54 protein-coding genes (2 of these 54 only partly in view) are annotated in these 56423 nt (G+C 60.0%); 21 read left to right on the forward strand and 33 right to left on the reverse strand.

All coding sequences use genetic code 11. The features are described from left to right. Window positions 1–487 carry the 5' portion of a hypothetical protein gene (locus MUY37_RS00905; RefSeq protein ID WP_499193603.1) on the reverse strand. It extends 5 nt beyond the left edge of the window, so the window shows 487 of its 492 coding nt (coding positions 1–487); the start codon lies at window positions 485–487; the stop codon falls past the left edge of the window. 116 nt (window positions 488–603) lie between these two features. Between MUY37_RS00905 and MUY37_RS00910 the strand changes: the two genes are divergently transcribed. The 3 genes from MUY37_RS00910 (at window position 604) to MUY37_RS00920 (ending at window position 3688) form a co-directional block, all read left to right on the forward strand. Continuing rightward, the gene (locus MUY37_RS00910; protein WP_499193604.1) at window positions 604–1194 is read left to right on the forward strand and encodes a hypothetical protein; all 591 of its coding nucleotides are present in this window, start codon (window positions 604–606) and stop codon (window positions 1192–1194) included. A 64-nt stretch (window positions 1195–1258) separates the two neighbouring features. Continuing rightward, window positions 1259–2833 carry an AAA family ATPase gene (locus MUY37_RS00915; RefSeq protein ID WP_499193605.1) on the forward strand — a complete coding sequence of 525 codons (1575 nt, stop codon included), beginning with the start codon at window positions 1259–1261 and terminating at the stop codon, window positions 2831–2833. A 3-nt stretch (window positions 2834–2836) separates the two neighbouring features. After that, window positions 2837–3688 (forward strand): HNH endonuclease signature motif containing protein, encoded by an 852-nt coding sequence (locus MUY37_RS00920; RefSeq protein WP_499193606.1) that lies wholly within the window; start codon window positions 2837–2839, stop codon window positions 3686–3688. A gap of 4 nt (window positions 3689–3692) precedes the next feature. Here the strand turns inward: MUY37_RS00920 and MUY37_RS00925 are convergent, their stop codons facing one another. The 5 genes from MUY37_RS00925 to MUY37_RS00945 all read right to left on the reverse strand — a co-directional run bounded on the left by MUY37_RS00925 (window position 3693) and on the right by MUY37_RS00945 (window position 11317). Next, on the reverse strand, window positions 3693–6563 hold the full coding sequence (locus tag MUY37_RS00925; protein ID WP_499193607.1) for a hypothetical protein: 2871 nt from the start codon (window positions 6561–6563) through the stop codon (window positions 3693–3695). Between the two features lie 89 nt (window positions 6564–6652). Next, window positions 6653–7729, reverse strand: coding sequence for a hypothetical protein (locus MUY37_RS00930; protein WP_499193608.1), 1077 nt, complete (start codon window positions 7727–7729; stop codon window positions 6653–6655). Between the two features lie 582 nt (window positions 7730–8311). Then, on the reverse strand, window positions 8312–9658 hold the full coding sequence (locus MUY37_RS00935; RefSeq protein WP_499193609.1) for a hypothetical protein: 1347 nt from the start codon (window positions 9656–9658) through the stop codon (window positions 8312–8314). Further along, window positions 9655–10716, reverse strand: coding sequence for a nucleotidyl transferase AbiEii/AbiGii toxin family protein (locus MUY37_RS00940; RefSeq protein ID WP_499193610.1), 1062 nt, complete (start codon window positions 10714–10716; stop codon window positions 9655–9657). The genes MUY37_RS00935 and MUY37_RS00940 overlap by 4 nt, the downstream gene beginning before the upstream one ends. Next, window positions 10709–11317, reverse strand: a complete 609-nt coding sequence (locus MUY37_RS00945) for a DUF6088 family protein (protein WP_499193611.1) — start codon at window positions 11315–11317, stop codon at window positions 10709–10711. Before MUY37_RS00945 ends, MUY37_RS00940 begins: the two co-directional genes overlap by 8 nt. Window positions 11318–11545: 228 nt before the next feature. Here MUY37_RS00945 and MUY37_RS00950 point away from each other — a divergent pair, with 228 nt between their 5' ends. Both MUY37_RS00950 and MUY37_RS00955 read left to right on the forward strand, forming a co-directional pair. Then, on the forward strand, window positions 11546–11908 hold the full coding sequence (locus MUY37_RS00950; protein WP_499193612.1) for a hypothetical protein: 363 nt from the start codon (window positions 11546–11548) through the stop codon (window positions 11906–11908). Window positions 11909–11938: 30 nt separating this feature from the next. Continuing rightward, a complete protein-coding gene (locus MUY37_RS00955; RefSeq protein ID WP_499193613.1) occupies window positions 11939–12622 on the forward strand; it encodes a hypothetical protein in 684 nt (227 codons plus the stop codon). Window positions 12623–12648: 26 nt separating this feature from the next. Here MUY37_RS00955 and MUY37_RS00960 read toward each other — a convergent pair whose 3' ends face one another. Then, on the reverse strand, window positions 12649–12813 hold the full coding sequence (locus MUY37_RS00960) for a hypothetical protein (protein WP_499193614.1): 165 nt from the start codon (window positions 12811–12813) through the stop codon (window positions 12649–12651). A gap of 472 nt (window positions 12814–13285) precedes the next feature. Here MUY37_RS00960 and MUY37_RS00965 point away from each other — a divergent pair, with 472 nt between their 5' ends. Next, window positions 13286–13594, forward strand: coding sequence for a hypothetical protein (locus MUY37_RS00965; protein WP_499193615.1), 309 nt, complete (start codon window positions 13286–13288; stop codon window positions 13592–13594). Here the strand turns inward: MUY37_RS00965 and MUY37_RS00970 are convergent. After that, on the reverse strand, window positions 13591–14145 hold the full coding sequence (locus MUY37_RS00970; RefSeq protein ID WP_499193616.1) for a recombinase family protein: 555 nt from the start codon (window positions 14143–14145) through the stop codon (window positions 13591–13593). The genes MUY37_RS00965 and MUY37_RS00970 overlap by 4 nt on opposite strands. A gap of 261 nt (window positions 14146–14406) precedes the next feature. On the opposite strand from MUY37_RS00970, the gene MUY37_RS00975 reads away from it, so the two are divergent. Continuing rightward, window positions 14407–14925 (forward strand): hypothetical protein, encoded by a 519-nt coding sequence (locus MUY37_RS00975; RefSeq protein ID WP_499193617.1) that lies wholly within the window; start codon window positions 14407–14409, stop codon window positions 14923–14925. On the opposite strand, the gene MUY37_RS00980 is transcribed toward MUY37_RS00975, so the two are convergent. From MUY37_RS00980 to MUY37_RS00995, 4 genes are all read right to left on the reverse strand, one after another. Continuing rightward, window positions 14922–15791, reverse strand: coding sequence for a hypothetical protein (locus tag MUY37_RS00980; RefSeq protein ID WP_499193618.1), 870 nt, complete (start codon window positions 15789–15791; stop codon window positions 14922–14924). The two genes, MUY37_RS00975 and MUY37_RS00980, sit on opposite strands and share 4 nt — an antisense overlap. Before the next feature lie 92 nt (window positions 15792–15883). Then, window positions 15884–16261: a hypothetical protein gene (locus tag MUY37_RS00985; RefSeq protein WP_499193619.1), complete on the reverse strand. Its 378-nt coding sequence runs from the start codon at window positions 16259–16261 to the stop codon at window positions 15884–15886. Beyond that, window positions 16262–17683, reverse strand: coding sequence for an SLC5/6 family protein (locus tag MUY37_RS00990; protein ID WP_499193620.1), 1422 nt, complete (start codon window positions 17681–17683; stop codon window positions 16262–16264). A gap of 87 nt (window positions 17684–17770) precedes the next feature. Then, window positions 17771–18280, reverse strand: coding sequence for a hypothetical protein (locus MUY37_RS00995; protein WP_499193621.1), 510 nt, complete (start codon window positions 18278–18280; stop codon window positions 17771–17773). 236 nt (window positions 18281–18516) lie between these two features. Between MUY37_RS00995 and MUY37_RS01000 the strand changes: the two genes are divergently transcribed. Further along, on the forward strand, window positions 18517–18729 hold the full coding sequence (locus MUY37_RS01000) for a hypothetical protein (RefSeq protein WP_499193622.1): 213 nt from the start codon (window positions 18517–18519) through the stop codon (window positions 18727–18729). Between the two features lie 81 nt (window positions 18730–18810). Here MUY37_RS01000 and MUY37_RS01005 read toward each other — a convergent pair whose 3' ends face one another. Then, window positions 18811–19236 (reverse strand): hypothetical protein, encoded by a 426-nt coding sequence (locus MUY37_RS01005; RefSeq protein ID WP_499193623.1) that lies wholly within the window; start codon window positions 19234–19236, stop codon window positions 18811–18813. Window positions 19237–19730: 494 nt separating this feature from the next. On the opposite strand from MUY37_RS01005, the gene MUY37_RS01010 reads away from it, so the two are divergent. Further along, a complete protein-coding gene (locus MUY37_RS01010) occupies window positions 19731–20078 on the forward strand; it encodes a hypothetical protein (protein ID WP_499193624.1) in 348 nt (115 codons plus the stop codon). Between the two features lie 3 nt (window positions 20079–20081). On the opposite strand, the gene MUY37_RS01015 is transcribed toward MUY37_RS01010, so the two are convergent. From MUY37_RS01015 to MUY37_RS01025, 3 genes are read right to left on the reverse strand one after another with little or no spacing between them, the layout of a single operon-like run. Next, window positions 20082–20948, reverse strand: a complete 867-nt coding sequence (locus tag MUY37_RS01015; RefSeq protein ID WP_499193625.1) for a DUF5677 domain-containing protein — start codon at window positions 20946–20948, stop codon at window positions 20082–20084. A 55-nt stretch (window positions 20949–21003) separates the two neighbouring features. Continuing rightward, complete coding sequence (locus MUY37_RS01020) at window positions 21004–22317, reverse strand: relaxase/mobilization nuclease domain-containing protein (RefSeq protein ID WP_499193626.1); 1314 nt, start codon at window positions 22315–22317, stop codon at window positions 21004–21006. After that, window positions 22314–22673: a plasmid mobilization protein gene (locus MUY37_RS01025; RefSeq protein WP_499193627.1), complete on the reverse strand. Its 360-nt coding sequence runs from the start codon at window positions 22671–22673 to the stop codon at window positions 22314–22316. The genes MUY37_RS01020 and MUY37_RS01025 overlap by 4 nt, the downstream gene beginning before the upstream one ends. 361 nt (window positions 22674–23034) lie before the next feature. On the opposite strand from MUY37_RS01025, the gene MUY37_RS01030 reads away from it, so the two are divergent. Beyond that, window positions 23035–23646 (forward strand): PilZ domain-containing protein, encoded by a 612-nt coding sequence (locus tag MUY37_RS01030; RefSeq protein ID WP_499193628.1) that lies wholly within the window; start codon window positions 23035–23037, stop codon window positions 23644–23646. Window positions 23647–23738: 92 nt separating this feature from the next. On the opposite strand, the gene msrB is transcribed toward MUY37_RS01030, so the two are convergent. From msrB to MUY37_RS01050, 4 genes are all read right to left on the reverse strand, one after another. After that, a complete protein-coding gene (gene msrB, locus MUY37_RS01035; protein WP_499193629.1) occupies window positions 23739–24236 on the reverse strand; it encodes a peptide-methionine (R)-S-oxide reductase MsrB in 498 nt (165 codons plus the stop codon). Between the two features lie 83 nt (window positions 24237–24319). Then, entirely contained in the window at window positions 24320–25660 is a 1341-nt protein-coding gene (locus MUY37_RS01040) for a cytochrome P450 (RefSeq protein WP_499193630.1), read from the reverse strand. Between the two features lie 150 nt (window positions 25661–25810). Next, window positions 25811–27022: an ABC transporter permease gene (locus tag MUY37_RS01045; protein ID WP_499193631.1), complete on the reverse strand. Its 1212-nt coding sequence runs from the start codon at window positions 27020–27022 to the stop codon at window positions 25811–25813. Beyond that, a complete protein-coding gene (locus MUY37_RS01050; RefSeq protein WP_499193632.1) occupies window positions 27019–27999 on the reverse strand; it encodes an ABC transporter ATP-binding protein in 981 nt (326 codons plus the stop codon). Before MUY37_RS01050 ends, MUY37_RS01045 begins: the two co-directional genes overlap by 4 nt. A 66-nt stretch (window positions 28000–28065) precedes the next feature. Here MUY37_RS01050 and queG point away from each other — a divergent pair, with 66 nt between their 5' ends. Continuing rightward, a complete protein-coding gene (gene queG, locus MUY37_RS01055; RefSeq protein WP_499193633.1) occupies window positions 28066–29115 on the forward strand; it encodes a tRNA epoxyqueuosine(34) reductase QueG in 1050 nt (349 codons plus the stop codon). Here queG and MUY37_RS01060 read toward each other — a convergent pair. The 10 genes from MUY37_RS01060 to MUY37_RS01105 form a co-directional block, all read right to left on the reverse strand. Next, entirely contained in the window at window positions 29099–30325 is a 1227-nt protein-coding gene (locus MUY37_RS01060; protein WP_499193634.1) for an NAD(P)/FAD-dependent oxidoreductase, read from the reverse strand. The two genes, queG and MUY37_RS01060, sit on opposite strands and share 17 nt — an antisense overlap. Before the next feature lie 46 nt (window positions 30326–30371). Continuing rightward, on the reverse strand, window positions 30372–35060 hold the full coding sequence (locus tag MUY37_RS01065) for an NAD-glutamate dehydrogenase (protein ID WP_499193635.1): 4689 nt from the start codon (window positions 35058–35060) through the stop codon (window positions 30372–30374). 179 nt (window positions 35061–35239) lie between these two features. Continuing rightward, entirely contained in the window at window positions 35240–36217 is a 978-nt protein-coding gene (locus tag MUY37_RS01070; protein WP_499193636.1) for an LLM class flavin-dependent oxidoreductase, read from the reverse strand. After that, window positions 36214–37053, reverse strand: coding sequence for a tetratricopeptide repeat protein (locus MUY37_RS01075; RefSeq protein WP_499193637.1), 840 nt, complete (start codon window positions 37051–37053; stop codon window positions 36214–36216). Before MUY37_RS01075 ends, MUY37_RS01070 begins: the two co-directional genes overlap by 4 nt. Next, the gene (locus tag MUY37_RS01080; protein ID WP_499193638.1) at window positions 37050–37793 is read right to left on the reverse strand and encodes an alpha/beta fold hydrolase; all 744 of its coding nucleotides are present in this window, start codon (window positions 37791–37793) and stop codon (window positions 37050–37052) included. The genes MUY37_RS01075 and MUY37_RS01080 overlap by 4 nt, the downstream gene beginning before the upstream one ends. 39 nt (window positions 37794–37832) lie before the next feature. After that, complete coding sequence (locus MUY37_RS01085; RefSeq protein WP_499193639.1) at window positions 37833–38939, reverse strand: M48 family metallopeptidase; 1107 nt, start codon at window positions 38937–38939, stop codon at window positions 37833–37835. Continuing rightward, complete coding sequence (locus MUY37_RS01090; RefSeq protein WP_499193640.1) at window positions 38914–39987, reverse strand: YjgN family protein; 1074 nt, start codon at window positions 39985–39987, stop codon at window positions 38914–38916. Before MUY37_RS01090 ends, MUY37_RS01085 begins: the two co-directional genes overlap by 26 nt. A gap of 74 nt (window positions 39988–40061) precedes the next feature. Continuing rightward, window positions 40062–40271 carry a helix-turn-helix transcriptional regulator gene (locus MUY37_RS01095; RefSeq protein ID WP_499193641.1) on the reverse strand — a complete coding sequence of 70 codons (210 nt, stop codon included), beginning with the start codon at window positions 40269–40271 and terminating at the stop codon, window positions 40062–40064. Next, a complete protein-coding gene (locus tag MUY37_RS01100; protein WP_499193642.1) occupies window positions 40268–40843 on the reverse strand; it encodes a hypothetical protein in 576 nt (191 codons plus the stop codon). Before MUY37_RS01100 ends, MUY37_RS01095 begins: the two co-directional genes overlap by 4 nt. Beyond that, the gene (locus MUY37_RS01105) at window positions 40840–41022 is read right to left on the reverse strand and encodes a hypothetical protein (protein WP_499193643.1); all 183 of its coding nucleotides are present in this window, start codon (window positions 41020–41022) and stop codon (window positions 40840–40842) included. Before MUY37_RS01105 ends, MUY37_RS01100 begins: the two co-directional genes overlap by 4 nt. Before the next feature lie 160 nt (window positions 41023–41182). Here MUY37_RS01105 and MUY37_RS01110 point away from each other — a divergent pair, with 160 nt between their 5' ends. The 3 genes from MUY37_RS01110 to MUY37_RS01120 all read left to right on the forward strand — a co-directional run bounded on the left by MUY37_RS01110 (window position 41183) and on the right by MUY37_RS01120 (window position 45870). Next, window positions 41183–42850, forward strand: a complete 1668-nt coding sequence (locus tag MUY37_RS01110) for an alkaline phosphatase D family protein (protein ID WP_499193644.1) — start codon at window positions 41183–41185, stop codon at window positions 42848–42850. Between the two features lie 233 nt (window positions 42851–43083). Further along, entirely contained in the window at window positions 43084–45114 is a 2031-nt protein-coding gene (gene thrS, locus MUY37_RS01115) for a threonine--tRNA ligase (protein ID WP_499193645.1), read from the forward strand. Between the two features lie 9 nt (window positions 45115–45123). Beyond that, on the forward strand, window positions 45124–45870 hold the full coding sequence (locus MUY37_RS01120; RefSeq protein WP_499193646.1) for a sulfite exporter TauE/SafE family protein: 747 nt from the start codon (window positions 45124–45126) through the stop codon (window positions 45868–45870). Between the two features lie 4 nt (window positions 45871–45874). Here the strand turns inward: MUY37_RS01120 and MUY37_RS01125 are convergent, their stop codons facing one another. From MUY37_RS01125 to MUY37_RS01135, 3 genes are read right to left on the reverse strand one after another with little or no spacing between them, the layout of a single operon-like run. Beyond that, on the reverse strand, window positions 45875–46003 hold the full coding sequence (locus MUY37_RS01125) for a hypothetical protein (RefSeq protein ID WP_499193647.1): 129 nt from the start codon (window positions 46001–46003) through the stop codon (window positions 45875–45877). A 34-nt stretch (window positions 46004–46037) separates the two neighbouring features. Next, window positions 46038–47030, reverse strand: coding sequence for an agmatine deiminase family protein (locus tag MUY37_RS01130; RefSeq protein WP_499193648.1), 993 nt, complete (start codon window positions 47028–47030; stop codon window positions 46038–46040). A 23-nt stretch (window positions 47031–47053) separates the two neighbouring features. After that, complete coding sequence (locus tag MUY37_RS01135; RefSeq protein WP_499193649.1) at window positions 47054–48757, reverse strand: M28 family metallopeptidase; 1704 nt, start codon at window positions 48755–48757, stop codon at window positions 47054–47056. A gap of 106 nt (window positions 48758–48863) precedes the next feature. Here MUY37_RS01135 and MUY37_RS01140 point away from each other — a divergent pair, with 106 nt between their 5' ends. The 7 genes from MUY37_RS01140 to MUY37_RS01170 form a co-directional block, all read left to right on the forward strand. Continuing rightward, window positions 48864–51545: a bifunctional [glutamine synthetase] adenylyltransferase/[glutamine synthetase]-adenylyl-L-tyrosine phosphorylase gene (locus tag MUY37_RS01140; RefSeq protein WP_499193650.1), complete on the forward strand. Its 2682-nt coding sequence runs from the start codon at window positions 48864–48866 to the stop codon at window positions 51543–51545. Beyond that, window positions 51542–52015, forward strand: a complete 474-nt coding sequence (locus MUY37_RS01145) for a peroxiredoxin (RefSeq protein WP_499193651.1) — start codon at window positions 51542–51544, stop codon at window positions 52013–52015. The genes MUY37_RS01140 and MUY37_RS01145 overlap by 4 nt, the downstream gene beginning before the upstream one ends. Further along, window positions 52012–52812, forward strand: a complete 801-nt coding sequence (locus MUY37_RS01150; RefSeq protein ID WP_499193652.1) for a ferritin-like domain-containing protein — start codon at window positions 52012–52014, stop codon at window positions 52810–52812. The genes MUY37_RS01145 and MUY37_RS01150 overlap by 4 nt, the downstream gene beginning before the upstream one ends. A gap of 141 nt (window positions 52813–52953) precedes the next feature. Next, window positions 52954–53634, forward strand: coding sequence for a M23 family metallopeptidase (locus MUY37_RS01155; protein ID WP_499193653.1), 681 nt, complete (start codon window positions 52954–52956; stop codon window positions 53632–53634). A gap of 152 nt (window positions 53635–53786) precedes the next feature. Further along, a complete protein-coding gene (locus tag MUY37_RS01160; protein ID WP_499193654.1) occupies window positions 53787–55334 on the forward strand; it encodes an acyl-CoA synthetase in 1548 nt (515 codons plus the stop codon). Between the two features lie 332 nt (window positions 55335–55666). Then, entirely contained in the window at window positions 55667–56296 is a 630-nt protein-coding gene (locus tag MUY37_RS01165; RefSeq protein ID WP_499193655.1) for a YqiJ family protein, read from the forward strand. Between the two features lie 42 nt (window positions 56297–56338). Continuing rightward, window positions 56339–56423 carry the beginning of a flotillin family protein gene (locus MUY37_RS01170; RefSeq protein ID WP_499195097.1) on the forward strand. 1646 nt of this gene lie beyond the right edge of the window, so the window shows 85 of its 1731 coding nt (coding positions 1–85); its start codon is at window positions 56339–56341; its stop codon lies off the right edge, out of view.

The following is a 56423-nucleotide window of genomic DNA, read 5'->3' on the forward strand; positions in this document are numbered from 1 at the left end:
CGGAGACCGCCTGCTTGCGATGAAACGGGCAGTCCGCGCACCGCTCGAAATACGCCCAAGCCCAATGGCCGCACTGCGGCTGATTGAGGCATTCGCGCTCGGCAAAGCCTTCCGCAACCTTTGGGTGCGCGGCCCAGAAAGCGAGTGAGAGTAAGATCAGGCGCGGGGCTAAGCGAGCCTGCGGTGCCTGCCGTGGCGGGGAGTCCGCAAAGGCGACCAGATAGGACAGCCAGCGGAACGTGCCATCATCATTGAAGGCTTCATCAATGGCCGTGTCCGAAATCTCGAAGGGCGATCCATCCTTGCAGACGAAGCGCAAATCTTCGCGGAAGAGCTGGTCCGCCATCCAGTCGGGTACATCGCGCCGTGACATGTAGAGTCCATCGCTGTGGCGCAGCTCGGCAACTGCCATCGCCAGCTTGTGATAATAGGATTTGGTGAGAACCTTGGAAGGTTCAGGCACAGTGATCGTTCGTTTCGGTTTCATGTTTACGGCCTCTCGAAAAAAGACCGCAACCGAATATGCACACGGCTTTCGGAGCGCGAACAATCAGCCTAAGAAGAGGCCAAAGAAGAGCAATTCCGAAAGTCGGCTAAGTAGCTATGAAAAAACAGAAAAACAGACGCTACCGAAACGCAAAAATTTCTGAATACAAATTCAAGAAAGTTGTCTGGTTCTTCGCTCAGAATCTGACCGTTCGTGAGGCTGCAAAGCGGATCAAACTCTCAGAGCCAACCATCGCGAACATCTACATGCGGCTTCGCATGAAGCTCAAAACCAATGGCATGTTCAACTTCCAGATCGCCGATGCAAAGGAGCGTCCAGCCCAAGCGATCTGGGGGCCGAAACATCGCGGCGCGCCGGAGGCGCACAAGGAGCTTCACGAGATCGAGACGATTTCCCGTATCGTGGCGGCGCACAATTTTCGTTATGTCGAAAAGCTGAAGGTGAGCGATCCAGAGCAATGGGATCGTGCCGTGCAAATCTATCTCTCGAACCGGAAGACTGGCCGATACAATATGTTCGAGTTGCTACCCGAAGGCACTCTGAGCGAAGACGGTGAGAAGCAGCGACAACTCGATCCGTCTGAGGCCAATCCGAACAGCATCATTCTGATAAATGAGAAGATGGTCGATCCGAACGCGGCGTTTTTCCGGTATCTGTGGCAGTTGCTCTTGAAGAGTCCGCTATGAAGCCCGTTTCGTTGAAAACATTGTCGCTTGGACGGATTTCTCCAAAATGATAGCATCTTAGGCTATGGATTTTGAAGTCGTCCCATATCGAGGTCGTTGGTCGAGAGATGCCAGGAATAAGGTGTTTCTACTTACTGACGGTTGGGATGACTGGTTCAAATACAGTACGATGTATATCGCCTTCTACATTGATGAAGACGGAGAGGAACATCGTATTGGAGAAGTGAAAATTGGCCAATTCGGCATGTTGCCGGAGCAGCGCCGTCCTGACATTCCCGATCAGTTCACTGGTTTGAGCGAGGCGTTTTTCTCACTTGGCCAAGACGACAGTTACTACGAAAAGCTGAACGAGCTCGGAGATCAGTTCAGAGATACATACCTTAAAGCCATGCGGGATGTCGCAAAGGATGAGGAACTCTTTGAACGAGCATTAGGCGAGGATGTCACAGGCGTATCGCTACTGAGGTCCGTTTCTGACACCTCAGTCAGGGGCCAATTTCGTTGGATGACTCAGGGTGGAGCAAGGCTTACCCGATACTCGTTTTCCTACACTCCACCGCCTTGGGGGCGGGACAACATACCGCCGACCTTTCAATTCAAAGTCGAGCCAGAATCATATCCGCCTACCAACGTCCATGTCCTGATTGGCCGCAATAACGTCGGAAAGACCTATACCGTCGAACAAATGACCAATGCCATCGTGCGGCCAGACGAGGGCGAGTTTGGCCAGTTCCGATGGGAAGAGAACGCCTTTGGCCGTGCTGAAACCGAGACCTTTTCGAACATTATCTCCGTAACATTCAGCGCGTTCGATCCGTTCGAACCTCTACCCAACCGGCAGGACAAACTGTCGGCAGTTCGATACCAGTATGTTGGATTGAAACATGTTGGGAAGAATGAGGATGGCAAGTCGAAGCCGCCCAAGTCGCCCGATGATCTGGCTGCCGACTTTGGAAAGTCGGTGCAGCTCATTGTGACCCAATCTGCAAAGGCAGATCGATGGCGACGGGCATTGTCTTTGCTAGAATCCGATCCGATATTCAAACAGGCCGAGATTTGGTCTTTGATCGAGCAATACCAAGATTTGCAACTCCTCTATGAGCGCCGCGAAGCGTTCAACGAGCTTCGAAAGAGCGCGCGTCAACTCTATTCGAAGCTCAGTTCGGGGCACAAGATTGTGGTCCTCACCATCACTCGGTTGGTCGAGACTCTGGAGGAGCGCTCTCTGGTTATCGTTGATGAGCCTGAAGCTCATCTGCATCCTCCGCTCTTATCGGCATTCACGCGCTCACTTTCCGATCTACTTATCAATCGCAATGGTGTGGCAATCATCGCCACTCATTCGCCTGTCATCCTCCAAGAAGTTCCGAAGACCTGTGTCTGGTGCTTGCGTCGAACCGGAAGGGAAAAGCGTATTGAGCGCCCCATCCACGAGACGTTCGGTGAGAACGTAGGAACCCTCACACAAGCGATCTTCCAGCTAGAAGTGACGACTTCAGGCTTCCACCGAATGCTGAGCGATGCGGTCGATGAAAATCTAAGCTACGATGAAGTCGTGGAGCGCTTCAATGGCCAACTCGGTGATGAAGCTCGCGCAATAGTGCGTTCCCTTATCGCGGTGCGTGGTCAGGGAGCATAGCGTATGTGGACCATACCCAAACCTGAGATCAGCGCGCGCGAGACCTTCGATATCTGTATCGAAGGGATACGCGACCCAAACCTGAAGGCCCGACTTCAAGGAATCCGTCAACAAATCGAGGATGCTGATACAGACTTCGACGCCAGAGGTGTTGCGAGCCAGCTCTACGCGATTGCTCAGGCCGCCAACGTGGTTGGCGTTGCGGGAGCTGTCACTGCTGACGAGATGGTCAAGCTCTATGAGCGCCATATGGCACGGCAAAAGAGCAGAGGCCGAGCAACCTATGACAAGATCATGGTTGGGGCTTTGCACGGGCAATGTCCCTTTTGCGGGCACTTGCCAGTGTCTACGCTCGATCATTCTCTCGGCAAGGCCGAATACCCAGTGTTGGCGGTCACCCCGATCAACCTGATACCTTGCTGCAAAGACTGCAATCACAAGAAGGGAACCGCAGCCGCGCTAACTCCTGAAACGCAATTCCTTCATGCCTACTATGATGATTTGACGGCGGATCGCTGGCTATATGCGCAAATTGTCCAAGGCTCTCCTCCTGGAGCCACCTTCTATGTCAATCCGCCTGCCCATTGGGATGGGGTAACCGCCCAACGCGTAAACCGCCATTTCCGAGAACTTGAGCTTGCAAGCCTCTATGCATCGCAGTCGGGCAGACAGCTTCAGAACATCCGTAGCTCACTAGCGAAGAATTACGATGCGGCAGGGGCACAGGCTGTCGCGGAAGATCTGATCGAGCGTAGCGACAGCTGTGCTCAAGTGACGGTCAATTCTTGGGAAGGTGCACTCTACGAGGCTGCCGCGAACGATGCGTGGTATTGTGGAGGTGGCTTCAGGGCTTAGACCCTTAAGTCAATGGTTCGAGCAAATTGTCCGGCGGGATGGAGGCGCTTGGAAACCGTGCACGCAGCCGTTGTGCTGTTTCACCAAGTGCGTCGCTCCTGCCTAAAGAGCGATGAACGAGATACGCTGCAGTCTGACGGGTTTTGGTTTTACCGCGTAAAGCGTTCGCCCAGCCCACTTCCGCAGAATCAGGATCAATCAACGATAAGATTCGTTCGAAAATTTCCCTCTCTTCCTGACGAACCATCCGTAGGAAGAGTAAAGGATCAGTGAGCCAACTCCCATTCTTCTCGGAGAGTTTGATCGCGGCATTTTCAATGTGAGGTGCCAGGAACTGAGCAAACAGGTCGGGGCGCTTATTATGTAGTTTCGCTAGCAGGATGGCCGCCCAGTCCCAGTTGAATGTGTGACCGTTTGAGATTCCGATCACACCCTTGTTTTCAATGAATTTGATCGCGAAATCGAAAGCTGTGTAAGCAAGCCTCGGTGTAAGTGTGGCAATGTTATCTCGATTACGAGATAGAATATCGCCGATCTCACACTGGCCAAATTTGACCATCCCGCAAACCGAAAGAAATACATCGGCATCGTGAAAAAGGTCATCGATCTGAGGTGCAATAGTTGTTTCGATCTCCGACCAATTCAGTCGATTCACGACTTCGGTGAATTTGTTCTGATCGACCTTTCTTAGGAACAGGAGCAATCCTGCGGCACTTTGAAAATCGCGAGTAGAGCACTGCGAAATTTTTTCGGCCAGATCGCTTGCACTCCAAATATCTGAGATATGCCTGCCGACCTGTCTCATCGCTTTGCTTGGACGATCCTTTCCTTTGTATAGGCCAAGTGGGTCGTGGAGACGCAAGACGTGCCAAAATATCTCGTCCATCTCATGAAATGAGCCGACGGGATTGTCGACGAGACGAGGGGCGACGCGAGTTGAGAACTTGGCTACTAAGTCCAAGCCGAATTCTTGATCGTGATAAGCTAAGTGTGAGCAAAGCTTTGCAAACGACGACAGGTAACCGTCGTCAGGCCATTCGTTCGCCAGACTTTGCAGTTTTTCCCTATCGAGGAGAGCCACGAAACTGCCCTTCCATTCTTCCCATTCGGATCGTGAGACGTTGGAAACGAGCTCGGACATCGAATAGACTTGGTCGGGCTTTGCATTTGAGAGCTTCTCAGCCAAGCCTCGCCTATCAACAGCACCGCCGATCTTCGCGCATAGCTCTTTATCCTTCATGGATATCTGGCCCAAGAGGTAACCAGTTCCATACGCGGATTGGCCAGTGGCTTCGTCAATCCAGCGTATCAGCATCGCACCATCGTCACTGATGATCTGACCGACCCAGTCGTCAAAGTAGCTTTGAAGCTCGCTGAGGAGGAGGCATGCGTGATTGCGGTTTTCCTCGCCCTCTTGCGTCCAACATCGCGCGATCAGTCCCTCTAGATGGGCCTTTTCTACCAGTGGATGAAAGCGCCAATTCCCGATCCCCATTCGAAGCTCTTGCAAGAGATTTCGAAGGCCGATCAGAGAACTACGAGGATTTGCGACAAGTGCATCAATGACCATTTTCAATGCGTCGGTTTCTTTGGCTTCGGCTGCACGCCTCAATAGCTGCTTCAAAACGACGGCAGAAAATCTCTGGTGTGGCGTTCTCAAATCACCTTGGTGGGCAATCAGTCGGTTTTTCGCCAACCACTGGATGCTCTGCTCTATGGCTCTGGGACCAAGGTTTAGCGGCTCGAGTATGTGTTCAATATCCGCTTTTGAAGCCACAGCATCTCTTGTAGAAATTTGACGTGCGGCGATTGCGGCCAGAACAAGATGGCTACCGGTACTGACCGCTGAGGATGCAGCCGCATCCGCACGCGTCCACCCCCCACCTAATATGAAGCAGAACTGCCATGGTACGTCCGCTTCCTCGGCAGCGTCCAACCTCCTTTCAAGCGACTCATCATATGGTCGATCACTCACAGTCTTATCTATCGCATGGACCGCCCTTAACGTGGCTTCTCGGTTAGCACGAAGCTCCTTGGCGATCGTCCTCACTGCTTGCTTTGGGTCGAGATATGTCGTTCCAGGCGTTTCGATCAGATTATCAGCCGCATTATAGGTAGCGAGAAGGTAGGAGTTTGAATTCGTTGATTGCTCTACCGACCTAATGACGTGTTCTGGAGCGAGGTGAGCATCGTCCACTATGTAGAGAGCTGGCGACTCAGTCTGATTAAGTTGCAGTATCCCTGCACTTGAATCTCTTGCCCTAAAGATTTGCCAGCCGCGCTGCTTCATGATTGAGGCGACCTGCATGATGCAGACAGACTTTCCTGCACCCGGAACTCCCGCTAGCCGAGCCGAATGAGCTGCTTCGAGTTCGCGCAGTATCATCGCTGTTTCAGGAAGAGTGGGGCACGCAGCGGCATCTGCTGGCCCTAGCGCCCTTCCCATAAGGGCTGGCCTCAAGTCACGCCCTTCAGAGAAACTCAATTCTTCCCACGCGCCATTTGCTTGTTCCGACTGGATTTGCAGCGAGCCTAGCTTCTCTGAGCGAACGGCTTCATGCTGCCCCTTCATTTCCCGCAATTTCTTCACAGGAAACCGCTCGGCATTGTCATCGATGATCGTGTGATGATCTCCGCACAGAAGCAGAAGATTCGCATATGAGCGACGCTCTTCATTGCTCATTGCCGGATTGAAGCGTTTTCCGTCAGGCATCGCCGCTTCGATGTGACAAATCCTACCGATCATCACACCGTCGCGTGTCATCAAAACTGTATCACAATCGGGAAATGCGCACTGGTTTCCAGAGCGTATATACAATTCTCTTTTCACATCGCTCTTGGGTTCAAGCCTTTTTGGTAGCTCCGTCTCGTCCATGGATTTAATCTAAAGCGAAGAGGCCCTTTTTGCGAGTAGAATGAAGAAGATGTCCGCAAGGCGATTTAGCTTCGATGCAATAGCGACAATCAACCGATACGTTGCCTTCCTACCCTTGGCGCCATAATCATCAGGCCGAGCAGGATCCCACCGAGCGGGATTAGCTCGATGAAGATGCCAATGGCGATCGCGCCCATCGTCGCTTGCGGATAGAGGCCGAGATACGCCACGTTCGAAGGGGCGGTGACAGTCGGCAGCTCGGCTTCTTTCAAGGCTGCGATATCGTCCAGTCCCTCGGTCAGCGTTTCCGCCATTCCCTCGAAATTGTTGACGATGGCCGCTGCTCCGCTTGCTGGCAAACCAGCGGCGTACCAGTCGCGGCGCATGGCATCGGCGACCGATTGCATGGCCTCGACCTGGAGCGCGTCATTGGCCGAACGTGCGAGGCGGGCAAATTCATCGCCCTGTTTGCGAACTTCAACGAGCTTCGCATGGCGCTCCATGTCGCTGTCGATGATACGGCGCGTATCAAGCAGAAGGCTGTCCATGCGCGCGAACAGGCGGGAGAGACGGGCGCGAGAGCCAAAGATGGCCTGTCGCGCATTCTCGCAAGCGTCGCCGATATTGGCGAGCGTGGTTGCCACACGCCCGACATCGCCACCTTCGCGGCTGAATGCGCCCGTTGCGGCTTCCTGCGAACTCATGCGGTTGGCTGTTGCGCTGCATTCGCTGAGAGCCGCCAGTCGATTGTTGATCGAAGCGGCGGCGCGACGGCGCTCCTCGGTCGCTTCCTTCATGGCATCGAGTGAGGCTTCCATATGGGCGCGCTCGCCCGATGGTGCAGCTAGGGTGGAGGCGGCTGCAACGGCAAGTATGCACGCGAGCGCAAGATAGGCGGCAACGAAGATTGCCGTTGCAGGGCCCCGCTTGGATGGTGGCAGGGTAGGGATGTGTCGCAGCGCGATATAGGAGCCGTAGGTCAGGCCTGCGGCAATCGCGATCATCGAAAGGATCGTCTTGATCCACGCACCAGCATCCATTTGTCCTGAAGGCGCGACCAGTTCGGAAATCCATACTCCGGCGAACACACCTGAGATCGCATGGAGCACCATATTCATCGCGAGAAGTCCGCGAACGCTTGTCGGAAGTTTTGCGGGTTGAGCCATAATGCCCTCCTTTCACGCGCAGCATTGGCAGCAGAGAGGACGTGAATTGGGGGAAAGAGCGTTCTCGGGCAGGTGGTATTTGATGGAGAGAGACAACGAGTTTCAGCGGTACGTGATTGAGTAAATCTGATACGGCACGTTTCGTTGAGTAGAGATGTGGCTGGCGGATGAGCCATCCAAGGCAGCTTTTGCACTATTGTTGACGTTAGTACTGACCGCAAGATGTGCGTTTGTATTACAAAACCGGCCTGAAGGCCGCTTTCGCCAAACGCCTATCTTGGCAAGGGGAACCCGCTGCGCGTTCCCCGTTGCATCCCCTCCGGCTGTCCGGTGCCTTCCATAACCCATGTCGCTCTTTCACGAGGAATACGAGGCGTATTCGGATCGTGAACTGAGCATCAAGGCCAGTCAGGCACCGGAGGCAACGTGTGGCCGTTGCATCGCCAGCCAGGAGAGCCTCCGTGCTCCCCCAAGCGCCCCCAAGGCCAATGGGCGCAGTCGCCGCCCCTCTGGACACCCTCGACCAACCGTCCGCCGTTTGGATGCCGCCACGCTTTCGCGCATGGAGACGACCAGAGGGGCTTACGCCGCCCCATCTGGACTCCCGCGAGATATGCAGAATGTTCGCGAATAGCCGCCTTCGATCCCTCCGATGAAATCATCCCTCGTCATGGTCACCGAGCCAAAGGGGATATCTGCTGCGAATGGACCAAGCGCCACTATGTTCATCTTGACACGTTCCACTGCATCGAGGCTTACCGCCTGTTCAAGCAGATGCATGCACGCAATGATGAACATTTGCTCCGCTTCATCAGGGCTATCGGGATCGTTGATGTTCAGCTTGAGTTTGATCGTAGTGGTGGCGTGTTCGTTACCTTCCGCATAATAGGCGATGTTATTCTTCCAGATTGGGTCACCGCCGAATTCTCGCATCGGGCTTGACGCGTGCCATTCATCATCGAAACTGTTGTGGTAGTGGCCGGTGTCGTATCCGAGATCGCTCATGAACTTCATGGCGATATAGGGCGACCAGCCTTGCGAGGCAGGTACTGCAGGTGGTGAGTCTTCTCGCTCTTTCAGGGCGAAAAGGGCAGTGAGCGAATGCTTGAGTTCCGACTTCGTCTTTGGGCGAGAAACCATAATTGCCTTTCGCCATCGTTCCAATGTCTCAACGTCCCCGCGAATGCGCGTTATCGCGAGCCAGCGAGCATAGGGTACAAGTTTCTTATCGATGCCCGCCACGCCCATCGTGGCAAAGGCGTCAGAATAAATGACGTAAAGTCGCCACGCATAGAGAAAGGGTAAGAAGCCAACCGACAGCAGGATAGGCAGCAGGAAATCAAGCGCAGTCTCCCAAGTCGCTGTTTCGGTCCATTTGTCGATCGTCTCGACAACGCTGAAGCCAAGATATCCGAGGCCGATCACGGCCATTATACAGCCGCAGAACTTTACCACTGGCGCATGTTCTGGCTTGCGCTTGGCAACTTCCCCCATGAGCGCGAAAAAAGTGACAACCGGGAGGGCGATCAATTCGACGATCAGCGAAAAACTGTGAAGTTCGGTGATAAAAAGAAAGATCGAGGTGATTGCGAAGATGTCGCGAGCGACCTTGTCCATGCCGATCTTGCGCTTCCTGATCGAGTCCATCTCGAACATCGCCACAAAAGCGAATGTGACAAGCCAGAGGATCGTCGATTTGAGATGGGCAAGCGACCACCAACCGATGCTGTCTAACAGATAGATTTCTCCCGCTGCGTAAATGCCCGCAAGCAGCAGAGGGGCGATGATAACAGGCTGGAAAAAGGTCCCGGCCAGGTTTTTGAGCGAACCTCGCACAGGCTTGTAGAAGATGACCGCGATGACAATGACGCAGAGCCAGAAGGCGTAGGCCCATTCACGATTGCTGACGGATTCGATTACTTCGTTCATTCCGCATTGTCTGCGCGGTTGAGTTGCTCCTCAAGTTCCGCGATGCCTGCCAGCAGATCATCGAATGATGGCGGCGGAGACATGAACATGACTTCCATGTCCGCGTAGTCGCGCCTCAAGCCCTCAACGATTTCGTCAGATGGTATTAGTCGAAGCGAGCCAATTTCGGCTGTTTCGTATGACGCAGAGGGATCGGCAAACATCAGGCTCTTATTGTGAACCACGCGAGCCAAGAGTTCTGGCTGTCCGAAAGCATCTTTGGCAATCCCGCTCTGAGCAAGCATCAATGTGTCGTAATAGTGTCGCGACATCCCGTCGCGCAACTTCCCGTTGTGGTGAAGCGCATGAAGGATCGTCGCCTTTTCCCAGAACGTACGCGCAGCAGCCAGAGTAGGTATATCGGTACTCGCCTCTGGCAGATCATCGGGAAACTCTTCGGCGAGATAGGGTGTAATTGCCTTCAGTTCTGAGGGTTCGGTATCCCCGCGCGCGCCGAACTCCAGCTTTATGCGTGGCTTGATGTAATCCGTATCGCCACGTCCACCGTAGTCGTTCCCGTAGTTGAGACCATAGCCAGATGTCTTTGGATAATTGAACAGGAGCGTCTGTTCGTCCCTGTCGTCCGGGTCTGGTATGATCTCCCAACCGTCGCTTGTGCCAAGCGCCGTTTCAATTTCACGCGCTAGCGCAGGGGTGATCGCGTCCGCGACGAATGCCTGCGCTGCCTTTTTCACGCGCCTGGTTCTCTTCTTGATCTGACTCGAGGATATTCCCTCTTCCATCGGTGAGGGTTCGTCGCAAATCATCGGAGCCGTCTTGGATATGACGAGGTCGATATCTTCTGAGAAGCGGTGAATGATGTCGTATGCTTTGGACAGGGATGTTCCGCCCTTGAACATCAGGTGACCTGACAATTCTGCGCAGTTCATCAAGCGCCGGAGTGTCCAGCAGACCCAGAAGTCCTTTTCGATGATGGTCGGCGTGAGATCGCGCCGACTTGCCGCTTCTTCTATGAAGGCGCGACGATCATCGACTGACATGCGGGCGAAATCATCCAAGGCGGGCCTCGTCGATCTTGAGAACAACATCGCCCATCCAGCCTGTCATCTGCGGGCGAGCCTTGATGAGGACTTTCATATCATCATCGCTTAGACGATCAGCAAACTGACGAATGGTGTCCGCATCCATATCATTCCTTCCGAAATGGGCGATGGCCTGCAAAACAGTGTTTGCGCGGTCAGACGCCTTGTCGAGCAGCGGCGCGCGCGCACGTTTGAGTGCCAAAGTGCGTCCCCCTACATTCTTGGTTCGAGAGGGCCCGTCTGTAGAATAGCTAGATTTTGCCGGAACCTGAGTGGAAAGCCCCAGACGGTTGACGGCGGCGGCACCTGCCGGACCGATCTTGTCACCCCTTTTGCGCGCAACGGCACGAACCAGACTGTCCGCATTGGGACTGAGTGCGCCTAGTTTGTCGTGAAGCTTGGGAAAGTCATAGACCCCGCGTCCGACACGTCGGATTTTGCCTGCCTTTGCCAGACGCGACAAAGCCATATCCACCGAACCCCGTGTTCCGAAGTCGATAAAATCCTTAGGCGTGAAGGCCCATCCACGGCCTTTGCCGCGCACGCGCTTCATGATCTTGTCAGCCACAGCAGACATTTTTTCGCCCTCCTTATTGTTAGATAATAACACATGTTTTTCTAACAAACAATGAAATTAGAAGTTCAAATAAAGACCTGTATGTCAGTATCTTAGATGATCGGATGCGATATATGTGCATGGGCGCTATATACAAGGGATCATACGCTCGCTTCAGCCCTCATTCGCCCACGGCGAAGTCGCCAGAAATCCACTTACAGCGCCTCACGGAAACTAGGAGAAACTGCTATGAAACATGACCCGCAAGGCAAATGGCGCAGCATCAGGATTATTCGGCGGAGGGGACGGTCTACGGGTCGCGTTGCTGTCGAGATCGAGATGCCCGCTGAGGATTGGGCATGGATCGAGGAACTGGAAGACCGCCTGATGATCCCCGATCGCGATTTGCTCTATATGGGATTCTTTCAGGGCATGGAGCGTGTGGGTTGGAAGAACCCTGACCATGTGACCACTCCCAAGGAGCCGCCGCCTCGCACCTATGCTCTACGGAACAACGTGCCGACTGCCGAACAACGCGAGACCGAAGCGACCATCATCCCATTTCCTCAGCGTAGCGATCCAAGCGAATGGGATGATGATATTCCGTTTTGAGATATGATTTTTCTGACTTAATGCGGACTGATGTTACGGGTATTCGTCACGCTTTTAGCTCTTTTCCGCATGGTGACTTTGATGGTGCTCTCAGCGGTTGGCTGTGCCGGAGCTGCCATTGCGCAAGAGTCAACCGATCTGTCGACCGTAGGCCGATGCTACGATACTCCAGATTTTGAACGCGCGTTGGAACAAGAAAACTGGCTAGAGGTTGCGTCTGCTAATACATTGCGATTGAGCCACGAAGGCGACAGAGTCTTTCAACATACAAGAATATTCGCGTCCTATGACGGGCGTGCTTGGTTCATTGCGCTCGGAGATGCCCCGCTCGATGGTATTTCGCGTGACTTTTGCGTGCCCACATCAGGTCATTCGATATTGGTTAGTGACTATAGAAGAGACCAGCCTCCTACCGTTGCGGTGCCATCATTTGATTCCACTGAGGCAACAATCACGTGCAACCGGATCGGTGGGAACTGCGGCCCTCTTGAAACTATATTGAGAAACTCCGCAATCGGCCCCGTACCGTATCGGATCGCAATGATAGGGACCTCTGTCGATGAAGGATCGGGAAATACTTTAACCACAATTATTGTCAGCGAGGGCGGCGATTTTCGTGAGCTGGCTACTGGCAACACCGGCGCCACAATCTATGTATCAAGAGGGGAAAATTTTCGCTTCAGTGAAACGATCTTGACGGCCTATGATCAGTGAATTGGCGGCTTGAGATTACTTGCCAATTACAACGAGAGCGCAATCCTTATTGAGTCAAGTTTGGCCTGAATTTCAGCGCGACTAGTCTCGTCGCAAGCATTTGCAACCTGACATTGCAGGTCAGCGAGCAGCGCAAGCAGCTCTTGGCGTGATAGCTTTGCCAGCGATGCGGTGTTGAATATCTCGTTCATGGCTTTCTCCTCCCTTTGCCCCGCATTGGCGGGTGCGTTTGTTGGTGAGAGGAACAGCTCCGATGCCCCATGCCGCCGTCATTCGGATGAAGCGCAACGCCAGTGGAGCAATCTGCCTTTAAGGCATGATTTGATGGTCGAGGTATTGAGATCGGGACACCGACTTGAACCCATCGACAAGCGCCGCCGCCAGTAGGGCAGAGGCAGAGCAAAGACCAGTTAGAGATGAGCTGCCGGATCGATGAACTCGGAAGCGTTCGCTTTTCAGAGTCTCGCTTCGCTGCGCAGACCTGTAGTGAATGAGGGACGATACTGACCGCTTGGTCGTGACAGTCAACGGCCTGCCCGCACCACTTCACCCAAAGGCGAACCGTGTTGCCCGTTGCCGCGCCCTTGGCACGTGACATATCACTCGGTCCCAACCGGCCTTCTTTCGCCCTGTTCACCAACAGGAGCGCGAAGGAGGCTCAAAATGAAAGACGACTATATCCGAGAGGAAATCACCTGGGACGGCATCACCATCGAAATCGGTTGGTCGCCGGAATATTTCTCAATCGGCGACGGCAAGACGATGGGACATCTCGAAGTGCGCTCGATCGCACCGGACCGGGAACCGCTGCCGATGACCGAGACCGGTTATCGCTCGCACTGGATCACGCCGGAGGAAATCGATGAATATGGTGGACTGCTGAATTTCGTCGAGGCGTGGATAGCGCATGAGGCACAATCGCGATCGTGGATCGATGGCAAAGCGAAAAGGGCACAACTGGAACTGTTCTAACACCCGTTCACAGCGCGGTAGAGCGTTCGTTCGCTCACTCCGCTTTGTGCGGCAATCACCGCCATTTCCTCACCCGCAGATTTGCGCCGCTTCGCGTCCGAGATCTGCTCGGGTGTGAGACTGGCTGGACGGCCAATCGCTTTGCCTCGCTTGCGGGCCGCTTCCATCCCCGCCTTCGTGCGCTCAGAAATCAGCGATCGCTCCAATTCGGAGAAAGCGTTGCGTATCTGAAAGAAGCACCGCCCCATCGGCGTGGTCGTATCAATCCCCTCGGTCAGGACGAGGAAATCGATTCCACGCGTCTCGAATTCCTCCAGAACATCGAGCGCATGGCGAAGCGAGCGAAACGCCCGATCCATTTTCCAGAGAACGAGCGTATCGCCAGACTTGAGCGAACCGAGCACTTTCTCGAAGCCAGGACGCTTCTTGGCGATAGCTGAGATTCCGTCATCACGGAAAATGCGCTCGCACTGCGCTTGTTTGAGTGCGTCTATCTGAAGGTCGAGAGATTGGTCGGTGGTAGAGACCCGCGCATATCCGATACGTGCCATTTAATGTCGCGCAGGTTGTCCGGTTGATGGAGGTGAAGAGCCGAAACCCCGTGCATTCTCTGACAAAATGGACCGTTTTTGGCACGGTCAATATCGCGGGGTTGTTCTCTTCAATTCAGGCAGGCCATTCCTGCACTGCGCGTAGCGCATATTACTGAATTTCCTGCGATTTTGCAACACAATTACGACTCATCGCGTTTCGCTTGTCGAGAGCATTGACAAAAACGGTCCCTATCGTCGGAGACGAAAGGACGGCCCGAAATGACATCACTGGCAAGCAAGGTTTTTACGGGTATCGCAGCGAGCGCAATGACCCTGACCCCATTGGCAACAGCAGACGCTCAAGATGCCCTGTCGTCGGCAAACCAGAATGTCGCGCCCGCGAGTGTTTCGACTGAACCGCTGACTGTACAATATGTTGAGGCGAGCGATCGCACGTTGAACGATGCCAGAACCATCGCGGCGGATGCTTCTCACGAGCGTTTGGCAATTGTCGTTTGGGGTGGCAATCGCGCCTTGCAGCAGGAAGCCTACAATGCCGCTCTGGATCTCGTAGATATGGGGATCGAAGTCGCATTTGTTCGCGCGCCGGATCACGATGAGTCAGCCAGTGAAGCTTTCATGCAGGTGTATGCTCGTGCGACGCCTCGCGCAGAAGGTCATTGGTCAGAAACTCGCCTGGCCGAAGTTCGCCCCGATGTTCGTAATGCAGCACTGAGGGCATACGAAGACGCTTTTCCTCAACGGCTCGCTGCCTTGCAGCCCGCTTCGCTGCGTTAAATCTCAAATCTTTGTTCTGAAACCGGACTTGGAGTCGCGTTCGCTGCGAGTTCAGTTTGTGCGACTTCACCGCGAGCCGCTGGATTGAATGCTTCTGAAGAGGACCGCGTATCAGCAAACGGATTATCGCCTACGGACAGTCCCGACCGGGCCGTGGCATTTTCCGCAACCAGTGTTGTGTCGTCCATTGTCGCCGAACGTTGCTCTGCGAAAATCTGACCATCTGCAGTGGTCGAAATTTCGAGATCAGCGCTTTCTTCGTGACGGAGATTGTTAGCTCTCACATCTTGCAGGCCTTGCTCAAACTCATTGAATGCGTCCGGATTCTGCCTCATGTCGTCAATCGCAGCCGCCTGAGCTTCTGGCGTTTCTGCATTTCTCGCATTCTCGACATCTTCCAAGGCACGAGCACGACGTTCGTTGCTCCAGCCTTCTTCGTCAGCGCGGTCGTTGATCCTTTGCTCTGCAATGTCGAGTGCTTGATCGACTTCACGCTGGGAGTAGGCAATACCGTTGATAAGGAATTGGCCGTTGGCATAGCGCACAGCTTCTTCACGCTGTTTCGCCGCCAACTCAACAATCATCCCGGCGTCGCCTGCTGGATCATCCTCCTTGCGGCGACGTTCATCCAGTTCGATGACTTTCTCGATGGCTTTGGTGGCAAGGGCTTCGCCGTAGTTCATGGCGGAGGAATCCGCATCTGCCGGGCCTGTGAACCAGAACGCATTATATTGGTTTCCAGCGAACAATGCGGCCTGGTCGCTCAGTTCTGAGATCTCAGGCGGAAGCAGGTTCAGATCATCAGCCAAATGTGCTGCAATCCCTGCATCTGTAACGTTTCGCTGTGTAAGTTCGGCTGGTGCCATCCCATCCCCTTATTGGTCTATATCTGTAGATAATACAGGGGAATAGTGAATAAATTATGTAAATATTATAGACAATTTGTCTAAAATTTTATTTATTTGGAGGGTAGTGTCTTTTCGGCGTTATTCAACCCGGTATTAAGATACACGGACATGCCAAGGACTAGTAACGTAGGGACGATAAGGTAGAACGTAGCGGCGTTCAGCAAAAGCGTTCCTGCCACCACAAAACCCATAATGATGGTAAGTCCGTAAATTAGCCATAGGAAAGAGATATCGAGATACGCAGCCTTAATAACTGCATTGTTCTTTGTGTCTGCCTTGATCTCTGAAACAGCGATGTTCACGCGTCCCTTGGGAATCTTAATGATCTTATCGTTGAACACGGAGACGTGATGCCAGGGGTGTATGGCAACAACGCCAAGGAACAGCACGACAAGGATGCTCCAACTCGCAAATTCGGGCGTCGGCATCTAGTTTTTCCCGAGCTTGAACGTAAAGGTCATGCAGAGCGCAAACCCCACCACCATGCCCCAGAGGCCTCCGATCGTGCCGGTCCCGAACAAAGGGGTCAACGTACCGATTGTGATTGAGAGCCACCCGAGGCCAAGCCCGATAAGCATGGATCGTGGCGAGCGCATCCGTTCCGGATAGAGGAGGACCGCAAGGACCGCCGGAAAGACAATCGAAAGCTGCGAAAACAGCCAGAAAATGACCGGAAGGAACGTTGCCATGAATCCATCAAAAACGAACGTCGCAAGTGCATAGCATCCGATTACCGTAGCAAAGAGAGTCAGAAGAAAGAAACGTGAGCGATTGATCTTGTCTCCGGTGGACTGCTGCGATTGATGACCGAAGACTGCTGTTGCCGCTGCGATGGCCGAGCTGTCTGCCGAGGATATGAGCGCCGCGAACAGCCCGAGAAAAATAAGCGGCTGTAGAACGTAGACACCCAAATCACCGAAGGTTGTGACCGGTGCGAAAATATCGGCAGGCGACGATATGGGCTGTCCTGCGCCCTGATAAACACCTGCAATCAGAACATAGAGAGCGAACACCACGGCAGATGCCGCGATACTATAAGCGCCAACCTTCATCTTGAAAGCGCTGTTACCTGTTGATGCGAGCCGCTGCCAAATCCCTATCTGTGGGGTAACGAGAGTTGCGTTCGCGATCAGTGCAAAAAGCAGAAATGCGATTATTTCATCCGAACCGACCGTGGGGGCTAAGGAAAGAGCGGGTCGGGCTGATTCAAGATTGGCAAACAAGAGAGACGTTGCCACACCCATCAACGCAATGAGTCCGATGATAATGAGAATGCCCTGCCAGACATCGGATTCAAGGACTGCCCTGAACCCGCCAAGCGATATGTAGGCAAAGCAAATTAAGGACAGTGCGATGAGGATGAAGAAAGCAAACGCTACAGGTGCATCGGGGAAGAGGAACGAGAACAGCGCGACTCCTAGTCCGAGTTCGATATAGACCAGTGAACCGCTCGATAGCGCATTCATGTAGTCCACTACTTTTCCAAGTGTTGCAGAGCCGGTGCGTCCTTCTATCAGTCCCCCCACCGTATCGAAGGTGTTGAAATCTACTTTCGATTTAAGCGCAATGCTGAGAGCCGCCCATTGCCCAAACGCGTATGTCCCGATGCTGCCTACCAAAACCCAGTAGCCCCAAAGTGCCGAGACCTGCATGTAGTAAAGTGCAGCGGAAGCGAACGCGATTGTGGAGGCAAACCACGTGAAGAAGAAAGCGACCGGAGACGCCGTTCTCCCCGCGAAAAAGAAATCGTCGTTCGAACCGATGCCCAGACGCGCTCGATAGCCCAAGTAAAAGAAGAATATGAGCGATAGCGCGACCGCCATTAATACGAGATCACCGCCCGCTACCATGCTGCCCCCTTCTTAACGCAAAGATCGGTCTCTCCTGCCGACCGCATCTATGATCTTCACAGACTATTGCTTCGTTATCTTCGATTCTCAAGAGCTTTCTCTTCCCTGGCCAGTCGTACTGCCCCGACATGTAGCAGCCTTTGCCGGCCTGATTTGCCCATATAAATCGAGCACATAGTCCCAGTGCGATCTCACCACGTTTGTGGTACGTCGTGCAATCCACCGCTGCACTTTTTGATGATTGAGACCAGCGGGCAGAGGTTTGGGGGCGTGCTTGAGGATGGCGACTGCGCCGAGGCCTGTGCGCTCGACCTCTGCTTGCAGATGCAAGACTTGCGCATCAGATAGTTGGATGCGCTCAGGCGGCATGTGTTTCTCCGGAGGCGACCAGGCGGCATATGCCTTGAGCACCCAATCGATATGCTCTTTCTTCGCCGACGCGATCGATCCGATCTTCCAGCCTGTCATCATTGAACTGGTCAGTCCTTGCGGCATATCCTTGCGTCTGCCGCGCATCAGCTTCGAAGCACCGATGCCCGTGCGCTCAGCCTCGCTTTCAAGTTGTTTCCTGATCTCTTTGGTTATCTCCACACGCATGGAATCAGGATATCATGGGTTGGCATTGGTCAGTGGGACCAATGTCCTTTCACTCACAAGTTTTCGGGCAGCGGGTGATTGCCATACCCACCTTGCTTAAACCTCGCAGGTGCGCGCCGCCGGTCAACACGGACGTAGTTGCGTGAATTGACCTTAGCACCACTCATTCACCTGCTTTCTCGGTCGCAAGGCACAGCAATCCCGCTGTCGCCGAGAACTTGAGAAAGGAAATCCCCATGTCCAACAAACCAACCCATCGCATATCATTTGCGCGCATCATCGGCACAGACGAGGACGGAGCAGACAAGCTCGGTTCGGCCCGCGAGATCGGAGCCATTTGGCCGCGCGAGAATGGCAAAGGCGGCATTCTTCGACTGGACCATATTCCTGTCGAGCTGACCCGCCATCAGGGCGTGCTCTTCGTGAACGAAATCACTTCGAAGAAATAGATGCGACATAGCGAGATCGAAACGCAGGGCGTGAGAACGCCCTGCGAATCACGCTTGCTCACAATCAATGATGTGCGCTGTTTAGCGAGCTCCAAACATCGCTTGGTAGGCTGATCTACTCATTGCTACGAGGCGGGGCCGAACTTCGTCGATATTGTCTCTACCAAGTTGAAGACCGAAACCTTCGTCGTACATCGGAACACCGTCAGCATAGATTTGATAGTGTGCATCGGACTCTATGGCGTTCAAGTCTGGACCCAATATAAAGGTGACGGCCATTCCGAGATCACGCAAATCTTGAGCTGCGCGATACGCCTCACGCATCATGTTTTCGTCCTGCGCATAGCTGATTATCGCAATTCCATTGACAGACGTCTCCGCGCCGCGCGCCATGACAAATCGCACGGATTCTTGCCTATCATCTTTCGTGACGAGAGTTCCTGCCTCCTGCGCAGTTGCAGAAGTTGATAATACGAGAAGGGCGATGGCAAGTACGAGAGAACGCATCGCGATTTGATAGCGAAAACTCGGCGGATTTCCAGAATGAACAATTAGGCGTTTCGGCCTTGGCCGACCGCGCTCTAACGCTTTCAGCCTCCGAGCCTGTAGTCTCGGCCCATTCGGGTGACGATCGCTAACGCAGGGATCGAGATGTTGACGGGGCTTAGATGGACCGTGCTCTTTCCCGCTATCGCTCCTTTAGGGTCCGGGCTTGTTTATTTTTGCCCCGATGCACTCTGCCGCGTCTTCGGGCAGCTTCAGCGGCCAAGCACAGGCCCGCTTGGCTGCGCTTTCGCTGCGACTCAGCCGCTTGGCAGGGTGCGGTTTCTGTTTGGGTGATGGCTAAGGGGCCTTGCCCCTGGCGCGCGCAAGGCATCCAAACGTATCCAACCCTTTGGGCCAGACCCTCGTTCGGAGCCTCCTTGCACTTGCCTCCCCATTCTCGCCGAAGGGCAGAGGTTCATGAATTTTATGAACCTCAAAAGGAATGGAGTTGAGAGATGGAAAAGAGACTGCTGTCACCAGATGACATCATTGAAGCCCTGAAGCGGGCAACCAATAGCTATGAAGGCGCAGAGGAGCGCTGGCAGGAGCGAACTAGGCGAGGACTGACCGATGAACAGCTTGAAGAGGCTTTGGCCTACGAGTTGGGGACAGCGGGCGGTTCGGGCGGGCGCGACATTCTCTCGGTCGAATACTGCCGTTCGGGCTTAAAAATCTGGGCTGGTTGGGAAGGCACGAACAGCTATCGTGACCGACCTGTCCTTGAAGGCAAGCGCACCATGATGTTGGCGCGAGAGGTCTACGGCATCGCCGATCCGACTGACGCGCAACTGGCGATGTTTTGAGGGTCATCCATCATAGTAATGATCGAACTTTGCAAAGAGTGCGTTGTTCACGCGTTCGATCCAGTCGAGAGTGCCTTTCAGATTCTCGTCATATACCTCGATACGTTCGAGCCAGAGCCGGTAGGGCTCGATTGTGAAGCGAATTGTCGGCGCGATGTAGCGCACATCCGCGGGGTGATAGAGCGAAAACGGCAGGAAGGTTCCGTCCTCATTGCGCGTCAATCCCCAATCCATCGATTCATTCCAAGATCCATGTATCGATTCCGACATCATGCCGTAGGTCGCGGGGTAGAGGTCATCATGGATGACCTCCGCGAAGATGTCGCGAAACGACTTTCCCTGAATCCTCCATCGATGTTTCTTCTGCTCTGCGAAATCGTCGGCGGTCAGCTTCTCAAACGCCATTTTCTCGCGAATTGCCGCAAGCAACCTTTTGCCAGCCTTCGTCTCGAAGAAGGGCGAACCGTTCTCCAACTCTCGAAGCAGACGAAGGCGATCCTTATAGGAGCATTTGCGATAGTCTTCGAGAACATCTAAACTCTGCGACATGAGGTAGGTTGCCGTGACCGCACCCTCTATGAGCGGACGCTCGATAATCCCGATGAGTTCGGCTTTGCTCTCGCCATAGTAATAGACAACTTCACGCAGGAGCTTGGCGACACGAACGAGCAATCCCAAGATCGGTGCATCATCGATCGAGAAACCGTCAGGGTTGCGTTCGGGATTCCGAATTCGGGCGAGGCAATCGTAGATTTCCGCGACATCGCCAGCGAAGGTGTGAGCAAAGGCATTCAGGGAATCGACCGAAGTCAGGCCGGTCTTGATGTATTCCTGATCGTATTTGTCTGTGATCGCCTGAATCTCGTCCATGCCCGATGATATCAGGAGAAGCGTGGCAAGGTCACGCCGAGATTGCAGTGTCTTATCAACGACTCAAATCGAGACCCCGCGAAGGTCGCGATTGGCCTTGCTCGTTGGTCTGACGCGCTTTCCTTGAGAACTGCTCGCGCATGGGTTTCTGCTCGCCATCGCGCATCAGGCGGTAGTTTGCGGCCTGCTTGTGCAGTTCCTGAATCTGCTTTGCATGACGCTCGCGGGTTTGACGAAATTGTCCCTGCAACTTCCGCCGCTCCTTGTGTTGCGCCTCCAACATTGACTCCCGTTGTTCGCGGTCGCGCTTGAGGCCGTGCCAAGCCTCCAATTCGTTGCGTTTGACCATCTTGGCATGTTCACCTGTCATCCTGTCCCACAAGCCGCGAATGCCAGTGCGCAGGCGATTTGCGCGCTCTTTCGTTTCGCGCGCCCACCGCTCTTTCTGGCATTTCGCCATTGTCTTGCGCTCTTGGGCATGCGTTTGGCGCATCGCTTCGCGCTCAACCTTCAACGGCGAAAGCGCCTCATTTGCAAGGCCTTGTGCTTGTTTGATGAAGCTGTTGAGACGCGGTGCAATGGATTGAGCGATATGCTGCTTGGTCTCGGCAACAGAGCGCAAATTGTCAGGCTTGCCGACCTTGGCGGTGATGTCCTTGGCTTTCGTGCCGACCAGTCGGGATAACGCGAATACTTCACCCTCATAGGTGACGGCCACATGGCCGCGCCTGTCGCCCTTCGCCAGATACAGACCGCGTTCTTCGAGTGCATGGACGAATGACTTGGCATCGTCCGAGATCGCCCAAGCATCCTGCGCTTGGGTCTTGAGCGTTTTGGCATCCAGTCCCGCGCGCTTGGCTTGCTGCCATTCATCTAGCGTGAAGCTTCGCGGATCGCGCTTGGACTTATCGGCCAAGCCTTCGGGCATCTTCCAGCCATTCTCCAGATAGAGCTGCTTCGAAACCTCTTGCAGTTTCGTCTTGAAGAATGAGAGTTGCTTGGCAGTCATAGTCTCGGCATCGATCCGCGACCAGACCACATGTGCATGGCGGCGACCTTCCTTTTCGTGGAAGATCACCATGCGCGGTTGATCGGTTAGACCGACTTTCTCTTCGATGGATTCGATAGCGCCCTCAAACACTTCGGCAGGCACGTCCTCATTCTCGGGCGGGTTAAGAGAAACGGAGAACAGGTGCTGTTTGCAGCGCGTTCCCTTCGCCAAGGCCTCAGCCTCTTTCATCGCACCCATGACATCTTCGGCCAAGAACCCGCGCACTTCGTGCACTTCGACATGCTCGTTGTCTTGCGCATTGAGCAGGTGACGACCCAATTGCGCAGCGCCACTGCGCTGTGAGGCCTTGAGGATCATGGGTTCGGCTCCATACCAAGAGCCGTGATGAGGGCTTTGCGGATTTCTGCGATGTCTTTGGAAGCCGAGAGCAAGACGTCTTCGGTTTCTGGCGTGACGGGCAGCGTTCCCAGATTGGCCTGTTTGGCAATCTGGTTCATGTTGTTGGCAAGGCGCGATTGTCCGAGTTTGCCGAGAACGCGCAAAAGCGCGTCCCGATCAATCTGGCTCACACGTTTCCTGCGTGGCGGATCATCGAGCAGTCGCTCGCGGATGTATGCGCCGAGCGGCATGCCCTCGGCTTGCTCCTCTAGCCGAGTGCGCTCCTCGAATGAGAGCCGAAGTGAAAAGGGCGGGTCATAGGGCTTTCGCGCCATACCGACCCCGCTCTCACGCTCTGCGCCGCCTCCGTGCAGTCACAGGAGCGCGACGGCGCGGAGAGCGGCCATTCTCGCTATTCTTTGGCTCACGGGCATTTTGCTGACCGAAAGAGGTATGCTGGAGTTGGATATTCCAGTCTTTCAGCATCTCCAGAAGGTTTGCGGATGCACATATAATGTGCACCAAGCATTCCCCTGTCACCAGCATGTAGTCCCAACCGGTTTTCTAGGCATTAACACCTATTGGCTTATTAGCCGAGCTCGAAGAAATCTTCGGCAGGATACGCTTGGCAGAAAATGCGACGCCAATAATTGCGGAGGAATGTGCAGGGCGATGGAGTATACTAGCGGGCTCGCCATGAACGAAGAGAATTCTGCGCCCCCTGGCGACCAGCGTGGAGCGCCGCGCTTCACCTCGCTCATCCGTGCGGCGAAGCTGGTCTGCGGCCAAGGCGAGTTCGTCTGCGTAATCCGCGACGTCTCGGCCACCGGCGTGTCCGTGCGCACGTTTCATCCGCTACCGACGGACAAGACCGTCGCGATCGAGCTGCGGAATGGCGAAAGCTACGAACTGCAGCTCGTCCGCGGCGAAGGGTGCGAAGCCAGCTATAAATTCGACCGGCCCATTGTCGTCGAGCGGTTGATCCATGAAGACTGGAACTATCCCAAGCGACAACTCCGCCTCAACATCACGCTTCCACTCAAGGTAAGCGCGCTCACCGGCAGCGCGGAGGCCATTACACTCAACATCTCGCAGCAGGGCGCGCGGATCGAATGCGACGCCGTGTTTGCCATCGATCAACGCGTGACGATCAGTTGCGAACACCTGCCCGACATTCGCTGCAAGGTCCGCTGGCGCAAGGACAGCAATTATGGCCTCGTCTTCGAGGACACCTTTTCCTTGCGCGAATTCGCCATATTTGCCGCCCGGGTGCAGTGCCCCGTCCTGTTCCAGAACGATCCGTCCTAGGCTCGGCCCCGGGATGACACCGCAGGATGAAGCCTGCCTGCAGGTTTAGCCCGGCAGGCAGCCGCCCCCGATTCTCGCTCTCGATACGTGCGTCAGGCCGGTCTGAAATCGAGCGCCCCGCCGTTGATGCAATGACGCTTGCCGGTCGGCTTGGGACCATCGCTGAAGATATGGCCGAGATGACCGCCACAATCTGCGCAGTGCACTTCGGTACGCGGATAGCCGATCTTGTAATCGGTGCTGGTGCCGACCGCGCCCTTGTCGATCGCCCGCCAGAAGCTGGGCCATCCGGTGCGCGAATCATACTTTGTTTTCGAACTGTAAAGGGCATTGCCGCAGCCGGCGCAGACGAAGGTGCCGGCGCGTTTCTCGTCATTGAGCGGTGAGGAATAGGGGCGCTCGGTCCCGGCCTGGCGCAGAATGTAGAATTCCTGCTTGCTGAGCCGCTTTCGCCACTGCGCTTTCGACAGTGTCACCGGAAAATCCTTCGCCTCCGCATGGCCCGAACCGCAGGCGGTCAGTGCCACGAAGCTGGCAGATGCGCCGACCCAGCCCAGCAGGCGGCGGCGGTCGATAGAGGTATCGGTCATAATGCGCCGGTTCATGACGTGGGACCTTGGCGCCCCACATCTGAACCTACGCTTGAACCAGCCCGTTGGTGACGGGGCCGGTATCAGAACTCTTCGATTTTCACTTCGAGCTTGCGGAAGCCATGGACGAAGTTCGCCCGCACCCGCTCGACATCGCCCACCACTTTCACGCGCATGCGGCGCTTGTGGATTTCCTCGAGCAGAACCCGGAGCTGGAGTTCGGCCAGACGCGCACCGACACAGCGATGAATGCCGTAGCCGAAGGCGATATGGCGCCGTGCGTTCTCGCGCGTGATGTCCAGCTTGTCGGGATTGTCGAAGACTTCCTCGTCGCGGTTGGCGGAAATGTACCACAGGACGACCTTGTCGCCTTTCTTGATGGTCTGCCCGAACACTTCGGTGTCTTCGGTGCAGGTCCGGCGCATATGCGCCAGCGGGGTCTGCATGCGCAGGATTTCCTGCACCGCATTGGGAATGAGATCGGGCTTCTGTTCGAACAGATCGCGCTGGTCCGCATTCTTGTCGAGCTGATAGATGATGCCGCTCATGGAATTGCGCGTGGTGTCGTTGCCGCCCACGATCAGCAGGATCAGATTGCCCATGAATTCTTCCGGGCTCATCTGGTTCATCGCTTCGGAGTGGATCATCATCGAAATGAGATCGTCGCCGGGTTCCTTGTCCTGCGTGCGCTCGATCCAGAGCGACTGGAAATAGGCCGCCATCTCGTTGAGGAAACCCCAGCGCATCTCGTCCAGATCGCGGACCGTGGCAAGCTCGGTATCGCCCGACCAATCGGACCAGAAGGTCAGCAGGCGACGGTCTTCCCAGGGGAAGCCGAACAGAATCGCGAGCATGCCGGTGGTGAGTTCGATCGATACCTTGTCGACCCAGTCGAACACCTCGCCGCGCGGCAGCGAATCGAGCAATTCGCCGGTGCGCTGGCGAATCTCGCCTTCCATTTCGGCCATGCCGCTGGGCGTGAACTTGGGGGCGACGGTGCGCCGCTGGCCGGTGTGCTGCGGCCGGTCCATGGCGATGAACATGGGCAGTTCGCGGCGTTCCTCGATGCCCGCTTCGGCCAGTTCCTCGTCGGTCAAGCGGTTGAGGATGGTAATGCCGCCATATTCCCAGCTCGAGGAGAAGACATCGGGCAGCGCTTCGATATGCTGGATCGCCTTGTGGCTGACCACCGCCCAATAAGGCCCGAACGGACTTTCGGGGATATAGTGCAGCGGCCCCGCTTCGCGCATTTCCCGGAAAATGGGCTGCCAGGTGTTATCGGCGTAGATATCGCTGCGGCTGACATCCCATTTGTGTGGATGGTCGAGCTTATGCTCGGGATGCTCCGCGAAATGTTTCTTCAGCGCTTCATACGCAGTCGGCGAAGTGCGGCATTGGGGGCGTTCGATTGCGGCAGTGGCCATATGTCTCTCTCCTCGTGGGAGCGACTCCATTCGGTCGCTCTCTCTTCGGCGTCCATCCTGCCCTAACTTACAGGCGAGTCAATAGTGCGTTGCAAATCGCTACTCACTGGCGTGCGTATCGTTTCGTCCCGATTGTCGCAGTCCAGCCGTTCAGGCGGGTGTGGTCCCGCCGACATGCCCTTTCACCGCGCGCCCTCCCTTGCCGGATTTCATCACCCGGCGGCGGAAGATCAGCGCGCCGAAGCGAACGAAAAGCAGGACGCAGAGCGCCTGCCATGCCAGCGCGAGTGCATGCGGCCACAGCGCTTCCGACTGGGCCGCGCGGGCGAGCATGGCGAAGGGCGAGGACAGCGGGAACACCGCCGAAAACAGCTCCATCGGCGATCCCGGTCGCGTGATCGACGATGCAGCGAGGAAGAACACCAGCAATTGCGCCATCGTCACCGGCATGGATAGTGTCTGTACCTCGCGCACGGTTGCCGCCATTCCGCCGATCGTGAGAAAGAGCGACCCCAGCAGGAGATAGCCCATCGCGAAATAGGCGATGCCGATCGTGACAAAGAGGGGCCAGCCCAGCGCCGGTTCGGGCAATCGGGGCAAGGCTTCGCCCGCGAGCAACGCGATCGCTCCGCCGAACATGGCCCATACGGCAATGCCGACGAAACTCACACCGAGCATGGCTACCAGCTTGCCGAGGAACACCGCATCCATGGGAATCGCCGCAGCGAGTACCTCGATGACCTTGTTGGCCTTTTCCTCGACCAGATTGGACAGCACCATGCCCGCGAGCAGCATCATCAGCAGGAATAACAGCAGTTGTCCCGCCTGGGCGGTGCGAATGCGGTCGGTCCTGACGGCAGCGGTGCTGGTCGCGACCGGACGTGCCGTTACTTCGGGATAGGAGGGGATGTCTCGAGCGCCTGCCTGGGCGGCGATCATCGATATCGGCCCGCTCCAATAGGCGATCGCTTGTGGCGGGGCGGTGATCTGAGGCGCATTCGGCGTACCGCTGACCACAGCGCTGTAATTTTTGCCGGGCTCGCGCAGAATCTCGCTCGGCGGGGCCGTGCTGGTCGTCGCCTCCAGATCGGGCAGAGCGGTGCCGACCCTTGGCGCCAGCCGGGCGCGCGCCTCGACCATTGCGGCGGCATCCGCCTCTGCCATCGCCACGGCCACCAGCCGCGTATTCGCATCCCGTTGCACCTGCCCGCCAATCCCTCCGGCAAGCACACCGATCCCGATGGGGAACAGCGGGCCGAGCAGGAAGAACAGAAAGGCACGGCTAAACAGGATGGCGCGGAAATCGCGCCGCGCGACGACGCGGGCGGCTTCGAAGCGTGACAGGCGGGTCGTGTCGTTCAACGGCTTTCTCCCGCCGCAGCGTCCAGTTTCAGCGCGCGCGCCGCGGCTTCTCCGGCGATCTCGACGAAGGCGTCGTGCAACCCGGCGCGCTCGATCGACAGCGACAGAATACCTGCTCGGCCGTCGATCAATTGCTTGAGCATGGCCTCGATCCCCGTCTCGGGTACGGGGAAATACCAGAAATGGCTTTCGTCGCCTCTGCGGTCGTGACGAGCGTCATCGGGAAGCGCTGCCCGCCAGGCCCCTTCGCTGGCGCGGGTTTCCAGCCTGACCTGCGCGGGAATGCGATCGCGCGCGGCGTCGACCGATCCGGCATAGGGCACCTTGCCCGCGGCAATGATCGCCACTTCATCGCACAGCCGTTCGGCATGATGGATGACGTGGGTGGAAAAGATCACGGTCACGCCATCTCGCGCCAATTCGCGGATCGTGACTTCCAGCTTGCCCTGGTTGATCGCGTCGAGGCCGCTGAAGGGTTCGTCGAACACCACCAGGCGGGGGCGATGGACGAGCGTGCCGAGCAATTGCACGGTCTGCGCCATTCCCTTCGAAAGCTGACGGATCTGCCGGTCGATCGCGTGGCCCAGCCCATGGCGTTCGAGCAATTCGCGCCCGCGCGCCCTGCCTTCGTCGAGCGACAGCCCCCGCAACGCGCCCATGAAGGCGATTGCCTCGTCGCATTTCATCGCCGGATACAGTCCGCGCTCCTCGGGCAGATAGCCGATCAGTTTCGCGACCTCGTGCGGACGGTCCTTGCCGAAGATGCGGCGCACCCCTTCGTCGGGATCGATAATGCCCAGCAACATGCGCAATGTGGTGGTCTTGCCCGCGCCATTGGGGCCGAGAATGCCGTAGATCGCACCTTCGGGCACGGCGATATCCACCCCGTCCACCGCCAAAATGCCGTCGAACCGCTTGACCAGGCCCTGTGCCTCGATAGCGAGCGGGCGAGACCCGGCAGGGGAGAGTCGCGTCATCGTGCCTGTTTCGGTAAGCATGGGCGCATGACTAATGGCTGGCAGTGAACGGGAGCACACGCAAGCGTGGTTAATGCCGAGTTGCAGGCCGATTTGCGCGAGGAAGCCCGAAGGCTGGGTTTCGCCGCCTGTGGCTTTGCGTCCGCCGCGCCCGATCCGCGCCGTGCCGCGCGGCTGGAGGAATTTCTCGGCCATGGCCGTCACGGCTCGATGCAATGGATGGAGGACCGCAAGCAGCAGCGGGCCTCGCCGCAGGGTCTATGGCCCGATGCGAAGAGCGTACTTGCGCTCGGCATGAGCTATGCGCCCGATGTCGATCCGCTGGCCTTGGCATGCGATAGCGAGAAAGCGCGCATTTCGGTCTATGCGCATGGGCGGGATTATCACGATGTGGTCAAGAAGGCGCTCAAGGCCCTTGCTCGATGGCTGATCGAACGAGCGCCGAACAGCGAGCTGAAGGTGTTCGTCGATACCGCGCCGGTGATGGAAAAACCGCTGGGCGAAGCGGCCGGGATCGGCTGGCAGGGCAAGCATACCAATCTGGTGAGCCGCGAACATGGGAGCTGGCTTTTCCTGGGGGCCATCTACTCGACGCTCGAATTCGTGCCCGATGCGCCGGGCACGGACCGATGCGGTTCGTGCCGCGCCTGCCAGGACGCCTGTCCCACCGATGCCTTTCCGTCGCCCTACCGGCTCGATGCGCGGCGCTGCATTTCCTACCTCACGATCGAACACAAGGGACCAATCCCGGAAGAATTCCGCGCTGCCCTGGGGAATCGGATCTATGGCTGCGACGATTGCCTGGCGGTTTGCCCGTGGAACAAATTCGCCGAAACGGCCCATCGGCACGCCAAGCTTACCCCGCGCGAGGAACTGCTGGCACCCGACCTCGCCACATTCCTGCAATTCGACGATGCGGGCTTTCGCCAGTTCTTTTCCGGTTCGCCGATCAAGCGGATCGGGCGCAACCGGTTCGTGCGCAACTGCCTCTATGCGGCCGGTAACAGCGGTTCCGCCGCGCTCGAGCCATTTGTAGCCCGCCTGTGTACCGACGATGATCCCGCAGTCGCCGAAGCGGCTGCCTGGGCGCTGGCGCGGCTCAGCGCATCTCCTTGAGCGGGATGTCGCTGTCCGCCAGCAATCCGGGATCGATCTCGGCGCGGTCCACGACGAGCTTGCGACCCTGAACGTAATCCTTGACGCTGTTCACACAGTCGAGCGCGATCACCCGGCCTTCCTTCAGATAGATCACGCTGAATTTCTTCGCTTCCGGGTCGCCCCGCAGCACGGTCGCGTCGTGACCGGTCGCGATGCCCACCGTCTGCAACTTCAGATCGTACTGGTTCGACCAGAACCACGGCACCGCATCGTAATCCTGCTTGTCGCCCATGATCGCCTTGACCGCGCAGCTTGCCATGTCGTTGGCATTCTGCACCGATTCGAGGCGGATGACCTTGTTTTCCGCATAGGGATTGGCGTGGCTCGCGCAGTCGCCGATGGCATAGATGTCGTCCAGCGTGGTGCGCCCGTATGTGTCGACGTCGACCCCGTTCGAGCCTGCTGCCCCGGCGGCGATCAGCGGGCCGACCGAGGGGACGATGCCGATACCGGCAATGATCACATCGCAGGCGATCTTTTCGCCGCTGTCGGTCAATACCCCGGTGACGCGGCCATTCTCGCCTTCGATCGTCTCGACACCGGTAGACAGACGTAGATCGACGCCCTGCTGGCGATGGTAGGCGGCATAGTAATCGGACAGTTCCGGACCGGCCACGCGCGCCAGCACGCGATCGAGCATTTCGACAACCGTGACCTCGCAGCCAAGCTTGCGCAGGACCGCAGCCGCTTCGAGCCCGATATAGCCCGCCCCGACAATGACCGCACGTTTCGCCCCCGCAGCAAGCTCTTCCTTGAGCAGGTCCACGTCGCGCCGCGTGCGGATATAGTGGATACCCGCATAATCGCTTCCCGGGCAGGACAGGCGCCGGGCATCGCCGCCTCCGGCCCAGATCAGCTTGCGATAGGCAATGCGCGTATCGTCGGACAGGGCGAGTTCGTGCGCCAAGGGATCGACTTCGTTGACATTGCGGCCGAGGCGCAGCTCGATACCCTTGTCGGCCCAGAACTGTTCGGGGCGTATCTGGATGCGTTCGAAGGGCTTTTCGCCGGCGAGATATTCCTTCGAGAGCGGCGGACGCTCATAGGGAGGATTGCGGTCCCGGCTGACCATGAGGATCGAGCCCTCATGGCCATTCTGTCTCAGCGCGATGGCTGCCTGGGCACCGCCATGCCCGGACCCCACGATAACAACGTCGAACTTTTCCATGGCCACGCTGGCTGGCGTGAAATTGTCATCCGGTCAAGCGTACCGGCTACCGCCCGAGCAGATTGCGAGCCATGCTGGCGATCTGTGCCAGCATGGCCGGCGCCACCGGAGACTGGCCCTGTGCCCGTGCAACCATGGCGCGGAAGCCATGCACGGCGGCAGACTGTTCCTCGGCCCATTTGGCAACGATTCCCGGCATGTCCTTCTTGGCATCCTTGCGCCGCGCGAGACGGCGCAACAGCTCCAGCCGCATCTGTTGAAAATCGCGTGCAAGGCCAGACACGAGCAGGCGTTCCCACACATCGGAGGGGCTCATGAGCGCTGCCGTCGACTGTGCCCAGTCGAGCCCGAGCCGGTGACCGACTTCGGTAAAGGCTTCGGTCAGCCCGATCGGCGGAATGCCGGTTTCGCTGGCCAGTTTGGCAAGGCCAACCGCCCCGTCGAGATCGTAGAGATGCGCGACCCGCGCGGCCAGCGGCTCCGGCGCACCGGCCGCTACGAGCTGTTCACGCAGGCGGTCCGACTGCTGACGCGATTCGGCGGACAAAAGCTCGCCCGTCGCGTCGGCCAGCTTCGCGACTCCCTTGCCGATTTCGGCAACAAGCGCGCTGGGATCGACCTTGCCCCCCGACGTCCGAAGCACATCCGACATCAGATTGCCCGTGGCCGCGGCGATCCGGTCGAACATCATCAGGCGCGCCTTTTCGGGCATGTCCGCGACATCGACCGTGTCCCACAAGTCGGGCAGGCCGAACAGTTCCTCGACCGCGACGAAAGCGGCTGCGACCTCGCACAGTTCCGCGCCTTCCTCTTCGGAAAGCTCGAAGGGATAGATCATACCGAGACGGTTGACGATGCGGTTGGCCAATTTGGTCGCGATGATCTCGCGGCGCAGTTGGTGCCCTGCAATCTGCGCCTTGAACTTCTTGCGCATCGGTTCGGGAAAAGCTTCGAACAGCGTATCTTCGAGCAGTGTGTCCGCAGCAAGGCCGCCCCGTTCGACGGCATCCTGCAACACCAGTTTCGACGAGGACAGCAACACGGCCAGTTCCGGGCGAGTCAGGCCCTGCCCATCGGCAGCACGCCGTTGCAGCGTCTGGTCGTCGGCCAGGCCTTCGGTTCGCCGGTCGAGATTCCCGCCCGCCTCGAGCGTTTCGATGAGATGGCGCTGCGACGCCATAGCGCTTGCTCCGCCAATCTCGGCGATCGAGAGAGCCAGTGCCTGCAGTCGGTTGTCTTCCAGGACAATCCGGCCGACTTCGTCGGTCATCGATTCGAGCAGGGCGACGCGTTTGGGTTCGGACAGTTTGCCTGCGCGTTGCGCAGCCGCCAGCGCGATCTTGATATTGACCTCGTTGTCCGAGCAGTCGACGCCGGCGGAATTGTCGATGAAGTCGGTGTTCGATCGACCGCCGACTTGGGCGAATTCAATGCGCCCAGCCTGCGTGATGCCGAGATTGGCCCCTTCGCCAATAACTTTCGCGCGCACGTCCCTGCCATCCACGCGCAACGCGTCATTGGCTGGGTCGCCGACCTGCACGTTGTTTTCGTGGCTCGCCTTGATGTAGGTGCCGATGCCGCCGAACCAGATCAGGTCGACCGGCGCCTTCAGAATGGCCGAAATCAGCGCCTCGGGCTCGATCTCCGATTGATCGATGCCGAGCTTGGCCTGCACCGCCTTGGTAAGCTTGATGCTCTTCGCATCGCGCGCGAACACGCCGCCCCCCTTGGAAATCAGCTTGCTATCGTAATCCTCCCAGCTCGACCGGGGCATATCGAACAAGCGCTTGCGTTCTTTCCAGCTTGCCGCCGGGTCGGGATCGGGATCGAGGAAGATGTGGCGGTGGTCGAAAGCCGCGACCAGTTTGATCGCCTTGGATAGCAGCATCCCGTTGCCGAAAACGTCGCCCGACATGTCGCCGCAGCCAACGACTTCGACGCTGTCGCTCTGCACGTCCACGCCCATTTCGAGGAAATGGCGCTGGACGCTGACCCAGGCACCCTTGGCGGTGATGCCCATGGCCTTGTGATCGTATCCTTTCGAGCCGCCCGAGGCGAAGGCGTCGTCGAGCCAGAAGTCCCTCGATTTCGCGATTGCATTGGCGACGTCGGAAAAGGTTGCCGTACCCTTGTCGGCGGCGACCACGAAATAAGGATCCTCGCCATCGGTGATGACGACGTTTTCCGGATGCACAACCTTATCGTCGACGATGTTGTCGGTGACCGAGAGCAGCGTGCGGATGAACGTCTCGTAACTTGCGCGTCCCTCGGCCGCCCAGCCTTCGCGATCGATGGCGGGGTTGGGGAGTTGCTTGGGATAGAACCCGCCTTTCGCCCCGGTCGGCACGATCACCGCGTTCTTGACGCGCTGGGCTTTCATAAGGCCCAGGATTTCCGTGCGGAAGTCGTCGCGTCGGTCGGACCAGCGCAAGCCGCCGCGCGCGACCGGGCCGCTGCGCAGATGGATGCCTTCGACGCGGCGCGAATAGACGAAGATTTCGCGATAGGGAATTGGCTTGGGCAGGCCCGGAACCCTGGCGGAATCGATCTTGATCGCAAGCGCTTCGCCTGCGGCGGGTGCGAAAGCGTTGGTGCGCAGGATCGCGTCGATCAGCGCGTTATACAGGCGCAGCAGGCGATCGTCATTGATCGCCTTGACCTTGGCTAGGCCCCGCTTGATCGCGTTGCGCGCGTCCCCGACCGCCTTGTCGCGCCCGCTGCCGAAATCGGGATCGTGACGCGCGGTAAACAGCGCGATCAACGCCCGGGTTACATCGGGCGCCGCCGCGAGAGCGTCGACCACCGTATAAATCGTGAAACCCATGCCGACTTGCCGGAGGTAACGGTAGAAGGCGCGCAGCCAATTGGCTTCGCGCGCGGACAGGCCGGCTTCGGGCACCAGGCGGTTGAAGGGGTCGTTTTCCGCTCCGCCGTTGAGTACGGAGGCGATCGCCTCCTCGATCGCATCCGACCGATCGATCAGCGCTTTGGGATCGGCCCCCGGCTTCAGATCGAGCAGGAAGTCGTGGATCGTACCTAACCGCCCTTCGTCGAGCACGGTCGGCATTTCGGACCGCACGTAGAAACCGAAATCCTCGAGCGCGGGTACGCCTTCAGAAAGCGGCAGGCTGCCTTCGGACTGGTATAGTTTGAGCCGCAGGCAGCCATCGATTTCGCGCTCGCAAAAATACATCCGCGCGCCCCGCACGACTTCCTCGCTTTCGAGGCTGGCGCCGAGATCGTGCAGCCGAGATATATCGAGCGCAGCCTCGCGAGGGCCGAACCGGCCGCGAAAGCCGGTCGGGAAATGCTCGGCGAAGCGCATGGCCAGGCCGGCCGCGCGCGATGGTTCTTCCCGTGTGCCGAGCTCCGCCTCGACCGCTTCGCTCCAGCCGCGCAGCAGCGTCTGCATCTGCTGTTCCAGCCGGTCCTCGTCCGGTATCGTGTCGCCATCGCGAATGTCGAAGACGAACCGGATCGTGGCGAGATTGCCGCCCTCGACCTCCAGGCTCCAGTCGAGCAGGCGCGCCGCTGCAGCCTCTTCCAGCAGTGCCTGGATCTCCATCCGGACCTGCGTTGCCACCATGTCGCGCGGCAGCCAGACAAAGGCGAAAAGGTGCCGGGCAAGCGGAGCCTCGACCAGGGCAAGCCGGGGACGAGGGCGGTCGACCAGGCTCATCATCGTGGTCGCGACGCGTTCGACATCGCTTTCGGAAAAACCGATCAGCAGATCGTGCGGCAGCGTCGTCAAAGCATGGACCAGAGCCTTGCCCGCATGGCCGGTATCGTCGAAGCCGTGGCGCTCGCGCAGAGTCTCGAGTTCGCGGCGCAAGCGCGGGACATTGCGCGGCGGCGCGGCGAGCGCGGCGCTTGTCCACACGCCCGCATGGACCGAAAGTGCGTTGGTTTCGCCGCCCTCCTGGATCGGCACGATGAGCAGATCGAGCGGCACGCGGCGGTGCACATTGCTGAGGTGGTTAGCCTTGATTATCAAGGGGCGGCGCCTGTTGTCCTTCTTCGCGAACCACGCGAAAGCACGTTCGTAGGAAGCTTCCGCGAGGAGTTCCCGCGCGCTTTTGCGGCAGATCCCGAGCTGGTCGTGCTGCGTACCGTCGCGATGGCGCGTGACGTGGCCGAGCTGGGTCAGCATGCCCGAATTGAGCCAGTCGAGCAGGTCCGCGCCTTCTTCGTCCGTGTTGCGGATGCGATCGGCATCCTGCGTCATCGCCTGCTGCAGCTTGGGCCAGTCGCTGACCGCCGCTCGCACGTCGGCGAGGGTTTCCTTGAGGCTTTCCTGCAACTGGCGGCGCGTCTTCGCATCGACGCGGGCCGCCTCGATATAGATCATCGATTCCCAATAGGCATCGTCGGGATCGTTATCGGGAATGCCGGTCAGCTTCCCCTTGTCGTCGCGTTCGACGGGAATGACCGGATGCACCAGCCGGTCGATGGACAGGCCCAGCGCGGCGATGGTCGCAGCCACCGAATCGACGATAAAGGGCATGTCGTCATTGACGATCGCAATGCGCGTGAGGCGGCGTTCGTCGCTGATGCTCTCGATCGCCATGGACGAGCGACCGAAAGTGCGATCCGCCGCCAGGGCGCCTACGAAGGACGCCGCATCGGCAAGCCTTGCCTTGTCGAAGGGCGTATCGCCTTTCAGCAGCGACTGGCGCATTCTTTCGGTGATGGCGTTCTGGAGCTTCTTGGGAAGCGCGGCAGTCTTCGAACCCATAAGGGGCCTCTCTCCTTGCGGCGCATGATCGTTTCCGCGCCGCGAAATATCCGAGTCGTGTGCGCCACGACCTGCGCGCCGCGCCTAGGCCTGTTGGAGACGGCTCGCAAGGTGGTGCCGTCGAGAATTTGCAATTGCAAGCCTATGATGCGGTGAAACGCGGTGCCGTTACGGCATGCTCATGCGCGGAGCCGGTTCATGGCCAGCGCGAGCGAGCGGCATCGCGCCTCCGGATCGAACATGCTGCCGCCGAAGATGACCTCGTCCGCTTCCGTGCGTCCAACGAAGGCCTTTACCGCCTGCGCTGCCTGTTCCGGGGTGCCTATGGCGCTGGCCTGCCCGATATGCGCCAGCATCGCCTGTGCGGGTGCGGGCAATCGGTCGCGATAGCCGCGCACTGGCGGGGGCAGCTTGCCCGGCGTGCCCGAGCGCAGGGCCACGAAAGCCTGGAGCTGGGAGGAAGCGAGATACTCGGCCTCTTCCTCGGTGTCGGCGACGAACAGGTTCATCGCGGCCATTACATGCGGTTTTTCCCAATCTTCGGACGGCTGAAAATCGCGCCGATAGAGCTCGAGCGCGGCGTCCAGGTGATCGGGCGCGAAATGGCTGGCGAAGGCATAGGGCATGCCTAGCTGCGCGGCGAGCCGGGCACCGAAGAGGCTGGACCCCAGCATCCAGAACTCGGGCTTCGCGCCAAGCCCCGGAGTGGGGTGAATGGCCGTATCGCCTGCCATAAGTGCCATGAGTTCGGTCACGTCCTGCGGGAACATTTCGGCGGCGCGATGAAGATCCTTGCGCAAGGCGCGCTGAAGTTCCGGCCCCGCTCCGGGCGCCCGCCCGAGGCCCAGGTCCACCCGACCGGGAAACAGCGCGTCGAGCGTGCCGAACTGTTCGGCGATCTGGAAAGGCGTGTGGTTGGGCAACATGATTCCGCCCGACCCGATGCGGATGGTGGATGTCGCATTGCCGATATGCGCAAGCACGACCGAGGTCGCCCCGCCGGCAATCCCCGCCATCGCATGATGCTCGGCCACCCAGAAGCGCTTGCAGCCGTTGTCTTCCGCGGTTCGGGCAAGCTCGGTGGCCGCCTCGAGCGCCTCGCCGACGCTCCCTCCCTCGCGCACCGGAACCAGATCGAGTACGGAAAAATCAGTCATGATCGGAGCTGTTCCAGATAGCCGCGCGCACGCTTGGCCTCGTCGCTTTCTGGCGCGACTAGCAGTACCGATTCGAAGCTGCGCCGGGCCTCCTGCTCGCGCCCCGACAGCGCGGCAATCACGCCTGCTTCGAGGCCCACGGCGGGATCCCGCGGCGCCAGCAGCGCTGCCTGTGCGATCTGTTCACGCGCTTCGCCCAGACGCTCCAGCCGCCGGGACAATGTGGCCGAAAGCAGCCATGCGCGGGCATTGGCAGGGTCGTTTCCACGCGCCTTTTCCAGCGTAGCAACGGCTTCGTCATTGCGCTCGAGGGCCACCAGGGCGCGGGCGCGGTCGATCAGGACGCTGGCGAGAAGAGGCGCATCGTCCGCTTGGGTGGCAAGGGTGACAGCGCGGTCGAAAGCAATGTCGGCGATCGCTGGCTGGCCCTGGGCCATCGCCGCGTTGCCGGACATGGCCGCGAGGCGCGACTGGTAGGCTGGGGCACCCAGCGGGACTTCGTCGATCGCCAGATCGAACGCTCTTTGTGCCTCGGCGAATTCGCCCTCGCGAGCGAAGGCGATGCCCAGGCAATGAGCCGATTGGGCCAGTTCGAGCTGGGTAGCCGCCGCTTCGCGCCACATCTGTGCGTAATCCCTGGCGGCTTCGGCATCGCCGCGCGCCAGATTTACGCAATCGGCAAGCTTTCCCTGGGCCGATGATGCGGGATCGGCCCGGTCCCGTGCCTGCGGCCGTTCTGGCCGATCCCGCAGTTCGTCGGGCAGGCCGGGGAAAGCATCGATGGACGGATTCGGGCCGACCTGCATCAGCAGCAGGGCAAGGGCGGAGGCGATCATGCAGAACCTTTCGAGAGCGCGTCGACGGTGCGCAGCAGCAAAGCGATGTCCTGCTCGCGCGACAGACGGTGGTCGCCATCCTTTATCAGCGTGACCTGTACGTCGTCCGAACGCAGCTTTCCGGCAAGACGCATGCTGATTTCCCAAGGCACATCCGCATCGCGCTGGCCGTGAATCAGGCGGACGGGCGCATCAATGGTGATCTCGCCGCCAAGCAGCACTTGCGCCTGCGCGTCGGTAAAGAACCGGGGGTGCATGGGGGTGGGGTCGGGACCGTAGGGGTTCTCGTCATACACGATCTCGCCGCCGGCCAGTTTCGCCTTGTCGTTCTCCGAACGCCCCCATTCGGTGAAATCGGGCGCCGCAGCGATGCCGACAAGCCCGGCCAGCCGATCGCCCAATGCCATCCCCAGAAGCAGTATCAGCCAACCGCCCATCGAGGACCCGACAAGGATGACTTGGCCATCGAGTTTCGCCTCAATCAGGGCGAGCGCCTCGTCGCGCCATTTCGACAGCGTGCCGTCCGCAAAGTCGCCCTCGCTTTCGCCGCAGCCCGAATAGTCGAGCAGCAGGCAGGGGCGCCCTTGCTTGCGCGCCCAGTCGAACAGCGCAGTCGCCTTGCCGCCTGCCATGTCGGACATATAGCCGGGCAGGAACACCAGCGCGGGGCCATTGCCACGGATATGGCGGAAAGCGAGGCGCCGCCCATCGGGCAGCTCGAAATGCTTGGTGTCGAACATGGCGCCCGATGTCGCGCCCCGGCCTCGCGAATGCAAGGCCTAGAAGAGGTCGAATGTCTCCACGTCCGGATCCTCTTCACACATGGATTTCAGGGCGGCGAACTCTTCGGGAGTCAGGACCGGCGTATAGCGCGCATCACCATCCGCCGCGTCGCGATAGGCTTCGGCGCGCTCGCCCGAGGAGGGATGGCTTGCAAGCCAGCCCGCCAGGGCCGGTGCGTCGGCGCTGTCGCCATACTCCTCCGACATTCTCTCGAAGAAACCTGCCGCGCCCAGCGGCGAGATGTTGCTGTCCGCCATGCGCGCGCGGGCGTAATCGTCGGCTTCGCGTTCGGCGTCGCGCGAATAACCCATCGAGGCGAGCCCGAATACGCCGTTGGTAACGCTCGAGTCCGCCCCAGCCAGCAGGATCGACAGGCCGAATTGCCTGAGAAGCGCGGTCATCACATGCCGTTCGCGCACATGCCCGACCTCGTGGGCGAGCACGCCTGCCAGTTCCTCGGGGCTTTCGGCTTGCTGGACCAGCCCGTCGAACAGCAGCACCTGGCCGCCCGGCAGCGCAACGGCATTGACCATTCCCATATTCGCGATGCCCGCACGCACCTTTTCTTCTGCCGGGTCCACTTTCGCGAGCAGCTTGGCGAGCGCGGCGTCGCCTTCGGGCGTGTGGCAGATGCGCCCGCCGAAATCGCCGACCATGGCCTCCCCGATATTGCGCTCCCAGCTTGCCGGGATACGCGGGCCGAGCCAGTCGGGTGCCGTCATGAAAAGCGCCACCGCAGCCGCGCTGACGACACCGAAAATCGCTACGGCCTTGCCCAGGCCCAGCCGGTCGACCCAGGCGCCGTATTCGCTCTTCGCGGGGAGCCGCACGGCCAGGCCGGGGGGAATGTCTTCGGGCAGGATCAGCCGGAAGTCGGGCACGCTGTCGCGCCGGTAGACGATCTTGCCTGGGCGCGTTTCGCCAAAGCGCAGATCGGTCGCCGCGAAGCTCTGACGATCCGTGGGGCCATCGAGCATGAAGGCGCCGCACCCGTCCCAGCTCAGCTCGCCCGAATGTCGCACCGCATTGATACCATCGTACCATTCGGCGGCAACTTCGAACGCCTCTCCCATCGGGTCAGATCGCGCCCATGTCGAAGGCATCGAGCAGGCCTTCGCCATGCTTCGCGGTCCTGGTCTCCGATTGGGTGAGTTCGTCGAGCAGGATTTCACCGCCCGCTTCGAGATGTGTCATGAAGAACTTCCAGTGGCGATAGGACAGGAAGATCAGGCCGATCCCGAAAGTGAACACCACCAGTACGGCATCGACCACCAGCAGCTTCACCCAGTCGAGCGTCGAGGCTTCGAAGCTGAAGTGGAGATCGCGCCAGCGTGTCGCACCCACGACCTCGCGATAGAACTTGGCGTAGAAGGCCACGGCGATCAGGCCGAGCCCGAGATAAAAGAACAGGACCAGGCCGAGAATGCCAACCACGCCGCCGACCCTCATTCCGTCCTCGCCGCCAATGCCATAGCCCGCCAGCATACCCATTCCGGCCATGATCATACCGCCCACGAACAGCACGAAGGGCGCGAGGTAGAACAGCAGGAAACGGACGAAAACTCCTCCGGCTGCGGCATTCGATTCGAAGCGAAAGGGGCCGAAGCTCATTGCGTTCCAGCGCTCGTTCCACAGGCTGGTCATCGACCAGGGGATGAGCAGGCCGAGCGGGATCCAGCCTGCAATCGTCTTCCACATGTAGGACAGGCCGAAGAGAAACCCGCCATCGTCGCTCCCGCCGCGAATGCCGCGCCAGCGCGTGCGCGAAAGGCGGTAGCGCAGGCCCCGGAACCGCGCGACGCCCAACAGGTAGAAGATTGCCGTCAGCGCCACGAAAGTCAGGCCGACGCCCAGCGCTTCATAGCCGCGGGCGACCAGCGCCTGAGCAATGAAGGTGAGGAAGACATAGGGGATACCGAACAGCACGAAGACCATGAGGAAGCCGAGAAACAGCTCCATTCCCGTGCCCGCCCATTCGAGATGCTCGTCGACGAACCGCGTGCGCGACCACAGATAGCGGCGCTCGCGCGCAGTCGCCCAGAACCGGTAGATGCCCAGAGTGACGATCGTCAGCAGCAAGTTGGGGAAGGCGATCTTCGCGAAATCGCGCCAATTCCCCTCGAAAACGAAGGCACTATTCGTGCCCTCCATGTCCTGCGCCCCATGCATGATAGAAAAACCCTTCGATCCCTGTATCGCTCTGGTCGTGGATCGAAGGGACGGTGTCAATCGGCGGTGGGTTTTTCTTCGCGCAGGAAGATTTCTTCGATGGCCAGGCCGAATACGTCGGCGATGCGAAAGGCAAGCGGGAGGGACGGGTCGTAGCGCCCGGTCTCGATCGCATTGACGCTCTGGCGCGAGACGGCGAGCCGCGTGGCGAGGTCCTGCTGGCTCCAGTCGCGCTCGGCGCGGAGCACCTTGAGGCGGTTCTTCATGCGCCGCGTACCTTCTGCCAGAGCTGGGCCATGCCGAGACCCAGCGCCCAGACCGGCAACACCCACCAGGCCCAGACATGCGGGACCAGCTCGAACATCTCGAGGAACCCCCAGAAGATGCCGATGGCAAGCACGAAGCCCAGGGCGACGAGCGATGCCATAATCGTGCGATGGCGTAAGTACTCGTCGCGTTCCTCCGCGATATAGCGGGCCATCGCCCAGATGATCCCGAAGGTCGGGAGGGTCGGCAGCAGCGAAATCGCGAAGACGAGCGGTCTCGACAGCTCATAACCGTTCCATAGCGTTACCGCGATGCCGAGGCCGAGCACGTAGCCGAAGCTGCTTAGCAAGACCCGCCGGTTGTAGGTCGCCATGGCCGCGCTGGTGCAGGCACCGGCGCGCCGCATCGGGATCATGAGCGCGCCCGTGGCAATGGCCAGCAGGATGAAGCCGGTCGGCCCGTCGATGGCGTCGGTCAGCTTGAGGGCGCCGATCACTCCGACGCTGGCCAGATAGATGCCAACCCAGAACCCTTGCGAACGGGTCGAGGCGATCGGTTCACCGCCGCTCATGCTCGGATCTTTCCGCAGGGCACGCAGGGGCGCTGCGTCAAGATCGAGATGGCGGCGAGGGCAGGCAGGGCGATTACGCCGTATCTGGCCACATCCTGCGGCACGAGCCCGAATGCGCCGAACACCGCGAAGGCGATGATCCCGGCGGCCCAGATGAGAGCTTGCTTGGTCCTGGTCATGGCAATGATCCTTTCCTTGGTGTAAAGCAACATTTACACAGGCCTCTAGGTCATGTCAAGTATACTTTCCAAAATATCGCTATCGCTTTCCGCGCGCTCGATTTCCCTTGTCTCTATAGCGTCATCGGGAGCAGGCAGGCGGGGGAGAGAGGAGACGCCCATGATCGCTACCGAACCGCCTGCCGCCGCCGGCATCCCCGCGCTTGATCGCCGCAGCCTGCTGAAGGGGGGCATGCTTGGCGCAGGGCTGGTCGGCGCACCGCTATCGGCTCAGTTGAACTCCGGCGCGTCGGGATTCACGCACGGCATTGCCAGTGGCGAGCCCGGGCCGGACCGCGTCCTGCTGTGGACGCGCTACGCCGCTACGCAGGATACGCGTCTCGACTTCCAGGTCAGCGATTCGATAGATTTTGCCACTGCGGCGTCGGGCGGTTCGGTTACCGCCAGTGCAGACCATGACTGGTGCTGCAAGGCCTGGGCCGAGGGGCTCGAACCGGGCCGCTGGTACTATTACCGCTTTACCGCGCCCGACGGATCGCATTCCGACATCGGGCGGACCAGAACGCTGCCGGTCGGGAAAACCGACACGTTTCGTATGGCGGTCTTCTCCTGCTCCAACATCGGCTTCGGCTGGTTCAACGCCTATGCCCATGCCGCGGCCGATGGCGGATTCGATTGCGCCCTGCATCTGGGCGATTATTTCTACGAATACGGGCCCGGCACCTATCCTTCGAACGCGGAAGCCCAGCCGGGCCGCATTCTGTTTCCGGCGAGCGAAACCGTCGCTCTCTCCGATTACCGCCTGCGCTATGCGACCTATCGTGCGGATGCCGATCTGCGGAGATTGCATCAATTGTATCCGATGATTTCGGGCTGGGACGACCACGAGAGCAGCAATGATTCCTGGGAAGGGGGCGCGCAGAACCACCAGCCTGACACCGAAGGCGAATGGTCGGTTCGCAAGGCCTCCGCCGCCAGGGCCTATCGCGAATGGATGCCCGTATCCGACGAACCCTGGGCAGCTTACGAGATCGGCGATCTGGCCACTCTCTTCCGCCTCGAAACCCGCCTGACCGCGCGTGCCGAGCAGTTCTCGATCGGCAAGATCCTTGCGGGAAAAACCTCACCCGAGGACGCGATGGCCGCGCTCGTCGCCTTCCGCGATGGCGACTATCGCGATACCGGGCGAGAGTTGCTCGGAATGCAGCAACAGGGCTGGCTGGCCGAAGGGCTCAAGCGGTCCGCTGCGGCGGGCAAGCCGTGGCAGGTGCTCGTCCAGCAGGTGCTGATGGGGCGGCTCGCCAGCGCGACGAGCCTGACCGACAATCTTCCCGGCGACCTGCCCGATTTCGTCCGCCAGCGTATTCTCGCAGGCGCCATGGCAAGCCGCGCCGAATTGCCGCTCAACATGGATGCCTGGGATGGCTACCCCGCTGCGCGCGGGCGCGTGTTCGAGGCGGCTCTGGCGGCCAATGCAAACCTGGTCAGCCTGGCAGGCGACACGCATAATGCCTGGGCGTTCGATCTCGACCATGGGGGCGAAAAGGTCGGCGTCGAATTCGGCGGCCAGTCGGTCACCTCGCCCGGATTCGAAACTTATCTCACCCATCTCGACCCGCGCGATGTGGAGCGGGCGATTGTCGCCCAAAACCGCCAACTCAAATGGATGGACGGATCGCATCGCGGCTACATGGCAGTCGAACTCACGCCCGGCAGCGCGTCGAGCGAATACCGCTTCCTTTCGAGCGTGCGCGAAAAGGGCGCCGGTGTCGTATCGACCAAGCGTATCACCACGCTCGCGGGAAGCCGCACGCTCGACGTGGGTTGAGAAACCGACCGGCGCCCGCTATCTCGCAGCCCATGGCGCATATGCGGATCATAGCCACGACTACTACCACCCCGGGCCACCGGGGGCGGTCGGTCGCGGCATAAGCGATCCACCGCCGCCCGGTTTCGGGCGGTTGGCGTTTCCCCCGAAATCGCAAAATCTTCGCAAACGCCGCTTCAAGGCTAAGCGCGCCTGTGCCATGGCGCCCGCCAAGCAAACGGACGACGAGTGACATGACGGAACTGCTCAAGATCAGCCTGCCCGATGGATCGGTGCGCGAAATGGAACGTGGCAGCACGCCTGCCGATGTCGCTGCCGCGATCGGTCCCGGCCTCGCCAAGGCCGCCATCGCTGCGCGCGTCGACGGTGAATTGCGCGACATCAATCGCCCCTTCGATGGCGATGCCGAACTGGCGCTGATCACGAGCCGCGACGAGGAAGATGCGCTCGAGCTTGCACGCCACGATTTTGCCCATGTGCTTGCCGAAGCGGTGCAGGCGCTGTGGCCGGGCACGCAGATCACTTTCGGTCCGGCGACGGATGACGGCTTCTATTACGACGTGAAGGCCCCCGAAGGCCGCGAGCCGTTCAGCATGGATGATCTCCCGGCAATCGAGGAGGAAATGCGCCGCATCATCAAGGCCGACAAGCCTCTGCGCCGCGAAGTGTGGAGCCGCCAGCAGTTGATCGACAAGTGGGAAGCCGAAGGCGAGACCTTCAAGGCCGAATGGGCCAAGGAACTGCCCGAGGATGAGGAGCTGACGGTTTACTGGTCGGGCGAGGACTGGCTCGATATGTGCCGCGGCCCGCACCTGCCCAGCACGGGCAAGCTCGACCCGCAGGCCTTCAAGCTGATGCGCGTTGCCGGGGCGTACTGGCGCGGCGACCAGAAGAATGCGCAGCTCACGCGCATCTACGGCACGGGCTGGCTCAACAAGAAGCAGCTCAACGCCCACCTCCACCGGCTGGAAGAGGCGGCCAAGCGCGACCATCGCAAGCTGGGCCGCGAGATGGACCTGTTCCATCTGCAGGAAGAGGCGCATGGCAGCGTGTTCTGGCATCCCAAGGGCTATCGCATCTGGCGCGAGCTGGAGGCCTATATGCGCCGCAAGATGGATGGCGGCGGCTACCGCGAGATCAAGACGCCGCAGCTGATGGATGTGCGCCAGTGGGAGCAGTCGGGCCACTGGGGCAAATATGCCGAAAACATGTTCGCCGTGCCCGATATCGTCCCCGAGGTCGAAGGGCTGGGCGACGATAATGGCGGCAAGGGAGCCAATCCGCAGGTCGCCGACGATGCCGACTGGATGGCGATCAAGCCGATGAACTGCCCGGCCCACGTGCTGGTCTTCAAGCAGGGCATCACCTCTTATCGCGACCTGCCGATCCGGCTGGGCGAGATGGGCTGCTGCCATCGCAACGAACCGCATGGCGCGCTCCACGGCTTGATGCGCGTGCGCCAGTTCACGCAGGACGATGCGCATATCTTCTGCACCGAGGACCAGGTGGTCGAGGAGGTTCGCGCCTTCTGCAAACTGGCGGACGAGGTCTATTCGGACTTCGGCTTCAAATACGAGATCAAGCTGGCGCTGCGTCCCGAGAAGCGGCTTGGGTCGGACGCGGATTGGGACCGTGCGGAACAGGAATTGCGCGATGCGGTGGCCGAAGCGGGCATGGACAATGAGGGCTACGGCTGGGAGGAACTGCCCGGCGAAGGCGCCTTCTATGCGCCCAAGCTCGAATGGCACCTGACCGATGCGATCGGCCGCACCTGGCAGGTCGGCACGATCCAGGGCGACCGCGTGCTGCCCGAACGGCTCGATGCGAGCTATATCGGCGAGGACGGCGAGAAGCACCGCCCGGTCATGCTGCACCGTGCAATTTTCGGGTCCTACGAGCGCTTCATCGGCATCCTGATCGAACACTTCGCCGGCCGCCTTCCCGTGTGGCTCGCCCCGGTGCAGGCGGTGGTCGCGACGATCGTTTCGGACGCCGACGACTATGCCAAGGAAGCGGTCGCCAAGCTGCAAGCCGCGGGCATCCGCGTCGAAAGCGATCTCAGGAACGAGAAGATCAACTACAAGGTGCGCGAACACAGTCTTGCCAAGGTTCCGCACCTGTTGGTGGTGGGCAAACGCGAGGCAGAGGAAGGCACCGTGGCGGTTCGCACGCTGGGCGAGAAGGAGCAGCGCGTGATGAGCCTCGACGAGGCGATCGCCATGCTCAAGGATGGCGCGACCCCGCCCGATCTGCGCGAAGGCTAGGGCAACCCCGTGGACCTTCTCGCAGGGTATGGCGGGGCGGCCATCGTCGCCGCGCTGGTGGCGGCTTTCGTATCGGCCTTCGTGCGCGGGCTGACCGGCTTCGGCATGGCCATCCTCCTGGTGCCGATCCTCGCCCTGGCGCTGTCACCGATGGAAGCCGTACTGCTGACGAATTTCCTGTCGGTGTTCATCGGCATGTCGGAAATCCAGCGCTTGCTGCGCAGTGCGGAAAAATCGGCGTGGATCATTATTGCGCTGGTCGCGGTGTCGACCCCGGTCGGGTTGTATATCCTCAGCATCACCGCGCCCGCCCTTGCGCGCGTGGTGATCGCCTTTATCGCGCTGTCGGCCTTCGCGGCCGTTCTGCTCCCGCGCCGCGGCGCTTTGGATCATCATCCCGCGACAACCGGCGGGGTCGGTGTGTTGAGCGGCTTGATGACCGGATATGCGGGAATGCCCGGCCCGCCGGTCGTCCCCTATTACGTGGGTCGCGATATTCCGCGTGAAACCGCCAAATCATCGATGCTGCTTATCTTTACTTGCGCATCGACCACGGGATTGGTGAGCGGGACGGCCATGGGCGTGCTCGACTGGACGCTGGCTGTGCTGGCCATTCTGCTGTTTCCGGCGATTCTGCTCGGCAATTGGCTCGGCAACAAGGCTTCCGGACGCATAGCGGACCGGACCTGGCGCATCTGCGTGGGTGCGGTGTTGGGCGGTGCCGCGATTGCAGCGCTCTGGAAGGCTTTCGGCTAACCGCTCAGAACGGCAGCACCGGTCCGGCGAGAGCCAGTGCGAGGCCGCAGCCGCAAACGATTAGCGTTCGCGCGATGTCTGCCACCGGGTGCGGAGTGAGGTGAGCGCGAGTGAGAGCGGTAGCCTTAGCCATGCACGCATTGTCTGCTCCAAGCCCTAATGAATCGTTAAGGACACCATCCGGCGGACGGCATTTGCTGGCTGGCGCAGTGGAAGCCGCCGCCGCCCGCCAAGACCGCATCGCCCGGCAGGCCGATGGTGGCGCGTTCGGGGAAGAGTTCGGCGATGGCGGCGACGCCTTCCTCGTCATGCGGGCTGCCGAAGGTCGGGACCACGACGAGATGGCTGGTGATGGCGAAATTGGCGTAGCTGGCGGGTTCGATGTGATCGCCGCTGGTGATACGGCCGGGCGAGGGGATTTCCTTCACCGTCACCCCCGCCTCCTCGGCGCGGTGCCTGGCATCGGCATAGATCGCCGCATTGGGATCGGCGGTGCCGGTCGCCCGCGGCAGGCACAGCGTATTGGCGGCGACGAAGCGGCCGAGATTGTCGACATGACCGTCCGTGTGATCGTTGATCAATCCATCGCCCAGCCAGAGCACCCGGGTAAAGCCGAGATCGCGCATCAGGCGCTCTTCGATCTCCTCGCGCGAAAGCTGCGGGTTCCGGTTGGGGTTGAGCAGGCATTGCTCGGTCGTGACGACGAGGCCGGTGCCGTCGCCGTCGATCGCTCCGCCTTCGAGAATCCAGTCGGCCGTTTTTAGCGGAAGGTCCGAATCCCTGGCGAGTTCGGCGCCGATCGTCTGGTCACCTTTCATCAGATATTTTCCGCCCCAGCCGTTGAAGCCGAAACGCCGCGCAGCGCGATTGCCCTGGCCGTCGCACAACACCAGCGGTCCGGTATCGCGCAGCCAGATGTCGCCATAGGCGCGGCGCTCCAGCTTCACGCTGCCGGTCACAAGCTGGCTTGCGCGCGCCTCGTTGGCCGCATCGCGCACCAGCAGGCGGACCTGCTGCCCGCTTTCGGCCACGGCATTGGCGAAACCCGCGATCTGCTCCTGCGCGCGGCCGAGCACGCCCGGCCATTCCTGCGCATCATGCGGAAAGCCGATCCACAACCAGTCCTGCGGCGCCCATTCGGGCGGCATCTTGAAGGGCATGGATCGGCTCTCCAGCTCGCGAATCAGGCAGGTGCGCAGCCAGCACCCTCGGTGGCGCAGTTCTCGTCTCGCGTGCCCTTGAACTCGTCGCCCTCGTTCCAGTTCGGCCAGCTGGTCGAATCAGCCAGCATGCGGCCAATGCGATAGAACAGCGCAAGATCGCTCATCACACCCGACCAATCCCAGTTCGGATCGTATTCGTCCTTGGGTCCGTGATAGCGGTTTTCGCGATAGTCGGCTGCAACCGCCGCGCCTGCTTCGGTGCCACCTTCGACAAGGTCTTCGCCGCCATCGAGATAGAGCATCGGCACGCCGCGCTTGGCGAAGGCGAAGTGATCCGAGCGGTAATAATAACCCGCTTCGGGATTGGGATTGGGCGTCGTCACGCGGTCGTCGTTCATCAGCGCCTTGTCGAGGAACAGGTCGAGCTGCGACTTGCCCGGCCCGACAACGGTCACATCCTTGGCCGTACCGGCCATCAGGAAGGCGTCCATGTTAATGCCGCCCACCGTCTGGTTGAGCGGGAAAACCGGGTTCGCGGCGTAATAATCCGCACCCAGCAGGCCCGATTCCTCCGCCGTCACGGCGAGAAAGACGAGGCTGCGCTTGGTCGGCCCCGCCTTGGCATGGGCTTCGGCCAGCGCGACCAGGGCCGCAGTCCCGGTCGCATTGTCGACCGCGCCGTTGCAGATATCGTCGCCATCGGGAGCGGGCGTGCAGCGGCCGAGATGGTCCCAATGCGCCGTATGCATGACATATTCGTCTGCGCGTTCGCTGCCCGGCAGCATGCCGATCACGTTTTGCGAGGCAAAGGTGCGGATATCGTTCGAGAAGCTGGTCGACGCGGTGAGGCCCAGCGGGACGGCTGCGAAGTTCTTTTCACGGGCGGCGGCCATCAGTTCGTCGAGGTCCTGGCCTGCTGCCGCCAGAATTTCGCGCGCCTTTTCCTTCTGTACCCAGCCATTGACTTGCGTCATCGGGGGCGGATTGTCGCCGCGCGAGGCATAGGCCTGCGGGCCGGACCAGCTTGATTCGACGACGTTCCAGCCATAGCTGGCCGGTTCGGTATCGTGGATGATGATGGCGCCCGCCGCACCCTGTTTGGCGGCTTCCTCATATTTATAGGTCCAGCGGCCGTAATAGGTCATGGCCTTGCCGTTGAAGGGGCCTTCGAGCGTCTCGGTCCCGTAATCGGGGTCGTTGACCAGGATGACCGCGGTCTTGCCCGTCATGTCCACGCCTTCATAGTCGTTCCAGCCCTTCTCGGGCGCATTGACGCCGTAGCCGACGAAGACCAGCTCGCTGTTCTCGAGAGCGGTTTCGGCATCCTCGCGATAGGTCACGCCGACCCAGTCGGTGCTGTAGGCGAGTTGCATGTCGCCATCCTCGCCACCGGAAATGGTCAGCGGGGCATAATCCCTGCCGGTAATTTCGACCAGTGGCACATCCTGGACCCAACTTCCCTCATTGCCCGGCTGGAGGCCGGCCTTCTCGAACTCCTCGATCAGATAGGCGACGGTCTTTTCCTCGCCCGCAGTGCCGGGCGCACGGCCTTCGAACTCATCGGATGAAAGCCGTTCGGTCACGCGTTTCATTGTCTCTTCGGAGATCGTTCCGTCGGCGACGTCGGGCAGGTCGAGCGCGTCGGTGCCGTTGTCGACTTGGCCGAGATCCTGGCAGGCGGTGAGCAGCAGTGCCGAACAGGCGGCAAGTGCAAGGCGTTTCATGGGGGATCCTCTCTGGCGTCCTATTCCTCTGCGGGCGCTTCTAGTCGGCGGTAAGGGGCAAGGGCAAGCTTGCACGCGCGCTCGTGCAGCGGCAGGGACGTGATCGATGTCAGCCGACTGGACCTCAGCGCTCGCCCGCGCTCGCGAAAACGCTCCCTTTCTCGCGCGTGCGCTGGATCGACGGCCAGATCTGGCGGAGTTGCTGGCCGCTGGCGAGGGGGAACAAGCCTTGCTTGCCGCCAAGCAGGTAGAGGCAGCCGATATTCCGACGGCCCTGCGCCGCGAAAGGCTCGGCCTGGCGCTTGTGCTGGCGGTGGGCGATCTGGCGGGCGCTTTCGATCTGTACAAGGTCATGCGCGAATTATCGTTCTTTGCCGACCGTGCGCTGCATGATGCCATCGGGGCGGCTATTCTTCGGCGCGTGCCGGATGCGGAGCCTGCCGGCATGATCGGCCTGGCCCTGGGCAAGCATGGTGCGGGCGAATTGAACTATTCTTCCGACATCGATCCGATCCTGCTTTACGAGCCGGAAACGCTTGCGCGGCGCGAACGCGACGAACCGGGCGAGGCAGCGCAGCGCTATGCGCGGGAGATCGTGCGGTTATTGTCGGAAGTGACCGCCGAGGGTTATGTCTTTCGCGTAGATCTGCGGCTGCGGCCCGCATCGGAAGTCTCGCCGCTGGCGATCCCGCTCGATGCCGCGATCACGCATTACGAAAGTTCGGCGCTGGCATGGGAACGCGCGGCGTTCATTCGCGCGCGGGCCTGCGCGGGAGACATAGCGTCGGGCGAGGCCTTTCTCGACCATATCCGCCCCTTCGTCTGGCGGCGCAGCCTGGATTTCGGAGCGATCGACGAGGTTCGGCGACTGACACACCGTATTCGAGACGAGCAAAGCGGCCCGCCCGTGCCCGAGCCCGGTTACAACCTCAAGCTGGGCCGGGGCGGTATTCGCGAAATCGAATTCTTCGCCCAGACACATCAATTGATTCATGGCGGGCGCGATCCGGCCTTGCGAGTTCGGGCCACGCGCAAGACACTCGACGCTCTGGCGGTAACGGGACGCATCTCGCAAGACGATGCCCAGGCGCTTGGCGAAAGCTATGATGGTCTGCGCACGATCGAACACCGGTTGCAGATGGTCGGCGACCAGCAGACTCATTCGCTGCCCTCGGGCGAAGCGCTGGACACTGTCGCTCGGCTTCACGGGCTTGCCGATGGCGCAGCCTTGGTCGAGCATGTGCGAGACCTTGCCCGCCCGGTCGCCGAGCGCTTCGATGCGTTGCTCGATGAAGACAGGATATCCGTTCCCAGGGGCGCACCGCATGTCGTGGCCGAAGAGGAGCATGCGCCGCAAGTGCCCGCGGATATCGCCGAGCGGGTGGCGGGCTGGACGGATGGAAAGTACCAGGCACTGCGCAGCAGTGCAGCGCTTGGGGCTTTCGAGGCGATCAGGCCCGATCTGCTCTCGTCGATCGCTACTTCCCCCGATCCCGATGCCGCCCTGGTCCGCTGGGAAAGCCTGATCTCTCGCCTGCCCAGCGCCATCAACCTCTTCCGCCTGCTCGAGGCGCGGCCTGGCCTGTTCGCCCTGATCGCCGATTGTCTGACGCTCGCTCCGCCGCTGGCCGAGGAACTGTCGCGGCGCGCCGATTTGCTCGATGCGCTGATCGATCGCACCGCGCTCGACCTTCCGGGAAGTGTCGACGAACTGGCGGCGCGCATGAGCCGACGCGAGCGCGGCGACGATTACGAAATGCGGCTCGACCGGCTGCGGGTGGTAACCGGTGAAATGCGGTTCGCGCTTGGCGTCCAGCTCATCGAGGCGGCTCATGATCCGCTGGCGATCGCAGCGGGCCTTTCGCGCACGGCCGAGGCCGCGCTGCGGGTCGCGCTGGATGCGGCCGAGGAGGAATTCGCATCCAAGCACGGGCGGATCGCGGGCAGCGAACTGGCGATCCTGGGCCTCGGGCGGCTGGGCGGCGGCGTGCTCACCCACGCCTCCGATCTCGACATCATCTATCTATTCACCGGCACGCATGAGAGGGAATCCGACGGGCCGCGCCCCTTGGGCGCCACGCTCTACTTCAACCGGCTCGCCCAACGCGTCACGGCCGCGCTGAGCGTGCCGACCGCTCAGGGAGCGCTTTACGAGGTCGACACCCGATTGCGACCGCAGGGCAATCAGGGACCGCTGGCAGTCAGTGTCGAGAGTTTCGCCCGTTACCAGCGCGAAGATGCCTGGACCTGGGAGCATATGGCGCTAACCCGGGCGCGCGTGCTCGCCGCCAGCGAAACGGCGCGCGAGGATATCGATCAGGTTGTGGCGTCGATCCTGTCGCGCGAACGCGATCCGGAAAGGCTCCGCACCGATCTGATAAAGATGCGTCGCGAAATGGCCGATCACAAACCGGCCAAAGGTCCGCTCGACGCCAAATTGTTGCGCGGGGGATTGGTCGATATCGAGTTTCTCGTACATTTCCTTCAACTGCGCGATCGCGAGGCAGTAACACCCGATCTCGGCCTGGCGATTGACACCCTCGTCAAGGCAGGCCGCTTTTCCGATACGATCGCCGGGGCGCACGACTTGATGACGCGGCTGCTGGTCGGTACCCGGCTGCTGGCTCCCGATCTCGATCGCCCCAATCCGGCGGCAGCCTCGCTGCTGGCGCGGCAAAGCGGGTGCGAGGATTATGCGTGCCTGATCGAACGGTTGGGTGCCGCCCGCGCTGACGTTGCGGCAGCCTGGCAGGATATCTACGGCGAAACTTTGGAGTTGGACGAATGACCAAGAGCTATGGCGAAGGTGATGCCTTCCCCGATTTTTCGATGGAAACCCCTGAGGGCGGCACGGTTACGAAGGCCGATCTTGCGGGAAAGAAAGCGGTGATCTTCTTCTATCCCAAGGATAATACGCCCGGCTGCACCACCGAAGCGAAGGATTTTACCGCGCTCAAATCGGAATTCGACAAGGCCGAGACTGCCCTGCTTGGCGTCAGCAAGGATTCGGCCAAGAAGCATCAGAACTTCATCGCCAAGCACGACCTCACGGTCGATCTCGCCACCGATGCACAGGACGGCGGCCTGTCCGACGAACTCGGCGTCTGGGCCGAGAAGAAGATGTACGGGAAGACCTTCATGGGCATGGTCCGCTCGACCTATCTCCTGGGCGAAGACGGTACGATCCTGCGGATCTGGCCCAAGGTGAAGGTCAAGGGGCACGCCGAGGAAGTGCTCGAAGCCGTTCGTTCGGTATGACGGCGGCGCGTCGCTCCGTCGCGACCGCGATCCGCGATGCACTGCTCACCGGGGATGCACGGGGCAAGGTGTTCGCCGCGCGGCAGGTGGCGCGCGACTGGCGGCTTGGGCGGCTGGATTTCGTTTTCGATGTCGCCATGCCCGATCGCCCGGCATGGCCCGCCGCGCTCGAACTTCTGCCGCCGGGCCTAATGCCCCGGCGCGGGAAAATGGGGTCGCAGCGTAACCGCATCGCGCTTTGGCATGCTCTCGCGCATATCGAATTCGTCGCGATCGACCTCGCGCTCGACATGGCGGGCCGCTTCGGCGAATCGATGGGCGAAACCTTCGTGTCGGACTTCCTCGCAGTGGCGGCCGACGAAGCGATGCACTTCGCGCTGATCGCCCGCAAACTCGATTCGCTCGGCAGCAGCTATGGAGCGTTGCCTGCGCACGATGGGCTGTGGAGCGCGGCGCAGGATACCGCGCACGATGCCGCCGCGCGGCTCGCGATCGTTCCCATGGTTCTCGAGGCGCGCGGCCTCGACGTCACGCCTGCAACCCTCGAAAGGGTAAGGGCGCAAGGCGATGAAAACGGGGCGAAAATTCTCCAGCGAATCCTTGACGACGAAATTCGCCATGTCGCTGCGGGCTCCAAGCATTTTCACGCTGTCTGCGCGGCGCACGGCGGAAACCCACGGGAATCGTGGCAGAAATTGGTCCAAATCCATTTTTCGGGAGAGCTGAAAGGGCCGTTCAACGACTCAGCGCGTTTGGCAGGCGGCCTGCCGCGCGACTTCTACGCGGCTATTGCCTGATTAACTTTTTCACTCATAACCCATACTCACGAGACGCCGGGGGGTTCCGGCAGTGACTTTAAAAACTGGCAAAGCGGCACGGGACGCCGGATTTGTCAGGGATCAAAAAGGCGCGACAAAGCGCCGGATGGACGGGTTAGCATGAATAACAAGCGCATTACGCTTGTCCTCGCATCGGTCGCAGCAGCTTTCGGCATCGCCGCGGCACCGGCCCATGCGCAGGAAACCAACACTGCCGCCGTCGGCGCTATCGACATGAGCAAGGTTGCGACGCCCGGACGGGGCGGCGACGATGCGCAGTTCCAGCAGCTCTTCGCGCAGTGGGACAAGCTCGATCGCTCGACGCCCGTCGCTGCGAGCGTTTCGGTGCCCTCGCGCATGCCGCTCGACAACACGGTCCTCACCAGCGACTACGGCATGCGCACGCATCCGGTGCTGGGTGGCCGCCGCAGCCACAAGGGCGTGGACCTCGCCGCGCCGACCGGCACGCCGATCTACGCCACCGCCGATGGTTATGTCAGCAAGGCGCAGTGGTTCTCGAGCTACGGCAAATATGTCTCGATCGAACACGGGGCCAATCTGCAGACCCGCTTCGCGCATATGTCGCGCATCGCGGTCGAAGCCGGGACGCGCGTCAAGAAGGGCGATATCATCGGTTATGTCGGTTCGACCGGCCGTTCGACCGGCCCGCACCTGCATTACGAAGTCCGCATCGATGGCAAGGCCGTGAACCCGGTTCCCTATATGGTCGAATCGGAAGCGCAGCGCGCCTTCGCGCTCGCGACCGGCACTGGCGGCCAGGGCGACGGCGACGAAAACTGAGTCAATCGGCCCATCGGGCTTCGCAAAAAGGGCGGTGGGAGAAATCCCGCCGCCTTTTTTCTTGCCCGAGCGAGAGGGTTAGGTAGGTTTCTTTGCGAAACCGGACGAGTCCGCATGAATGACGGACCGCCGGAGAGGAGAGAGACAGACCGATGCACCCCGTCACCCATGCGCAAACGCGCCCCGATCACCCCGCGATCATCATGGCCGCCAGCGGCGAAACCGTGACCTTCGGCGAGATGGACGATTATGCCAATCGCTTCGCACAGCTCCTGCGCGCACGCGGGCTGGAGCGCGGAGACCATTTCGCGGTGCTGATGGAAAACAATGCGCACTATCTGCAAGTGGTCTGGGGATCGCAGCGCGCGGGCACGATGCTGGTGCCGATCTCGACCCGGCTGACGGCGCCGGAAATATGTTACATCCTCAAGGATGCGGGCGCGAAATTCCTGCTGACGACGACCACATTCGCCGAGGTGATCGAGGGCGTCCGCGGCGAATGCGCCGACCTGCCCCTGCTGATCGTGGGGGGCGAGGGCGAGGAGGATTTCGAAGCCGCCCTGGCCGTGCAGCCTGCCGAACCGATTCCCGACCAGGCGCCGGGCCAGTACATGCTCTATTCCTCGGGCACGACGGGCCGGCCCAAGGGAGTGAAGCCCGCCCCGCCCGAAGACGACGATGTTCTCGCCACCAATCCGCTGGTCGCGCTGGCGATCATGGGTGCGGGCATGCCTGCCGATGGCAGCATGGTCTATCTTTCGCCCGCGCCGCTCTACCACGCGGCCCCGCTCGGCTGGGGCACCACCGCGCAGCGGCTCGGCGGAACGGTCGTGGTAATGGAAAAGTTCGATCCCGAACACGCGCTGGAGACGATCGAGAAATACAAGGTCACCGACAGCCAGTGGGTGCCGACCCATTTCGTCCGCATGCTCAAGCTCGATCCCGCAGTTCGTACCCGATACGACCTCACCAGCCACAAGCGCGCGCTGCACGCCGCCGCGCCCTGCCCGGTGCCGATCAAGCGCGAGATGATCGAATGGTGGGGGCCGATCATCAACGAATATTACGCCGGGTCCGAAGGCATCGGTATGACGCTGATCAAGGCCGAGGACTGGCTCACCCATCCCGGCAGCGTTGGCAAGGCGATCCATGGCACGCTGCATGTCTGCGGGCCGGATGGCGAGGAGCTGCCGCCGGGGCAGGACGGGCTGCTGTTCTTCGAGAACGCCAATATCCCGACCTATCACAACGATCCCGACAAGACCCGCGAGGCGATGCATCCCAAAGGCTGGATGACGCTGGGCGATATCGGCCATGTCGATCAGGACGGCTATCTCTATCTCACCGACCGGAAAAGCCACATGATCATTTCCGGCGGGGTCAACATCTATCCGCAGGAAATCGAGAACCTGCTGGTGACGCACGACAAGGTCATGGATGCCGCCGTGATCGGCGCGCCCTGCCCCGACTTCGGAGAGAAGGTGGTCGCCGTGGTCCAGCCGGTGGACATGGCCGAGGCAGGCGATGCGCTGGAAGCCGAGCTACGCGATTTCCTCGCCCCCAGCCTCGCCAAGATCAAGATGCCCAAGCTGTTCGATTTCCGCGCGCAATTGCCGCGCGAGGCGAATGGCAAGCTCTACAAGCGCGAACTGCGCGACGAATATCTGCGCAAGGCGGAGGAAGAGACGGAGCAGGCCTGAGGGCAGCGGCGGAGAGAGCCGCCCGACAGACGACGTTTCGCGAGAGCACGCGCCCATTCGCCCCTCAAACCGGCGAACCCGCCGCTTACGTTCAACCTCGATGGCCGGATTAGAGGCACTGCCGCCGCGTTCACTGCGGCTGGAAGTCGAACGCCGCATCCCCCAAGTCAAATGCGCAAATCAGCGAGAGAAATCGAACTCGGTTCATCGCATATTCCTACGGGAATTCGCGAAAATTTGCTAAGTGAACCACATGACTACAACAGTAGGACGATGCGCCTTCGGTAGCGGTTGAGGGCGGGTTCTTCCTGCGCATAAGAAAGGGGGGAATCATGACTTTGCTTGCGCCGCATAACATGCCGTTTGCGGCTGCGCTGGTCATCATGGCCATCCTCGCCGTTGTCCAACTGATCGGAATTGCCGATTTCGGTGACGCCGATGTGGATGCAGGCGGTGATGGAATGCCGGAAGCGGGTATGCTCGATGGACTGCTCACGCTGCTCGGCATCGGACGCGTGCCACTGACGATCTGGCTGGCGCTGTTCCTGTTCTTGTTTGCGGCCATCGGGATCAGCATCCAGGAACTGGCGCAGGGCATGACGGGCAGCCCGCTCTATAGCTGGCTTGCCGCGCTGATCGCAGGCGGGGCCGCCCTTCCGGTTACGGGCACATTTGCCCACCCGCTGGGTCGCATCTTGCCCCAGGACCACACCACTGCCGTGAGCACCGACAGCCTGGTCGGCCGACGTGCCACGATCAGCATCGGCGTGGCCCGTACCGCATCGCCCGCCCGCGCAAGGGTAAAGGATACACACGGCCAGACCCACCGGGTCATGGTCGAGCCGCACGAGGCAGCGTCCGAATTCCACGAAGGCGACGAGGTCCTCCTCGTCCGCCGCGAGGGCAACACATTCTACGCGACCGCGCTCGCCGAGCGCCGCTTGTCGCCAACAGTCAACTAAGAAGGAGGAGCAATGGAAAATCTATTTGGAACATCACTGGTCATGATCGGAGGCGGGACCCTTCTCGCCATAATAGTCATCACCTTCCTGCTGAAGATGTATCGCCGTGCCTCGAAGGAGATTGCCT

Source organism: Qipengyuania sp. ABI-127-1 (genome assembly GCA_022953095.1).
GTDB lineage: Bacteria > Pseudomonadota > Alphaproteobacteria > Sphingomonadales > Sphingomonadaceae > Qipengyuania.

Excerpts from the sequence above, each read along its gene's own strand:
- MUY37_RS00910 (WP_499193604.1), top strand. The coding sequence starts at position 604 with ATGAAAAAACAGAAAAACAGACGCTACCGAAACGCAAAAATTTCTGAA.
- MUY37_RS00915 (WP_499193605.1), top strand. The coding sequence starts at position 1,259 with ATGGATTTTGAAGTCGTCCCATATCGAGGTCGTTGGTCGAGAGATGCC.
- MUY37_RS00920 (WP_499193606.1), top strand. The coding sequence starts at position 2,837 with ATGTGGACCATACCCAAACCTGAGATCAGCGCGCGCGAGACCTTCGAT.
- MUY37_RS00925 (WP_499193607.1), bottom strand. The coding sequence starts at position 6,563 with ATGGACGAGACGGAGCTACCAAAAAGGCTTGAACCCAAGAGCGATGTG.
- MUY37_RS00930 (WP_499193608.1), bottom strand. The coding sequence starts at position 7,729 with ATGGCTCAACCCGCAAAACTTCCGACAAGCGTTCGCGGACTTCTCGCG.
- MUY37_RS00935 (WP_499193609.1), bottom strand. The coding sequence starts at position 9,658 with ATGAACGAAGTAATCGAATCCGTCAGCAATCGTGAATGGGCCTACGCC.
- MUY37_RS00945 (WP_499193611.1), bottom strand. The coding sequence starts at position 11,317 with ATGTCTGCTGTGGCTGACAAGATCATGAAGCGCGTGCGCGGCAAAGGC.
- MUY37_RS00950 (WP_499193612.1), top strand. The coding sequence starts at position 11,546 with ATGAAACATGACCCGCAAGGCAAATGGCGCAGCATCAGGATTATTCGG.
- MUY37_RS00955 (WP_499193613.1), top strand. The coding sequence starts at position 11,939 with ATGTTACGGGTATTCGTCACGCTTTTAGCTCTTTTCCGCATGGTGACT.
- MUY37_RS00960 (WP_499193614.1), bottom strand. The coding sequence starts at position 12,813 with ATGAACGAGATATTCAACACCGCATCGCTGGCAAAGCTATCACGCCAA.
- MUY37_RS00965 (WP_499193615.1), top strand. The coding sequence starts at position 13,286 with ATGAAAGACGACTATATCCGAGAGGAAATCACCTGGGACGGCATCACC.
- MUY37_RS00970 (WP_499193616.1), bottom strand. The coding sequence starts at position 14,145 with ATGGCACGTATCGGATATGCGCGGGTCTCTACCACCGACCAATCTCTC.
- MUY37_RS00975 (WP_499193617.1), top strand. The coding sequence starts at position 14,407 with ATGACATCACTGGCAAGCAAGGTTTTTACGGGTATCGCAGCGAGCGCA.
- MUY37_RS00980 (WP_499193618.1), bottom strand. The coding sequence starts at position 15,791 with ATGGCACCAGCCGAACTTACACAGCGAAACGTTACAGATGCAGGGATT.
- MUY37_RS00985 (WP_499193619.1), bottom strand. The coding sequence starts at position 16,261 with ATGCCGACGCCCGAATTTGCGAGTTGGAGCATCCTTGTCGTGCTGTTC.
- MUY37_RS00990 (WP_499193620.1), bottom strand. The coding sequence starts at position 17,683 with ATGGTAGCGGGCGGTGATCTCGTATTAATGGCGGTCGCGCTATCGCTC.
- MUY37_RS00995 (WP_499193621.1), bottom strand. The coding sequence starts at position 18,280 with ATGCGTGTGGAGATAACCAAAGAGATCAGGAAACAACTTGAAAGCGAG.
- MUY37_RS01000 (WP_499193622.1), top strand. The coding sequence starts at position 18,517 with ATGTCCAACAAACCAACCCATCGCATATCATTTGCGCGCATCATCGGC.
- MUY37_RS01005 (WP_499193623.1), bottom strand. The coding sequence starts at position 19,236 with ATGCGTTCTCTCGTACTTGCCATCGCCCTTCTCGTATTATCAACTTCT.
- MUY37_RS01010 (WP_499193624.1), top strand. The coding sequence starts at position 19,731 with ATGGAAAAGAGACTGCTGTCACCAGATGACATCATTGAAGCCCTGAAG.
- MUY37_RS01015 (WP_499193625.1), bottom strand. The coding sequence starts at position 20,948 with ATGGACGAGATTCAGGCGATCACAGACAAATACGATCAGGAATACATC.
- MUY37_RS01020 (WP_499193626.1), bottom strand. The coding sequence starts at position 22,317 with ATGATCCTCAAGGCCTCACAGCGCAGTGGCGCTGCGCAATTGGGTCGT.
- MUY37_RS01025 (WP_499193627.1), bottom strand. The coding sequence starts at position 22,673 with ATGGCGCGAAAGCCCTATGACCCGCCCTTTTCACTTCGGCTCTCATTC.
- MUY37_RS01030 (WP_499193628.1), top strand. The coding sequence starts at position 23,035 with ATGAACGAAGAGAATTCTGCGCCCCCTGGCGACCAGCGTGGAGCGCCG.
- msrB (WP_499193629.1), bottom strand. The coding sequence starts at position 24,236 with ATGACCGATACCTCTATCGACCGCCGCCGCCTGCTGGGCTGGGTCGGC.
- MUY37_RS01040 (WP_499193630.1), bottom strand. The coding sequence starts at position 25,660 with ATGGCCACTGCCGCAATCGAACGCCCCCAATGCCGCACTTCGCCGACT.
- MUY37_RS01050 (WP_499193632.1), bottom strand. The coding sequence starts at position 27,999 with ATGACGCGACTCTCCCCTGCCGGGTCTCGCCCGCTCGCTATCGAGGCA.
- MUY37_RS01060 (WP_499193634.1), bottom strand. The coding sequence starts at position 30,325 with ATGGAAAAGTTCGACGTTGTTATCGTGGGGTCCGGGCATGGCGGTGCC.
- MUY37_RS01065 (WP_499193635.1), bottom strand. The coding sequence starts at position 35,060 with ATGGGTTCGAAGACTGCCGCGCTTCCCAAGAAGCTCCAGAACGCCATC.
- MUY37_RS01070 (WP_499193636.1), bottom strand. The coding sequence starts at position 36,217 with ATGACTGATTTTTCCGTACTCGATCTGGTTCCGGTGCGCGAGGGAGGG.
- MUY37_RS01075 (WP_499193637.1), bottom strand. The coding sequence starts at position 37,053 with ATGATCGCCTCCGCCCTTGCCCTGCTGCTGATGCAGGTCGGCCCGAAT.
- MUY37_RS01080 (WP_499193638.1), bottom strand. The coding sequence starts at position 37,793 with ATGTTCGACACCAAGCATTTCGAGCTGCCCGATGGGCGGCGCCTCGCT.
- MUY37_RS01085 (WP_499193639.1), bottom strand. The coding sequence starts at position 38,939 with ATGCCTTCGACATGGGCGCGATCTGACCCGATGGGAGAGGCGTTCGAA.
- MUY37_RS01090 (WP_499193640.1), bottom strand. The coding sequence starts at position 39,987 with ATGGAGGGCACGAATAGTGCCTTCGTTTTCGAGGGGAATTGGCGCGAT.
- MUY37_RS01095 (WP_499193641.1), bottom strand. The coding sequence starts at position 40,271 with ATGAAGAACCGCCTCAAGGTGCTCCGCGCCGAGCGCGACTGGAGCCAG.
- MUY37_RS01100 (WP_499193642.1), bottom strand. The coding sequence starts at position 40,843 with ATGAGCGGCGGTGAACCGATCGCCTCGACCCGTTCGCAAGGGTTCTGG.
- MUY37_RS01105 (WP_499193643.1), bottom strand. The coding sequence starts at position 41,022 with ATGACCAGGACCAAGCAAGCTCTCATCTGGGCCGCCGGGATCATCGCC.
- MUY37_RS01110 (WP_499193644.1), top strand. The coding sequence starts at position 41,183 with ATGATCGCTACCGAACCGCCTGCCGCCGCCGGCATCCCCGCGCTTGAT.
- thrS (WP_499193645.1), top strand. The coding sequence starts at position 43,084 with ATGACGGAACTGCTCAAGATCAGCCTGCCCGATGGATCGGTGCGCGAA.
- MUY37_RS01125 (WP_499193647.1), bottom strand. The coding sequence starts at position 46,003 with ATGGCTAAGGCTACCGCTCTCACTCGCGCTCACCTCACTCCGCACCCG.
- MUY37_RS01130 (WP_499193648.1), bottom strand. The coding sequence starts at position 47,030 with ATGCCCTTCAAGATGCCGCCCGAATGGGCGCCGCAGGACTGGTTGTGG.
- MUY37_RS01135 (WP_499193649.1), bottom strand. The coding sequence starts at position 48,757 with ATGAAACGCCTTGCACTTGCCGCCTGTTCGGCACTGCTGCTCACCGCC.
- MUY37_RS01140 (WP_499193650.1), top strand. The coding sequence starts at position 48,864 with ATGTCAGCCGACTGGACCTCAGCGCTCGCCCGCGCTCGCGAAAACGCT.
- MUY37_RS01145 (WP_499193651.1), top strand. The coding sequence starts at position 51,542 with ATGACCAAGAGCTATGGCGAAGGTGATGCCTTCCCCGATTTTTCGATG.
- MUY37_RS01150 (WP_499193652.1), top strand. The coding sequence starts at position 52,012 with ATGACGGCGGCGCGTCGCTCCGTCGCGACCGCGATCCGCGATGCACTG.
- MUY37_RS01155 (WP_499193653.1), top strand. The coding sequence starts at position 52,954 with ATGAATAACAAGCGCATTACGCTTGTCCTCGCATCGGTCGCAGCAGCT.
- MUY37_RS01160 (WP_499193654.1), top strand. The coding sequence starts at position 53,787 with ATGCACCCCGTCACCCATGCGCAAACGCGCCCCGATCACCCCGCGATC.
- MUY37_RS01165 (WP_499193655.1), top strand. The coding sequence starts at position 55,667 with ATGACTTTGCTTGCGCCGCATAACATGCCGTTTGCGGCTGCGCTGGTC.